Origin of the sequence: Pseudomonas akapageensis, assembly GCF_011355085.1 — a bacterium.
GTDB lineage: Bacteria > Pseudomonadota > Gammaproteobacteria > Pseudomonadales > Pseudomonadaceae > Aquipseudomonas > Aquipseudomonas akapageensis.
In genome coordinates, this window is sequence record NZ_VXCP01000041.1 from 1 (window position 1) to 55,375 (window position 55,375).

At 57.3% G+C, this 55,375-nt stretch carries 55 protein-coding genes; 33 read left to right on the plus strand and 22 right to left on the minus strand.

Annotated features, from left to right (window positions below; translation table 11 throughout):
• Nucleotides 1–345 precede the first annotated feature (345 nt).
• Entirely contained in the window at nt 346–642 is a 297-nt protein-coding gene (locus F2S13_RS23475; protein WP_166365339.1) for a DUF6124 family protein, read from the plus strand.
• A gap of 524 nt (nt 643–1,166) precedes the next feature.
• On the opposite strand, the gene F2S13_RS23480 is transcribed toward F2S13_RS23475, so the two are convergent.
• The 3 genes from F2S13_RS23480 to hsdR all read right to left on the minus strand — a co-directional run bounded on the left by F2S13_RS23480 (nt 1,167) and on the right by hsdR (nt 6,813).
• The gene (locus F2S13_RS23480) at nt 1,167–2,897 is read right to left on the minus strand and encodes a restriction endonuclease subunit S (RefSeq protein ID WP_166365341.1); all 1,731 of its coding nucleotides are present in this window, start codon (nt 2,895–2,897) and stop codon (nt 1,167–1,169) included.
• Nucleotides 2,894–4,363, minus strand: a complete 1,470-nt coding sequence (locus tag F2S13_RS23485; protein ID WP_166365343.1) for a type I restriction-modification system subunit M — start codon at nt 4,361–4,363, stop codon at nt 2,894–2,896. Before F2S13_RS23485 ends, F2S13_RS23480 begins: the two co-directional genes overlap by 4 nt.
• Nucleotides 4,364–4,452: 89 nt before the next feature.
• Nucleotides 4,453–6,813: an EcoAI/FtnUII family type I restriction enzme subunit R gene (gene hsdR, locus F2S13_RS23490; protein WP_166365345.1), complete on the minus strand. Its 2,361-nt coding sequence runs from the start codon at nt 6,811–6,813 to the stop codon at nt 4,453–4,455.
• Between the two features lie 252 nt (nt 6,814–7,065).
• Between hsdR and F2S13_RS23495 the strand changes: the two genes are divergently transcribed.
• Nucleotides 7,066–7,692: a hypothetical protein gene (locus F2S13_RS23495; protein ID WP_166365347.1), complete on the plus strand. Its 627-nt coding sequence runs from the start codon at nt 7,066–7,068 to the stop codon at nt 7,690–7,692.
• 36 nt (nt 7,693–7,728) lie between these two features.
• On the opposite strand, the gene F2S13_RS23500 is transcribed toward F2S13_RS23495, so the two are convergent.
• A complete protein-coding gene (locus tag F2S13_RS23500; protein WP_166365349.1) occupies nt 7,729–7,926 on the minus strand; it encodes a type II toxin-antitoxin system MqsA family antitoxin in 198 nt (65 codons plus the stop codon).
• 182 nt (nt 7,927–8,108) lie between these two features.
• On the opposite strand from F2S13_RS23500, the gene F2S13_RS23505 reads away from it, so the two are divergent.
• Both F2S13_RS23505 and F2S13_RS23510 read left to right on the plus strand, forming a co-directional pair.
• Nucleotides 8,109–8,753 carry an MBL fold metallo-hydrolase gene (locus tag F2S13_RS23505; protein ID WP_166365351.1) on the plus strand — a complete coding sequence of 215 codons (645 nt, stop codon included), beginning with the start codon at nt 8,109–8,111 and terminating at the stop codon, nt 8,751–8,753.
• Between the two features lie 96 nt (nt 8,754–8,849).
• Nucleotides 8,850–9,551 carry a YiaD family glycine zipper/OmpA-like lipoprotein gene (locus F2S13_RS23510; protein ID WP_166365353.1) on the plus strand — a complete coding sequence of 234 codons (702 nt, stop codon included), beginning with the start codon at nt 8,850–8,852 and terminating at the stop codon, nt 9,549–9,551.
• Between the two features lie 151 nt (nt 9,552–9,702).
• On the opposite strand, the gene F2S13_RS23515 is transcribed toward F2S13_RS23510, so the two are convergent.
• Genes F2S13_RS23515 through F2S13_RS23525 form a run of 3 tightly spaced genes read right to left on the minus strand, consistent with a single transcriptional unit; the run spans nt 9,703 to nt 13,105 of the window.
• On the minus strand, nt 9,703–10,605 hold the full coding sequence (locus F2S13_RS23515) for an acyltransferase (RefSeq protein WP_166365355.1): 903 nt from the start codon (nt 10,603–10,605) through the stop codon (nt 9,703–9,705).
• Between the two features lie 4 nt (nt 10,606–10,609).
• Nucleotides 10,610–12,706, minus strand: coding sequence for a phosphate acetyltransferase (gene pta, locus F2S13_RS23520; RefSeq protein WP_166365357.1), 2,097 nt, complete (start codon nt 12,704–12,706; stop codon nt 10,610–10,612).
• Between the two features lie 60 nt (nt 12,707–12,766).
• Complete coding sequence (locus tag F2S13_RS23525) at nt 12,767–13,105, minus strand: DUF3565 domain-containing protein (RefSeq protein ID WP_166365359.1); 339 nt, start codon at nt 13,103–13,105, stop codon at nt 12,767–12,769.
• Between F2S13_RS23525 and F2S13_RS23530 the strand changes: the two genes are divergently transcribed.
• From F2S13_RS23530 to F2S13_RS23540, 3 genes are all read left to right on the plus strand, one after another.
• Nucleotides 13,074–13,559: an FKBP-type peptidyl-prolyl cis-trans isomerase gene (locus F2S13_RS23530; RefSeq protein ID WP_166365361.1), complete on the plus strand. Its 486-nt coding sequence runs from the start codon at nt 13,074–13,076 to the stop codon at nt 13,557–13,559. The genes F2S13_RS23525 and F2S13_RS23530 overlap by 32 nt on opposite strands.
• 157 nt (nt 13,560–13,716) lie before the next feature.
• The gene (locus F2S13_RS23535) at nt 13,717–14,199 is read left to right on the plus strand and encodes a glutathione peroxidase (protein ID WP_166365363.1); all 483 of its coding nucleotides are present in this window, start codon (nt 13,717–13,719) and stop codon (nt 14,197–14,199) included.
• A gap of 187 nt (nt 14,200–14,386) precedes the next feature.
• Nucleotides 14,387–15,490 (plus strand): NADH:flavin oxidoreductase, encoded by a 1,104-nt coding sequence (locus F2S13_RS23540; protein WP_166365365.1) that lies wholly within the window; start codon nt 14,387–14,389, stop codon nt 15,488–15,490.
• Here F2S13_RS23540 and F2S13_RS23545 read toward each other — a convergent pair.
• A complete protein-coding gene (locus F2S13_RS23545; protein WP_166365367.1) occupies nt 15,459–16,679 on the minus strand; it encodes a glycosyltransferase family 4 protein in 1,221 nt (406 codons plus the stop codon). The genes F2S13_RS23540 and F2S13_RS23545 overlap by 32 nt on opposite strands.
• Nucleotides 16,680–16,922: 243 nt before the next feature.
• Between F2S13_RS23545 and rffA the strand changes: the two genes are divergently transcribed.
• The 8 genes from rffA to F2S13_RS23585 all read left to right on the plus strand — a co-directional run bounded on the left by rffA (nt 16,923) and on the right by F2S13_RS23585 (nt 22,638).
• The gene (gene rffA / locus F2S13_RS23550; protein ID WP_166365369.1) at nt 16,923–18,062 is read left to right on the plus strand and encodes a dTDP-4-amino-4,6-dideoxygalactose transaminase; all 1,140 of its coding nucleotides are present in this window, start codon (nt 16,923–16,925) and stop codon (nt 18,060–18,062) included.
• 157 nt (nt 18,063–18,219) lie between these two features.
• Complete coding sequence (locus tag F2S13_RS23555) at nt 18,220–18,912, plus strand: WbqC family protein (RefSeq protein ID WP_166365371.1); 693 nt, start codon at nt 18,220–18,222, stop codon at nt 18,910–18,912.
• A complete protein-coding gene (locus F2S13_RS23560) occupies nt 18,909–19,061 on the plus strand; it encodes a hypothetical protein (RefSeq protein ID WP_166365373.1) in 153 nt (50 codons plus the stop codon). The genes F2S13_RS23555 and F2S13_RS23560 overlap by 4 nt, the downstream gene beginning before the upstream one ends.
• A 69-nt stretch (nt 19,062–19,130) precedes the next feature.
• Entirely contained in the window at nt 19,131–19,766 is a 636-nt protein-coding gene (locus F2S13_RS23565) for a class I SAM-dependent methyltransferase (RefSeq protein ID WP_166365375.1), read from the plus strand.
• The gene (locus F2S13_RS23570; protein WP_166365377.1) at nt 19,763–20,428 is read left to right on the plus strand and encodes an acetyltransferase; all 666 of its coding nucleotides are present in this window, start codon (nt 19,763–19,765) and stop codon (nt 20,426–20,428) included. Before F2S13_RS23565 ends, F2S13_RS23570 begins: the two co-directional genes overlap by 4 nt.
• Nucleotides 20,425–21,348, plus strand: a complete 924-nt coding sequence (locus F2S13_RS23575) for a glycoside hydrolase family protein (protein ID WP_166365379.1) — start codon at nt 20,425–20,427, stop codon at nt 21,346–21,348. The genes F2S13_RS23570 and F2S13_RS23575 overlap by 4 nt, the downstream gene beginning before the upstream one ends.
• On the plus strand, nt 21,341–21,772 hold the full coding sequence (locus F2S13_RS23580) for a GtrA family protein (protein WP_166365381.1): 432 nt from the start codon (nt 21,341–21,343) through the stop codon (nt 21,770–21,772). Before F2S13_RS23575 ends, F2S13_RS23580 begins: the two co-directional genes overlap by 8 nt.
• Nucleotides 21,769–22,638, plus strand: coding sequence for a class I SAM-dependent methyltransferase (locus F2S13_RS23585; protein WP_166365383.1), 870 nt, complete (start codon nt 21,769–21,771; stop codon nt 22,636–22,638). Before F2S13_RS23580 ends, F2S13_RS23585 begins: the two co-directional genes overlap by 4 nt.
• 66 nt (nt 22,639–22,704) lie before the next feature.
• Here F2S13_RS23585 and cysZ read toward each other — a convergent pair whose 3' ends face one another.
• Nucleotides 22,705–23,460: a sulfate transporter CysZ gene (gene cysZ, locus F2S13_RS23590; protein WP_166365385.1), complete on the minus strand. Its 756-nt coding sequence runs from the start codon at nt 23,458–23,460 to the stop codon at nt 22,705–22,707.
• 257 nt (nt 23,461–23,717) lie between these two features.
• Here cysZ and F2S13_RS23595 point away from each other — a divergent pair, with 257 nt between their 5' ends.
• Together F2S13_RS23595 and trxB are read left to right on the plus strand one after the other, a co-directional pair.
• Nucleotides 23,718–24,317, plus strand: coding sequence for a peroxiredoxin (locus tag F2S13_RS23595; RefSeq protein ID WP_166365387.1), 600 nt, complete (start codon nt 23,718–23,720; stop codon nt 24,315–24,317).
• Nucleotides 24,318–24,379: 62 nt separating this feature from the next.
• Nucleotides 24,380–25,342, plus strand: coding sequence for a thioredoxin-disulfide reductase (gene trxB / locus F2S13_RS23600; RefSeq protein ID WP_166365389.1), 963 nt, complete (start codon nt 24,380–24,382; stop codon nt 25,340–25,342).
• Nucleotides 25,343–25,661: 319 nt separating this feature from the next.
• On the opposite strand, the gene F2S13_RS23605 is transcribed toward trxB, so the two are convergent.
• Nucleotides 25,662–26,492 carry a phytanoyl-CoA dioxygenase family protein gene (locus F2S13_RS23605; protein WP_166365391.1) on the minus strand — a complete coding sequence of 277 codons (831 nt, stop codon included), beginning with the start codon at nt 26,490–26,492 and terminating at the stop codon, nt 25,662–25,664.
• Nucleotides 26,476–27,432 carry a glycosyltransferase family 2 protein gene (locus tag F2S13_RS23610; protein WP_166365393.1) on the minus strand — a complete coding sequence of 319 codons (957 nt, stop codon included), beginning with the start codon at nt 27,430–27,432 and terminating at the stop codon, nt 26,476–26,478. The genes F2S13_RS23605 and F2S13_RS23610 overlap by 17 nt, the downstream gene beginning before the upstream one ends.
• Before the next feature lie 392 nt (nt 27,433–27,824).
• Here F2S13_RS23610 and F2S13_RS23615 point away from each other — a divergent pair, with 392 nt between their 5' ends.
• Nucleotides 27,825–28,604, plus strand: a complete 780-nt coding sequence (locus F2S13_RS23615; protein WP_218584072.1) for a class I SAM-dependent methyltransferase — start codon at nt 27,825–27,827, stop codon at nt 28,602–28,604.
• Between the two features lie 212 nt (nt 28,605–28,816).
• On the opposite strand, the gene F2S13_RS23620 is transcribed toward F2S13_RS23615, so the two are convergent.
• Genes F2S13_RS23620 through folM form a run of 3 tightly spaced genes read right to left on the minus strand, consistent with a single transcriptional unit; the run spans nt 28,817 to nt 30,185 of the window.
• Nucleotides 28,817–29,176: a HopJ type III effector protein gene (locus F2S13_RS23620; RefSeq protein ID WP_166365395.1), complete on the minus strand. Its 360-nt coding sequence runs from the start codon at nt 29,174–29,176 to the stop codon at nt 28,817–28,819.
• Nucleotides 29,169–29,465, minus strand: coding sequence for a DUF1244 domain-containing protein (locus tag F2S13_RS23625; RefSeq protein ID WP_166365397.1), 297 nt, complete (start codon nt 29,463–29,465; stop codon nt 29,169–29,171). The genes F2S13_RS23620 and F2S13_RS23625 overlap by 8 nt, the downstream gene beginning before the upstream one ends.
• Nucleotides 29,466–29,486: 21 nt before the next feature.
• On the minus strand, nt 29,487–30,185 hold the full coding sequence (gene folM / locus F2S13_RS23630; RefSeq protein WP_166365399.1) for a dihydromonapterin reductase: 699 nt from the start codon (nt 30,183–30,185) through the stop codon (nt 29,487–29,489).
• A gap of 183 nt (nt 30,186–30,368) precedes the next feature.
• Between folM and F2S13_RS23635 the strand changes: the two genes are divergently transcribed.
• On the plus strand, nt 30,369–31,319 hold the full coding sequence (locus tag F2S13_RS23635; RefSeq protein ID WP_166365401.1) for a MerR family transcriptional regulator: 951 nt from the start codon (nt 30,369–30,371) through the stop codon (nt 31,317–31,319).
• Nucleotides 31,320–31,341: 22 nt separating this feature from the next.
• Here F2S13_RS23635 and F2S13_RS23640 read toward each other — a convergent pair whose 3' ends face one another.
• Together F2S13_RS23640 and F2S13_RS23645 are read right to left on the minus strand one after the other, a co-directional pair.
• Nucleotides 31,342–31,947, minus strand: coding sequence for a hypothetical protein (locus F2S13_RS23640; RefSeq protein WP_166365403.1), 606 nt, complete (start codon nt 31,945–31,947; stop codon nt 31,342–31,344).
• A gap of 74 nt (nt 31,948–32,021) precedes the next feature.
• Nucleotides 32,022–32,477 (minus strand): PAS domain-containing protein, encoded by a 456-nt coding sequence (locus tag F2S13_RS23645; RefSeq protein ID WP_166365405.1) that lies wholly within the window; start codon nt 32,475–32,477, stop codon nt 32,022–32,024.
• 73 nt (nt 32,478–32,550) lie between these two features.
• Here F2S13_RS23645 and F2S13_RS23650 point away from each other — a divergent pair, with 73 nt between their 5' ends.
• From F2S13_RS23650 to F2S13_RS23675, 6 genes are all read left to right on the plus strand, one after another.
• Nucleotides 32,551–33,006, plus strand: a complete 456-nt coding sequence (locus F2S13_RS23650; RefSeq protein WP_166365407.1) for a flavodoxin — start codon at nt 32,551–32,553, stop codon at nt 33,004–33,006.
• Between the two features lie 281 nt (nt 33,007–33,287).
• Complete coding sequence (locus F2S13_RS23655) at nt 33,288–34,187, plus strand: alpha/beta fold hydrolase (RefSeq protein WP_166365409.1); 900 nt, start codon at nt 33,288–33,290, stop codon at nt 34,185–34,187.
• A 137-nt stretch (nt 34,188–34,324) separates the two neighbouring features.
• Nucleotides 34,325–35,239: an SDR family oxidoreductase gene (locus F2S13_RS23660; RefSeq protein WP_166365411.1), complete on the plus strand. Its 915-nt coding sequence runs from the start codon at nt 34,325–34,327 to the stop codon at nt 35,237–35,239.
• A 489-nt stretch (nt 35,240–35,728) separates the two neighbouring features.
• Entirely contained in the window at nt 35,729–37,522 is a 1,794-nt protein-coding gene (locus F2S13_RS23665; protein ID WP_166365413.1) for a DUF1302 domain-containing protein, read from the plus strand.
• A 16-nt stretch (nt 37,523–37,538) separates the two neighbouring features.
• Entirely contained in the window at nt 37,539–38,906 is a 1,368-nt protein-coding gene (locus F2S13_RS23670; protein WP_166365415.1) for a DUF1329 domain-containing protein, read from the plus strand.
• A gap of 174 nt (nt 38,907–39,080) precedes the next feature.
• Nucleotides 39,081–41,612, plus strand: a complete 2,532-nt coding sequence (locus F2S13_RS23675; protein ID WP_166365417.1) for a LuxR C-terminal-related transcriptional regulator — start codon at nt 39,081–39,083, stop codon at nt 41,610–41,612.
• 15 nt (nt 41,613–41,627) lie between these two features.
• On the opposite strand, the gene F2S13_RS23680 is transcribed toward F2S13_RS23675, so the two are convergent.
• Nucleotides 41,628–42,410, minus strand: coding sequence for an IclR family transcriptional regulator (locus tag F2S13_RS23680; protein WP_166365419.1), 783 nt, complete (start codon nt 42,408–42,410; stop codon nt 41,628–41,630).
• 170 nt (nt 42,411–42,580) lie between these two features.
• On the opposite strand from F2S13_RS23680, the gene hmgA reads away from it, so the two are divergent.
• From hmgA to maiA, 3 genes are read left to right on the plus strand one after another with little or no spacing between them, the layout of a single operon-like run.
• Nucleotides 42,581–43,885 carry a homogentisate 1,2-dioxygenase gene (gene hmgA / locus F2S13_RS23685; protein ID WP_166365421.1) on the plus strand — a complete coding sequence of 435 codons (1,305 nt, stop codon included), beginning with the start codon at nt 42,581–42,583 and terminating at the stop codon, nt 43,883–43,885.
• A 3-nt stretch (nt 43,886–43,888) separates the two neighbouring features.
• Nucleotides 43,889–45,181, plus strand: coding sequence for a fumarylacetoacetase (gene fahA, locus F2S13_RS23690; protein ID WP_166365423.1), 1,293 nt, complete (start codon nt 43,889–43,891; stop codon nt 45,179–45,181).
• Between the two features lie 12 nt (nt 45,182–45,193).
• Complete coding sequence (maiA, locus tag F2S13_RS23695) at nt 45,194–45,826, plus strand: maleylacetoacetate isomerase (protein WP_166365425.1); 633 nt, start codon at nt 45,194–45,196, stop codon at nt 45,824–45,826.
• 114 nt (nt 45,827–45,940) lie between these two features.
• Here maiA and F2S13_RS23700 read toward each other — a convergent pair whose 3' ends face one another.
• A complete protein-coding gene (locus F2S13_RS23700) occupies nt 45,941–46,747 on the minus strand; it encodes a SirB1 family protein (RefSeq protein ID WP_166365427.1) in 807 nt (268 codons plus the stop codon).
• 161 nt (nt 46,748–46,908) lie between these two features.
• Here F2S13_RS23700 and F2S13_RS23705 point away from each other — a divergent pair, with 161 nt between their 5' ends.
• From F2S13_RS23705 to F2S13_RS23720, 4 genes are all read left to right on the plus strand, one after another.
• Nucleotides 46,909–47,937 carry a Leu/Phe/Val dehydrogenase gene (locus F2S13_RS23705; protein WP_166365429.1) on the plus strand — a complete coding sequence of 343 codons (1,029 nt, stop codon included), beginning with the start codon at nt 46,909–46,911 and terminating at the stop codon, nt 47,935–47,937.
• Between the two features lie 88 nt (nt 47,938–48,025).
• The gene (gene pdhA, locus F2S13_RS23710) at nt 48,026–49,126 is read left to right on the plus strand and encodes a pyruvate dehydrogenase (acetyl-transferring) E1 component subunit alpha (protein ID WP_166365431.1); all 1,101 of its coding nucleotides are present in this window, start codon (nt 48,026–48,028) and stop codon (nt 49,124–49,126) included.
• The gene (locus F2S13_RS23715; RefSeq protein WP_166365433.1) at nt 49,116–50,102 is read left to right on the plus strand and encodes an alpha-ketoacid dehydrogenase subunit beta; all 987 of its coding nucleotides are present in this window, start codon (nt 49,116–49,118) and stop codon (nt 50,100–50,102) included. The genes pdhA and F2S13_RS23715 overlap by 11 nt, the downstream gene beginning before the upstream one ends.
• 10 nt (nt 50,103–50,112) lie before the next feature.
• Entirely contained in the window at nt 50,113–51,219 is a 1,107-nt protein-coding gene (locus F2S13_RS23720; protein ID WP_166365435.1) for a dihydrolipoamide acetyltransferase family protein, read from the plus strand.
• Nucleotides 51,220–51,273: 54 nt separating this feature from the next.
• On the opposite strand, the gene F2S13_RS23725 is transcribed toward F2S13_RS23720, so the two are convergent.
• Nucleotides 51,274–51,537: a YebG family protein gene (locus F2S13_RS23725; protein WP_166365437.1), complete on the minus strand. Its 264-nt coding sequence runs from the start codon at nt 51,535–51,537 to the stop codon at nt 51,274–51,276.
• Nucleotides 51,538–51,755: 218 nt separating this feature from the next.
• Between F2S13_RS23725 and F2S13_RS23730 the strand changes: the two genes are divergently transcribed.
• The gene (locus F2S13_RS23730; RefSeq protein WP_166365439.1) at nt 51,756–52,256 is read left to right on the plus strand and encodes a phosphate-starvation-inducible PsiE family protein; all 501 of its coding nucleotides are present in this window, start codon (nt 51,756–51,758) and stop codon (nt 52,254–52,256) included.
• A gap of 2 nt (nt 52,257–52,258) precedes the next feature.
• On the opposite strand, the gene F2S13_RS23735 is transcribed toward F2S13_RS23730, so the two are convergent.
• From F2S13_RS23735 to F2S13_RS23745, 3 genes are all read right to left on the minus strand, one after another.
• Nucleotides 52,259–52,567: a DUF3509 domain-containing protein gene (locus F2S13_RS23735; RefSeq protein ID WP_166365441.1), complete on the minus strand. Its 309-nt coding sequence runs from the start codon at nt 52,565–52,567 to the stop codon at nt 52,259–52,261.
• A 200-nt stretch (nt 52,568–52,767) separates the two neighbouring features.
• Nucleotides 52,768–53,181: an HPF/RaiA family ribosome-associated protein gene (locus F2S13_RS23740; protein WP_166365443.1), complete on the minus strand. Its 414-nt coding sequence runs from the start codon at nt 53,179–53,181 to the stop codon at nt 52,768–52,770.
• A 333-nt stretch (nt 53,182–53,514) separates the two neighbouring features.
• Nucleotides 53,515–55,317, minus strand: coding sequence for a hypothetical protein (locus F2S13_RS23745; protein ID WP_166365445.1), 1,803 nt, complete (start codon nt 55,315–55,317; stop codon nt 53,515–53,517).
• Between the last annotated feature and the right edge of the window lie 58 nt (nt 55,318–55,375).

A 55,375-nucleotide genomic window follows, 5' to 3' on the forward strand; every position in this document is an offset into this window, starting at 1 on the left:
AGTCCATACATAGGAGCGGGCTTGCCCGCGATGGGCTGCAAAGCAGCCCCCTCAATTCCCCCAGCCAATGCTTGCCTTCACCAGCACGCAACGTTAGTCTTCCAGCGTCGCTGCAAAATCAGCGACCGGATGTGAGAGTCCGTTTCAACAAAGGCCGCACAAGCGCCCACAAAGACCTTTGCCGGCGTTTTTTTACGCCTGCGAAATGCTTTATGGCAGCTGTGTGCGGGCAGGCTTCGGCCTGGCCGGGTTGCCTATTGTCCCGGTACTCTCACCCCGTGCACAGCTGCCACCTAACGTGTGAGAGCGATAGTGACAGCTCCGACTTAAAATAGGAGTTTCACCATGTTCAAACCCACCCCCAATCCCCCGCAATTGCCACAAGACACCAAACCCGTCACCCGTAGCCACGCTTTTGGCCAATTCCTGGGCAGTCAAGCCCTCTTCACCGTACGCGAAGGCATCGACATCGAAGACGCCTTGATCCACGCCTCAGACCGCATGCACTGCGCCGCAGCCATTGCCTGCGAAGTCATCGAACGCGCTCACCCCGAGTTTCAGGCGTTGGCCCGTTCGGTGGTGCATCAGATCGAGGTAGCCACCGCGTTGGTGGAGGCGTCGATTGCGGGTCTCGAAACATGAGGTTGAGGTTCGGCAATTGACGGAACGTCGCAGCTACCCATAATTGCCAGCAACACGGCCCCTGTCAGTTGATGCGCTTCGGCGTTGAGATTGCTCAGGGGTTTTTGTTGCCTGCGGTGTACCAGTCACTAGTGTCCTACTTAGCAGCGCCCATCCAAATTCCCGGTTTACCTTTGTAGGATCGGGCCTTCATTGGTCGCGAAAGTGGTGAGGTGGCTTGATATCTAGCGCTAAAACCCCTACCTTTCACACCAGCTCATCTACCAGCCCTTGGGTGTCAGTGTAGAAGGAGTAACGGCCCCGTCCTCCTGCGGAGGGCGCGGCCAGCCTAATTCCCCTCGCGATACCTCTCCCAGCGTTTTTCCAGTTTCGCCTGTTGGTGCTCCCGCTCTACCGGGTATGCCGTCCATGGCAGGATGTAGTCCTTGCGGTCATCGAGAACCACCAGATACTGAGCAGCGGCACATCAAATCAAAGTGCTTCGAAATCGCGTGGCAGATTATGCCGTGCCTTGATTTCACTCATTACGCAATTGCCTGTTCTACGAGGGTGCTGGCCAGTTGTTCGTTGAGTTGGCGTGCTTGGGTCAGGCGGGTTTTTAGTTGGTCGCAGAGGGACATTAGCTGATCGACTTTGGCCACTATGCGGTGTTGTTCTGGAAGCGGAGCCAGTGGAATGGGCGTCAATTTCAACTTTTCCTGCGAAATATTCACCTGACTCGCAGCCATACCAGACTTGGCTCTCTCCAAATAGTTAGCTGTGTTGCCAGTGTTCAGGCATAGAGCTATGTAGCGACCATATGCTCCCGCTTCTACTGGATGGAAACGAATGATCTTGTCCGAAATCATGAGGCGGGGTCTGGTACTTTCGACCAAGCAAGAAATACCCACTCTGTTGGTCGGACCTGCACGAGTAAACAGAATATCCCCGGCTCTTACCTCTGCATCAGGTCTAGGCTCAAGGTGGGCTGGAAGTTCTTTGTTCTCCTCCTGAAGATACTGCATAACCTGCACGGCAGTAGTTTTCAACACTCCCCAGACGTCAATGTTCGGCGATGGATTTGACTCACATGCTGGACTCCACCCAGAGTCCATTCCTAATGTAATGTCTGTGAGCGTTACCCAGCACCACGAACTCGGGATAGTAGAATTTTCCTCTCCTGAACATTCGCCTGGATTTTTTTTTGATTTTTTCAAAAACCCGGCTTCAACAAGTCTGGCCTTTTCTCTTTTAATTCGACCAAGCCAGTCGATCGCTTGACCTTCGTCAGCTTTCTGCCGTAACAGCTTACCCATCACAGCCAGTTGCAGCAGAGTTTGCTTGAGGGCGTTGATGCTGGATTCGGTGGTGAACAGGGTGTGGAAGTGTTCGGCCAGGCGTTGCCAGCTGGCGGCGAAGTCGGCGGCGTCACTGGCTTGGGTCAGGCTGTCGAGCAGCGCCTGCACTAGTCGGGCGTGGGCGCTTTCGGCGTCGGCCTGTTGGGTTTCTAAGCGATCGCACAGGGCCATCAGTTCATCAACTTTGGCGACGATGCGGTGTTGTTCGGCAAGTGGCGGCAACGGAATGATTGCATTGTTCAACTTGGCCAACGTAATGCGGGTGATTGCTACGCCTGTCATGCCAGCCCGCATTTCACGATAGAAAAAAGGCGAAGTCATCGCTCTCAGCAAATACTCGTTATGCAGTCCCATACTGGGTTTGAGTAGCGCCACACTGGACAGCATACTGAACGGCTCATCCAGCGAATTGATTGTTGCTATCCCTGTTGTTGCACCATCTTTTATGTAAAGAATGTCACCTTTGTTTGGGTCGCACCGAGAAAATATTTCCTGGTGGACTTCCTTGGTTACATAAGTGATTTCAGTCTCGTCGATACCCCATGACTTGATGTTTTTCGCCGAAATATATTTGTAATCACCGCTATGAGTATTGGTCGGTGAGTGGTGAGTGCCATCAGTTATTTTTAGAGTCAGTTCGCCGAGACGTCCCCACGCCCAAGAGGTGGGCAGCAAATAAGGCTTTTCCTCTTCGGTGATTTCCGGCAGTGACTTCTGCTTCTTGATCTTACCTACGGCAACTAGCTGCGCTTTTTCCTCAGCCATCCGAATGAGCAATTCGCTGGCGGGTTCGTCACTAGGATCTTGCGGCACCAACTTGCCGCACGCGGCAAGTTCTAGAATCAGCCCGCGCAACTTCCGAATACCATTGGGCGACTCAGAAAGCAGAGGCATGTTGCCGGTCAGCAGTGCAGTCATACCTGGCGCTCCAGTGCTTCGGCCAACACGGCTTTAAGCTGGTCGCGCAGACTAGCGATCTCGTCCTCCAACTTGGCGTAGTCACGCAATAGTTCTTCCGGGTCATGGCTGATCTGCTCACCAATATGCGGGTTCTTGCAGTCTAGGTTCCAATTGCGAGCCTGCAGCTCCTCGACACCAACTTTCCAGGCAAACTCGTTTTCCACTCGTGCGGCAAAGCCATCGGCTTCGCTGCCCCACCAAGCCTCTTCCACGGCGAATTCTTCGATACGCATGGGTCGGGTTTTGGAGTAGTTCTTCACCCCGGCTGGGTACTGATGCTCGTAGAACCACACGTGCTTGGTCGGCGCGCCCTTGGTGAAGAACAACAGGTTGGTCTTGATGCCGGTGTATGGGTTGAACACGCCGTTGGGCAGTCGAACAATGGTGTGCAGGTTGCACTCTGTCAGCAGCTTTTCCTTGATACGGCTCTTGATGCCTTCGCCAAACAGGAAGCCATCGGGCAGCACCACCGCGGCACGACCACCGTCCTTGAGCAACTGCATAATCAGCACGAGGAACAGGTCAGCAGTTTCGCGAGTACGGAAGGCAGCCGGGAAGTTAGTTTCGATGCCATCTTCTTCCATACCACCAAACGGCGGGTTGGCGACGATGCAGTCGACGCGTTCCTTGGGTCCCCAGCTGATCAGCGGCTTGCTCAAAGTGTTGTCATGGCGGATTTGGCTCGGCACCTCAATGCCGTGCAGGATCATGTTGGTGGTGGCCAACAGATGCGGTAGTGGTTTTTTCTCGACGCCGAAGATGCTGGCCTGCAGGGTGCGTTCGTCTTCCGGGGTTTTTACGTAGCGGCTGCGCTTGTGCTCGATGGCGCAGGTGAGAAAGCCGCCGGTGCCGCAGGCCGGGTCCATGACCTTATCGTCCAGCTTGGGATCGACCATGCGCACCATGAATTCGGTGACTGGGCGCGGGGTGTAGAACTCGCCGGCATTGCCAGCGTTCTGCAGGTCGCGCAGCAGTTGCTCGTAGAGGTTACCGAACTCGTGGCGCTCCTGGGCCTGGTTGAAGTCCACGCCTTCCTGAATCTTGTTGATCACCTGGCGCAGCAGTTGGCCGGATTTCATGTAGTTGTAGGCGTCCTCGAACACGCTACGGACCACGAAGGCTGAGGGGGTGGTGCTATATTCGTGGAGGTTTTGCAGCTGCGGGAACAGATTGTTGTCGATGAAATCCTTCAGGGTCTCGCCGGTCATGCCTTCCGGGTTGGCGGCCCAGGTGCGCCAGCGGCAGCTGTCAGGGATAGGAGAGCGATAGTTGTCGTCCATCAACTCCCATTCCATCTCGCGGTCATCGAAAATTTTCAGGAATAGTAGCCAGACCAATTGGCCGATTCGCTGGGCGTCGCCATCCACGCCCACGTCTTTGCGCATGATGTCTTGGATGGACTTGATGGTGCTGCTGATGGACATGGGAATCTCGCTGACTTACTGCAAAACAGAGGGTTCAAGGCGCAGGCAGGCGGATGTTGCCTGCGCCGAAAAATGCGGGGGCGGGCAGCTTAACTGGCGTAGAGCTCATCTTCCAGTTCATGAATGGCTTTGTTGTAACCGGGCTTGCCGCCAAACGCCTTGACCAACTCCATCGGCGCACCGATCTGGTTGAAGGGGGCGAGCTGGAGGATCTTGATGTCTTCGATAGGCTCGATGCCGGTGTCGGCATATTTGTCGAGCAATGCTTCGAGCACTTGGCGCGCCGCGCCCGAATATTTGCCGAAGTAATTGCGCTTTTTCACCTGCTCGGCGCGTTCCTTGCGGGAAAGCGCGGGCTGATCAAATGCCACATGGCAGACGAGGTCGAACGGGTCGAGTGTCTTGCCCTGCTTCTGTTCCACTTCCTCAGCCAGGGCCTCCCACATCACGCCTTGGGCAGCCATTTCCTCGATGATGACCTTCTTTTGCTCGGCATCGCTCCAGCGCCGCAGGAAGTCGTCCAGCGAGGTGAATTGCTTTTGCACGCAAGCACGGGTGTAGTCGTGCAGGGATTCAGTGATCAGCCTGCCATCCGGGCCGTAGTACTGCACACGTTCGGCAATGACGTAGATCGGAATGCTGTCGATCACGTATTTGATGCGTTTTTTGCCCTCGTCATCGTCGGTGAATGTCAGGTCATCGGGGCTGGTGCCAGCGATGATGCCCTCGTCATCCAGCAGTGGGTTATCCGGCGGCACGGGGGATTCGTCACCCTCGGGGGCGTAGATCACCACCGGATCACCATCGAAGGCCGGATCGGCAAACAGCTCGGTGGCTTTCTTGAAGTCCATGATGGTGAACCAGTATTTGCCAAAGTCCTCGTTGATGCGGGTGCCCCGGCCAATGATCTGCTTGAACTCGGTCATCGACTGGATGTGCTGGTCGAGCACAATCAGCTTGCACGTCTGGGCATCGACACCAGTGGTCATCAACTTGCTAGTGGTCGCGATGACCGGGTAGCGTTGTTCCGGATTGATGAAGTTGTCCAGCTCGGCTTTGCCTTCCTTGTCGTCGCCGGTAATTTGCATGACGTACTTGCGGTTCTCGGCAATACGCTCAGGGTTCAGGTTGACCAAGGCCTGGCGCATGCGACCGGCGTGGTTGATGTCGTCGCAAAAAATGATGGTTTTCTGGAACGGATCGGTGGCCTTGAGGTACTCGGTCACCTTTTGCGCGACCAGTTGGGTGCGCGCCTCGATGACCAGGTTGCGGTCCATGTCCTTGAGGTTGTAGATGCGGTCTTCGATCAACTCGCCATTCTTGTCGAGCATGCCCTTGGGCGGGCGCCAGCCTTGCAGGTCTTTGTCAAAGTCGATGCGCACCACCTTATAGGGGGCGAGGAAGCCGTCTTCGATGCCCTGCTTAAGGGTGTAGCTGTACACCGGCTCGCCAAAGTAGGTGATGCTGGACACCTCTTTGGTTTCCTTCGGTGTGGCGGTGAGGCCGACATGGGTGGCACTGGAGAAATAGTCGAGAATCTCGCGCCAGGCAGAATCCTCGGCGGCGCTGCCACGGTGGCATTCATCGATCACGATCAGGTCGAAGAAGTCGCGGGAGAACTGCTTGTAAATGTTCATCTCTTCTTCAGTGCCGGTGACGGCTTGATAGAGCGACAGGTAGATCTCGTATGAAGTGTCGATCTGGCGCCTGGCGATTTTGGTCATCGCCGGGCCGAAGGGTTTGAAGTCGTTGTTCTTGGTTTGGTCGACCAGAATGTTGCGGTCGGCCAGGAAGAGGATTCGTTTTTTCTGCTTGGACTTCCACAGCCGCCAGATGATCTGGAAGGCGGTGTAGGTCTTGCCAGTACCGGTGGCCATTACCAACAGGATGCGTGACTGTCCCTTGGCCACGGCCTCAACGGTGCGATTGATTGCATTGGTTTGGTAATAGCGCGGCATGCGGCCGGAGCCATCATCGTAGTAGGGCGACTCGACCTTCTGACGGGCATCACCGTTCAAGCCTTTCCAGTGGCAGTAACGTTGCCAGAGCTCGGCAGGGGAGGGGAACTGGTCGAGGCTCAGTTCGGTTTCGACCTGTGTTCCAGTGTTGCTGCGGTCGTGGAACAGAAAACCGTCACCATTGCTGGAGAAAACAAAAGGCACATCGAGCGCATCGGCGTAACTCAAGGCTTGCTGCATACCAGAGCGAATGGAGTGTTTGTTGTCTTTTGCTTCGATAACAGCGATCGGCAGGTTGGCCTGGTGATAGAGGATGAAGTCGGCACGGCGGGACTCGCCACGGCTGTGCAACTTGCCACGGACGATGATACGCCCCTTGGTGAAGCTGACTTCCTCGCGCACTTGTTTCTGAATGTCCCAGCCGGCTTGCTGAATCGCGGGCGCGATGAACTTGGTGCAGATGTCTCGCTCGGAAAGCGACTTTTTGTCCATGTTCCTTACTCCCTGTTACGCCAACCCGTTCGCTTCCGGATGACACAGCCGGAGATGCCTGAATGACACAAATATACATGGTTCAGCATTGATTTTGTTGTTCTGGGTGCTGTATGCATATACAGTTTGTGGTGCTGGGAGCAGCGCACCTCATCACTCCTGAAAGCTTGAACGCAAGTAGTCATGTGATTTTCTTGCGTGATTTATGGCTGGGAACAATGGCTGATTCGATGTGATTACAAGGAGTGTTGTATGAGCGGTAGAATGCCCGGTTTTTTTGATAAGGTGTCCATAGATACGGCACTCATCATCGCACTCGCTTCAGGGGTGTTTTTTCTGGGTGGGACTGTATATTTCGAAAAATATTATTCCCTGTTAGGCGTCCCTGCTCAGCAGATAAGTATAGCGTTTGAGCGGAAATTGTTGCAGGGTGCAATTTATTACTTCTCTCTTTTGTTAGTTTTGTTTGTGCCTTTGATGCTTATTGCTTTTGCAATGTATGTGTCGATTGGTTTTGATAAAGGCCGTTCTAGTCCACTGCCGTATCGTACGCGAAAGATACTGCTAAAATATAGGATGAGGAAAGTACTTGCCCGACGCTGTCTTCGTGTTATTGGGGGTGGCTTGATATGTATTGTTTTTTATAAGGCTGGTTTGGAGATGCCCTCTGCTATGGCCGAGAGGGATGCTGATAACTTCTTGAAGATATGCCATATTAGTGTTTTTTCGTACGCCAATGGAGATAAGGTCAAGGGTTGCTATATTGGGGGGAGTGAGCGTAGTTATTACGTTTTTGTTGGTGGTGGTTCGGACGGAATATACAGTGTTGCGACTTCCAAGGTTGGAATTAAAGAGGTGGTTGCACCGATTGCCAAGTGAGGGATTGGTAGTGATCAGTCACAGTCAACACGCGGATCACTTGCGTATTTGGTGAATGTCCAATAATAAGCTGCTTAAACGCATCGACTCATCGACGTCAAGTACGACCTCGCCGCAGTCTGGGCAGAAATCGGCGTTCACGTTGGGTATGACAATTGATTCGCTTTTGAAGGTGAAAGGGATGTCGCGGGTGTCACGCACCATCTCCGGCGATCCGCAAACAGGACATTTCATGGTTGGTTCCTCTGTCGGCACCGCTTGGTTCTTTTGGCAAATTGGGAGTCGACCGAACGAAAATTGTTTTTACCTGATTTCTCCGTACTGAGCCCAACTGCTGTGTTTATGAATGTGTCCAAACCATCGCCACAACCAAGCGTAATGAGCGAAAATAGGCCATTCCCCCACAGGACCCCCTCATGGAAGCCACAAAACCCGCGCTCATCCGCGAAACCTTCCCCGTCGGCCCCTTGCAGTGCAACTGCACCATCATCGGCGACCCCATCACCAAGAAAGCCATCGTGGTCGACCCCGGTGGCAATCACGAACTGATCCTCGCCCGCCTCGATGCCCTGGGCCTGAAGGTGGTCAGCATCGTCCACACCCACGCCCACCTGGACCATTTCCTCGCCTCCGGGCAGTTGAAGGAGAAGACCGGCGCGACCTTGCACCTGCACAAGGACGATCAGTTCCTCTGGGATAACCTGGAAATGCAATGCAACATGTTTGGCGTGCCCTACACGCCGGTGCCATCACCGGACCGCTGGCTGGCCGACGACGAGGAGCTGGCTTGTGGTTGTGGCGTAGCCTTGCACACGCCGGGGCATACGCCGGGATCCATGAGCTTCTGGTTTGCCGATGCGAAGTTGTTGATCGCCGGTGATACCCTGTTTCGTCGGGGCATCGGGCGTACCGACCTGTGGGGCGGCGACCAGCCGACCATTGTGAAGTCGATCAAGCAGCGGCTTTACACCCTTGATGAGCAGGCTACCGTTGTGACCGGGCACGGCCCTGACACTCGCCTGGGCGATGAAATGCGTGAAAACCCTTTCGTACGTGCTTGAAGTCAGGGAATTTTTCTCGTTTTGTGCGTTCCAACGCCGTCAGAAGTCCGCAGCTTGTATTGCTGCACTCTCGAATTGAAATGTAGGAGCTTCTCCATGTTCACCTCGCGTCGCTTGATTATTGTCGCTACCGCCGTAGCCCTGTTGTCCGGTTGTGCCGGGCAAAACCCGTATGACAACCAGGGTCAGGCCGAGCAAGGCTCCACCGGGATGAGCAAGACCGCCAAATATGGTGGCCTGGGCGCTCTGGCCGGTGCCGTGGCCGGTGCTGCGATCAACCACGACAACCGTGGCAAGGGCGCGCTGATCGGTGCCGCCATCGCTGGTACGGCCGCAGCGGGTTACGGCTACTACGCCGACAAACAGGAAGCTGCACTGCGTGCAAGCATGGCCAACACCGGTGTTGAAGTGCAGCGCCAGGGCGATCAGATCAAGCTGATCATGCCGGGCAACATCACCTTTGCCACCGATTCGTCGTCTATCGCGCCAAGCTTCTATTCGCCGCTGAACAACCTGGCGAACTCATTCAAGCAGTTCCCGCAGAACAACATCGAAATCATTGGTTACACCGACAGCACCGGCAGTCGCCAGCACAACATGGACCTGTCGCAGCAGCGTGCGCAGAGCGTCAGCACCTACCTGACGTCCCAGGGTGTGGATGGTACGCGTCTGTCCGTGCGCGGTGCCGGGCCTGATCAGCCGATCGCCAGCAACGCCGATGCCAATGGCCGGTCGCAGAACCGTCGGGTAGAGGTGAATCTGAAGCCGATTCCTGGGCAGCAGTATCCGCAGCAGTAATTTGGAATGAAAAAAATCCCGCTCTGGTAGCGGGATTTTTTTTTGTCCTTGAGGGCCTCATCGCTGGCAAGCCAGCTCCCACAGGGACCGCGTCTAACTCCAATCTCTGTGGGAGCGGGCTTGCCCGCGATGAGGCCATCAAATACAACATCTACTCCGGATATGTTTGGTGCATCCGCCTCAACAACAAATCCTTCTCCTCCCAAAGCTGGTTGATCCACTGCTGAAACGCCAGCCGGTACGTATCATCCTGCTCATAGCTTTTGCCCAGAAACTGCACCGGTATCGCCATCTCTTCAAAATGCGCCACCACCTCTTTGACCCTGCCGCACAGCAGGTCCCAGAAGCCAGGCCGGCCTGCCGGGTAGTGGATGGTCACATTGACGATCGACTGCAATTGCTCACCCATGGCATCGAGCACGAAGGCAATGCCGCCAGCCTTGGGCTTTAGCAGGTAGCGAAACGGCGAATTCTGCTGCGTGTGCTTGCCCGGGGTAAAGCGCGTGCCTTCGACGAAGTTGAAGATGCCGGTTGGCTTGCCGCGAAACTTTGCGCAGGTCTTGCGGGTGGTTTCCAGGTCCTTGCCTTTCTTCTCCGGATGTTTTTCCAGGTAGGCCTTGGAATAGCGTTTCATGAAGGGGAAACCCAGCGCCCACCAGGCCAGGCCGATGACCGGCACCCAGATCAGCTCTTGCTTGAGGAAGAACTTCAACGGGCGAATCCGGCGGTTGAGCACGTATTGCAGGACCAGGATATCGACCCAGCTCTGGTGGTTGCTGGTGATCAGGTAGGAGTGCTGATAGTCCAGACCTTCCAGGCCAGTGACGCGCCAGCGGGTATGGCCGATCAGCTTCATCCAGGCCTTGTTGTTGCTGATCCAGATTTCGTGGATATGCCTCATCAGCCAGTCGGTCAGGCGCTGGGCGGAAGGGAAGGGCAGGCACAGTTTGAGCAGGCTGGCCACGAACAGTGGCACGCAGCAGACCAGCGTGTTGAGGCCCAGCAGCAGCGAGGCGATCACGCCTCGCAGCGCCGGGGGCAAAGAGTCCAGCATGGTGTCAAAGGTCCAAAATACGGTTGGCCTGGATGGCGGTGAGGGCGATGGTGTAGACGATGTCGTCGACCTGGGCGCCGCGCGGCAGGTCGTTGACCGGTTTGCGCAGACCTTGCAGCATCGGCCCGAGGCTGACGCAGTCGGCGCTGCGCTGGACCGCCTTGTGGGTGGTATTGCCGGTATTCAGGTCGGGGAACACGAAGACGGTTGCGCGACCGGCCACCGGGCTGTTTGGCGCCAATTGCCGGGCGACTGTTTCGTTGGCGGCGGCGTCGTACTGCAAAGGGCCGTCGATCTGCAAGTCACGCTGGAATTGCTGCGCCAATTGGGTGGCTTCGCGAACTTTTTCGACTTCTTCACTGCTGTCCGAATTGCCGCTCGAGTAGCTGATCATCGCCACACGTGGGGCGATGCCGAAGGCGGCGGCCGAGTCGGCACTTTGCAGGGCGATTTCCGCCAGCTCCGGGGCGCTCGGGTGCGGGTTCATTACACAATCGCCGTAAACCAGCACTTGCTCGGGAAACAGCATGAAGAACACCGAAGACACCAGGGTGCAGCCCGGGGCGGTCTTGATCAGTTGCAGGGCCGGGCGAATGGTGTTGGCGGTGGAGTGGATCACCCCGGAGACCAGCCCGTCGACTTCATCGAGGGCCAGCATCATGGTACCGATCACCACCGGGTCTTCCAGTTGCTGCTCGGCCATCGGTGCGTTGAGGCTTTTGGTCTTGCGCAGGGCCACCATGGGTTCGACGTAGCGTTCGCGAATCAGGTCCGGGTCAAGGATTTCCAGGCCTTCGGGCAGGGTGATGCCTTGGGCCTGAGCTACTGCATGGACGTCCTCGGGTTTGGCCAGCAATACACAGCGAGCGATGCCGCGGGCCTGGCAGATGGCTGCCGCCTGTACGGTCAGGGGCTCGCTGCCTTCCGGGAGAACAATGCGCTTGTTGGCTTCCTGAGCACGCTGGATCAACTGGTAGCGGAAAACCGCCGGCGACAGGCGCATTTCCCGAGGCGTGCCGCAACGCTGATGCAGCCAGTGGGCATCCAGGTGACTGGCGACGAAATCGGTGATGATCTCGGCGCGCTCGCGATCGTCGATGGGGATTTCCTTATTGAGCTGGTTCAACCGGTTGGCCGTGTCGTAGGAGCCGGTGCTGACCGACAGCACGGGCAGGCCTGCCTGCAACGCGCCCCGGCACAGTTCCATGATGCGCGGGTCGGGCACGGTATCGCTGGTCAGCAACAGGCCGGCCAGGGGGACGCCGTTCATCGCCGCCAGGCTCACGGCCAGGATGATGTCGTCGCGATCGCCCGGGGTCACCACCAGTACGCCGGGCTTGAGCAGTGGCACGGTGTTGAGCACGGTGCGGGCGCAGATGATGATCTTCGACATGCGCCGTTGTTCGTAGTCGCCGGCGTTGAGCACCTGGGCGCCGAGCAGGTCGGCCACGTCTCGGGTGCGCGGGGCGTTCAATTCAGCCTGGAAAGGAATGCAGCCGAGCAGGCGAAAATCACCGCTGCGCAGCAATGGCGAATGTTCTTTCAGGCGCGCGGCAAAGGCCTCCATGCTTTCCTCGGTGCGGACCTTGTTGAGGATCACGCCGAGTACTTTCGGATCCTTCGGCCCGCCGAACAACTGAGCCTGTAACTCGACCCGGCCGGAGAGCTCGGTGAGCACTTCGTTTTCCGGCGCCGAGACCAGGATCACTTCAGCGTCCAGGCTTTTGGCCAGGTGCAGGTTGACGCGCGCGGCATAGCTGGCATGACGGGTCGGGACCATGCCTTCGACGATCAGTACATCCTTGCCGATGGCGGCTTGCTGATAGAGCGTGATGATTTCTTCGAGCAGTTCATCCAGCTGGCCGTCGCCGAGCATTCTCTCGACATGCGCCAGGCCCAGTGGCTTGGGTGGCTTGAGGCCATGGGTGCGGGCGACCAGCTCGGTGGAACGTTCGGGGCCCAGGTCGCCCGGGTGCGGTTGGGCGATGGGCTTGAAAAAGCCGACCTTGAGCCCGGCCCGCTCCAGGGTGCGGACCAGCCCCAGGCTGATGGAAGTCAGGCCGACGCCAAAATCGGTCGGCGCGATAAAAAATGTCTGCATGCGAGCTTCTCGAGGTGAGCTGTGCAACGGCGCTGGCGCAAAGCGGCCAAACTGCCGGAATCAATTGCCAAGGGTATCGCTATCGAGGCCCTGAGCACACCAGCCGCATGCAAAGGTTTCGCCGATGCGCTGTTGCCGTAAGTCTGGATCGAGCACCCACTGGCGTGATTGCCAGGGCGGCTGGTGGCGCAAATGCTGGGTGTGGCCACAAGAAAGTTCAACCACCCAGAATCCTTCCTCGTCTTGATGGAAGCCGAGGATTAAACTGGGCGTTGCGCCAGGCCGTTTGTCCGGGTTCCGTTCGCTTTCGGCCGGAGGCTTGGTTACACTTGAACGTTCTTTATTCTTATGCAAAAGGTCTCGCCCCATGCTGATCGCCGCCAATAAGGCTGTCTCCATCGACTATACCCTGACCAACGACGCTGGTGAGGTCATCGACAGCTCTGCCGGCGGCGCACCGCTGGTGTACCTGCATGGCGCAGGTAACATTATTCCGGGTCTGGAAAAGGCTCTGGAAGGCAAGCAGGCCGGTGATGAACTGAAGGTTACCATCGAGCCTGAAGACGCCTACGGCGAATACGCGGCCGAGCTGGTCAGCACCCTGAGCCGCAGCATGTTCGAAGGTGTCGACGAGCTGGAAGTCGGCATGCAGTTCCACGCTTCCGCTCCTGATGGTCAGATGCAGATCGTGACCATTCGTGATCTGGACGGCGACGACGTGACTGTCGACGGCAACCACCCGCTGGCCGGCCAGCGCCTGACCTTCCAGGTCAAAATCGTCGACATCCGTGACGCCAGCCAAGAAGAAGTGGCTCATGGCCACGTGCATGGCGAAGGTGGCCATCACCACTGATTTTCGCTGCTAAGCTCAGTTAGCCGCTGAGGCGCCCGAGCAGGTTCGGAGAAAACTTTCAGGTTTTCGATCGACCTGATCGGGCGCCTTTTTAGTGTGTTAGTGTTTCTGGTGGCGGAACCGTGCTGCAACCGGGATCTGGATAGGGGAGTTTGTCATGAGTGTATTTCACGACCTTACGCTGCAAGCTCTGGATGGCCAGAAATTGCCGCTGGCGCCGTTCAAGGGGCAGGTTGTGCTGGTGGTCAACGTCGCTTCCAAATGCGGGCTGACGCCCCAGTACAAAGAGCTGGAGAGTCTCCACCAGCAGTACAAGGACAAGGGTTTCAGCGTGCTTGGCCTGCCGTGCAATCAATTTGCCGGACAGGAACCGGGTACCGATCAGGAAATTCAGGAATTCTGCAGCCTCAACTATGGCGTCACCTTTCCTTTGAGCCAGAAGCTTGAAGTAAACGGGCCGCATCGCCATTCGCTATACACCCTGCTGGCAGGTGAAGGCGCCGAATTCCCCGGCGATATCACCTGGAACTTCGAGAAGTTCCTGGTGGGCAAGGACGGCCGCGTGCTCGCACGTTTCTCACCGCGCACGACGCCGGATGACGCAACCGTGGTCCAGGCCATCGAAAAGGCCCTGGCCTGAGGCATAGCCTGACGCGCCGGGCCATCAGTGCCCGGCCGGTTTCAACTCACCTGCCACTCAAGGGTTTCTAGCCCTTGATCACTCAAATCAATAGTGCTGGGCCCTGCAGGCCTTGCCGCCCTATGCTTGCGACCTCAACAGCGTCGATGGCTGTCTTGACCCCCTTTTTCTCTCAAGGAGTGCCCGCATGCCGGTCAAAGCTTTGTTCAAGCCCTTTCAATTGGGTGCCCTGGAACTGCCGACACGCGTGGTGATGGCACCGATGACGCGTTCGTTTTCCCCGGGCGGCGTGCCGAACTCCAAGGTCATCGAGTATTACCGTCGTCGTGCAGCGGCCGGTGTTGGCCTGATCATTACCGAAGGCACCACCGTCGGTCACAAGGCGTCCAACGGCTACCCCAATGTGCCGCGCTTCTACGGTGAGGATGCACTGACCGGCTGGAAGAAAGTCGTCGATGCCGTGCATGCCGAAGGTGGCAAGATCGTGCCGCAACTCTGGCATGTGGGCAGTGTTCGCCGCATTGGCACCGAACCGGACGCCAGCGTGCCGGGTTACGGCCCGAGCGAGAAGCTCAAGGATGGCCAGGAAATCGTCCACGGCATGACCCACGCGGACATCCAGGATGTCATCGCCGCCTTCGCCCAGGCAGCCCGCGATGCCCAGGCCATCGGCATGGATGGCGTCGAGATTCATGGTGCCCACGGCTATTTGATCGACCAGTTCTTCTGGGACGTCAGCAATCAGCGCAGCGATGAATACGGCGGTGACCTGGCCAGCCGTTCGCGCTTTGCCATCGAGCTGATCAAGGCGGTGCGCGCTGCTGTTGGCCCCGATTTCCCGATCATCTTCCGCTACTCGCAGTGGAAACAGCAGGATTACAGCGCGCGCCTGGTACTGACGCCTGAAGCATTGGGTGAGTTCCTGCAACCCCTGGCCGATGCCGGTGTGGATATCTTCCACTGCTCGACGCGCCGTTTCTGGGAGCCGGAGTTCGAAGGCTCCGAACTGAACCTGGCTGGCTGGACCCGCAAGCTCACCGGCAAACCGACCATCACCGTGGGCAGCGTCGGCCTGGATGGCGAGTTCCTGCAGTTCATGGTGGCCACCGACAAAGTGGCCCAACCGGCCAGCCTGGAAAATCTGCTGGAGCGTCTGAACAAGGAAGAGTTCGACCTGGTCGCCGTTGGTCGTGCCTTGCTCGTCGACCCGGACTGGGCGGCGAAAGTGCGCGACGGTAACGAGCAGGAAATCCTGCCCTTCAGCCGTGAGGCGTTGATGTCCCTGGTTTGACCAGCGGATGCGGGGCGCTTTTGCCCTTGGCTGATCGCGCAATGCCTGCCGACACGCAGGCATTGCGCAAGTGCTCTTCGAACTGGTCGAAAATGGTTGCCCAGCCTTGGCGGCTGGCGTGCTGGCGCGCATTCAGGCGTACCCGACGCAAGGCTTCACAGTCTTCGAGCAGCCAGGCCGCGGCGTCGATAAACGCGGCTTCGTCGCCCGGCATCGCCAGGGCGCCATTGTGGCCATGGCGGATATGCTGGGCGGCCGCTGCCTCATCGTAGGCCACCACAGCCAGACCCGAGGCCATTGCTTCAAGCACTACGTTGCCGAAGGTTTCCGTCAGGCTTGGAAACAGAAACATATCCCCCGAGGCGTAATGCGCAGCCAGCGCTTCGCCGCGTTGCACCCCACAGAAGATGGCGTCGGGCAATTGCTGCTCAAGGGCAGCACGTTGCGGCCCGTCGCCCACCACGATCAGCTTCATCCGCCGCTGTGGGTAGGCAATGCGCAAGGCATCCAGATTGCGTTTGAGCAGGCCAAGGTTCTTCTCCGCCGCCAGCCTGCCGACATGTAGCAAGGCAATGTCGTCACTGCCCAGCCCCCAGCTTTCACGCAATGCCATCGAACGCCTGGCCGGGTTGAACAACTGACTGTCGACCCCGCGCGACAGCAGCGCCAGACGCTCGAAGCCACGGCGCTCCAGCTCAAGCCGTTGGCTGACGCTGGGTACCAGTGTCATTCGGGTGCGATTGTGAAACCAGCGCAGGTAATGGGTCAGCAGGCGGGGCAGCAAACTCATGCCGTACTCGCTCGAGTACTGCTGGAAGTTGGTATGAAAGCCACTGACCACCGCAATCCCCAGGCGCCTTGCCGCCCGCAGGGCACTCAGGCCCAGCGGACCCTCAGTGGCGATGTAAAGTACATCCGGGCGTTGTCGTTGCCAGCGTCGCAGCAACTTGTGCATCGAAGAGTGCCCCCATTGCAGGCCGGGATAGCCGGGCAGGGGCCAGCCGTGACACAGCAGCACATCATTGTCCTGCGCCAACTCATCGCCATTCTGTCGTGGGCGCACCAGTTCGATGCGGTGGCCGCGCTGGCGTAAACCTTCGCTCAAGCGGCCAAGGGTGTTGGCCACGCCGTTGATTTCGGGTGGGAAGGTTTCGGTAACCAATGTGATGTGCAGGGAGGGGGCTGTCATGATGTTCAGTCTCAACGTGCATGGTTGCGGCGTTGTGACGCTTGTGTGATGGATTGATGACGCAGAGGAGGGGCGCTAGCGGCTTTCGAATGTGGGCTTCGACGAGTAGGTACGATATGATCCGCGATAGCCGCGATTACATACGCGATACAATTTTTACCAGCGATTTTAATTCTATCTTCGCTAGCAATGGGACCAGTCGACTGACCTCATTGCAAATTCCTACAGCCTAGGAGGCTTGATGTGAGCAACGGGAAAATCCAGTTCAATCGGCCTTATATGACGGGTAAAGAGCTGCAATACATCAAGGAAGCGAAGTCTGGCAACATGCTCGCTGGCGATGGGCCGTTTACCAAGCATTGTCACCGTTGGCTGGAAGAAAAAACCGGCTCTGCCAAAGCGCTGCTTACCCACTCGTGTACAGCCGCACTGGAGATGGCGGCGCTGCTACTTGACATCCAGCCTGGTGACGAAGTCATCATGCCATCCTACACTTTTGTATCGACCGCCAATGCATTTGTCTTGCGCGGTGGCATTCCGGTGTTTGTAGATATACGGGAAGATACACTAAACCTTGATGAGCGGCTTATCGAGGAGGCAATTACATCCCGTACAAAAGCAATAGTGCCTGTCCATTATGCTGGCGTAGCCTGTGAAATGGATGCCATCATGGAGATCGCTCTTCGTCATGGGTTGAAAGTAGTGGAAGATGCCGCCCAAGGAGTGATGGCGAGTTATAAGGGACGGGCACTTGGCAGTATAGGTGATTTGGGGGCGTTCAGTTTTCATGAAACAAAGAATGTTATTTCTGGTGAGGGTGGTGCGCTATTAGTTAATGATTGTGCGCTGGCTTTGCGAGCTGAAATAATTCGCGAAAAAGGAACCGACCGCAGTCGTTTTTTTCGCGGGGAAGTAGATAAGTATACTTGGCAGGAAGTCGGCTCCTCTTTTTTGCCTGGTGAATTGACGGCCGCGTTCCTTTGGGCGCAGTTACAAGAAGCACAAATTATCACATCTCAACGGTTGGCAAGTTGGCAGCGCTATCATGAGTTGTTGGCCCCGTTCGAGGTCAGTGGTTTATTGCGTCGCCCTATTATACCTGAAAGCTGCCAGCACAATGCGCATATGTATTATATTTTGCTGGCTCCGGATATAAATCGCCAGGCTGTGATGAGTGAACTTAAACGAAATGCAGTTGATTCGGTATTTCACTATGTGCCGTTGCATTCTTCACCTGCAGGTCAGCGCTATGGGCGAGCGCATGGATCTTTGGAAGTAACCAGCTATCAATCGGAACGGTTAGTGAGGTTGCCATTGTGGGTCGGGTTGTCGGAGCAGCAGCAAAACAGAGTCGTAGATAGTTTGTTGCAAGTCTTGGGGTAGGTGCGTGGAAGTCACCAAGGGAGGGATTGTTACACGTTGCAAATGGATGCCTAAAGAATTTCAAGGTGCGCAGAAGCGAAATGAAATGGCCTACTTTTGTGTGAATTTCAATGATTTGTAAAGTCATGAAGTTGATTTTTAATGGGGGTCATTGCAAATGAAGAAGGTGGCTATCGTGCAGTCGAACTATATACCTTGGAAAGGGTATTTCGATATGATTGCAGCTGTTGATGAATTTGTTCTCTATGATGACATGCAATATACACGCCGAGACTGGCGCAACCGTAATCAGATCAAAACACCACAGGGGTTGCAGTGGCTGACAGTTCCGGTAAAAGTTAAAGGGAAATACCATCAGACCATTCGGGAGACGGAAGTCGAAGGTCCGGACTGGGCATCTATACATTGGAAGTCCTTGACCCAGAATTACCGTCGCTCACCTTTTTTTGACGAAGTGGCGAGTTGGCTGGAACCGTTGTATATGAAGCCCTATACGCACTTGTCAGACCTTAATCGCACCTTTCTCGAAAGCATTTGTGCCTACTTGGAAATCAAGACAGCTATCAGAAACTCTTCGGATTATACACTCAGCGATGGCAAGACTGAGCGATTGGCCGATCTCTGTGTTCAAGCAGGGGCTTCGGAGTATATTTCCGGCCCGGCAGCTCGTGATTATATCGAGGCAGGTGTATTCTCCGAGCGAGGAATCCAGCTGACCTGGTTTGACTATTCAGGCTATCCTGAATACCCGCAGCTATGGGGTGAGTTCGCTCATGGTGTCACCATTCTTGATTTGCTGTTCAACTGCGGAAAAGACGCACCCAATTATATGAAGTGCAAACGCCCATGAAGCATTCCATTGGCGCCTCTTTCTATCCATTGACCGCATACCTTGCCGAATTTTTACCTGCGGGCGAGTACGGTTGCCCGAAACTGGTGGCGGACATGGGTGATGGCTTCTGCCTAGCTGCTGGGTGGAAAAAATTTCTATTGGCATGATTTGGAACTATTTGTCGGTGATTTTCTCCGAGATCAAGTGAAGTCCGTACACAAATGTGAGGCAGGTTCATGGAAAGCGATAAAACTGGACTGTTGTCTGAGGTGGCTCACTACTACTCCTCCAAGTTGGCCGAGCATGGCGAAACCCCACAGGGTGTCGACTGGAATGGCGCCGAGAGCCAATATCTGCGTTTTGCGCAGCTCAGCAATATTATTGGTGGCCAAGTGCCTTTTTCGGTCAACGACGTGGGGTGCGGCTACGGCGCGTTTCACGACTTTTTGAGCGAGCGCTACAGCACGTTTTCCTATGAAGGTGTTGATGTATCCGAAGACATGATCAACGCTGCGCAGGCACGTCACAAGGAGTGCGCCCAAGCGAAGTTCGTGGTCGGCAGTGAACCTACAACCATTGCTGATTACGGGATTGCAAGTGGGATTTTCAACGTTCGCCTGGGAAGGACGGATGCGCAGTGGCATGCCTACCTTGAAAGCGTGCTCGATACACTCGAGCAGACCAGCCGGCTGGGCTTCGCCTTCAATTGCCTGACGTCATATTCCGATGCTGACAAGATGCGCGACTATCTTTACTACGCAGACCCATGCGCGTTGTTTGACCTTTGCAAGCGCCGTTATTCTCGCAACGTGGCGTTGCTTCACGACTATGGGCTCTATGAGTTCACAATCCTGGTAAGGAAACAGCCATGAAGAAATACTTGGTCATCTTCGGTGCCGGCGATATTGCACAGCTCGCACATTACTATTTCTCCACGGATTCGAATTATAAGGTCGTTGCGTTCACTGTGGACGCGGCTTACCTGACGAGCACGAGCTTTTGCGAGCTGCCAGTCGTTGCTTTTGAAGAGCTGGTGGAACACTACCCACCCGAGCGATATGAGTTGTTTATCGCGCTCAGCTACTCAAAACTCAATGCGCTGCGCAAGGAAAAATACCTGGCCGGCAAGGCCAAGGGTTACAAACTGGCCAGCTTCATAAGCTCTCGAGCCACTATTCTGAATGAGAGTCGTATCGGCGAAAACTGTTTCATTTTAGAAGACAATACCGTTCAGCCATTCGTCACTATCGGCAACAACGTGACGTTGTGGAGCGGCAATCATATTGGCCACCACTCAACGTTGATGGATCATTGTTTTATTGCTTCGCACGTGGTGATTTCCGGTGGCGTCGAGGTTGGTCAACAATGTTTTATTGGTGTCAATGCGACGCTGCGTGACCATATCAAAATAGGCGAGCGCTGTGTTATCGGCGCGGGCGCGTTGCTGCTGGCGGATGCGGAGCCGGAAGGTCTGTACGTAGGTGCAGCTACGGAGCGCTCCAAAGTACCCAGTACCAAGTTGAGAAAAATATGACGCCCTATTGGAATAAGCAGGGGTTACTTTATTGTCCTTCCGGCTCGGGACGGCACCCCAAGCTTTTGTCCCACGCGGCTAACCCACTGCCGATTTTAATGGAAGGCGACATCTATCGAGTTTTCTACAGTGGTAGGGACCGTAACAATCGATCTTCTGTCGGAGCGGTCGATATCGATATCGTATCACGAGAGGTTATCCGCGAGCACATAGATCCCTTTTTCGAGCATGGCACCGAAGGCAGTTTTTTTGCAGATGGCGTCAGTATCGGCAATTGCTATGAAGTGGATGGCGTTCGCTACATGCTTTTTATGGGCTGGCAAAACCCTGCCGGGGGACATTGGCGTGGCGATATTGGACGACTCATTGTAAACCCTGATCTGACGCTCACATTGGAACGGCAGATGCCACTCATGGGTTCTGATTGCACGGATCCTGTAAGCCTCTCCTACCCTTGGGTGTTGCCAGGTGCCGAGCGTGGCTTCGATATGTGGTACGGATCAACGATGCAGTGGGACGCCGGAAACGGGGAAATGCTGCATACCATCAATCATGCTTCTTCGGTCGATGGGCATCATTGGGAGAGGCAAGGTTTGGCTGTTCCCTACGAGATCGGAACAGCGCAGGCCTTCTCCAGGCCGACGGTGTTAGGCAGCGTGGAACGCGGATTTGAAATGTGGTTTTCCTATCGCAGTGGTATGGGCGAAACCTACAGGATTGGATACGCACGAAGCCGCGACGGTAATATTTGGGAGCTTGCTCTGGGGTCAAGCGGTATCGCCGTATCGGCACAAGGGTGGGACTCAGAGATGATCGAATACCCTTATGTTTTTGATCATAAAAACCGACGCTATATGTTGTATAACGGAAATGGCTACGGGAAGTCCGGTTTTGGTCTGGCAGAGTGGATGAATGCGTAAATTAATTTCCACGTTGTCAAGTAAAAAAACAGGAATCCAGCTTTTGCGATATGGTGTTGTTGGGCTTCTCAGCAATTCATTGGGCTATTTGATTTATTTGTTGGTCACCTATGCCGGAGCTACCCCTAAAATTACCATGACTTTGCTCTATCTGACGGGTACTGCAATTGGGTTTATAGGTAATCGTAGATGGACGTTTTCCCACGAGGGAAATGTGCTTAGCGCTGGAGCAAGGTACCTTATTGCGCACGGATTTGGTTATTTGGCTAACCTTGTTATTCTAATTGTGATGGTGGATTATCTCGGTTATCCGCATCAATTGGTCCAGGCATTTGCCATCCTGGTTATTGCGTGTTTTCTTTTTCTAATGTTCAAATTCTTTGTATTTCCAAAAGCATCACTTGATGGAGAGGGCGGAACATGAGGCGCTGCATTAATTGCAAAGGGCAGTTCGATTCCCAATTGGAGGACTGCCCAGCCTGCGGTGCCTCAGTTGCTCAAGTGGATGGATTTAAATCATTCGCTCCCGCTCTTGCGCACGGAGGCGGTGGCTTTAAATCGAATTATTTTTCGGAACTGGCTGAGTTGGAAGGAGAGAATTTTTGGTTTAAAGCCAGAAATCGATTGGTTATATGGGCTCTGCATAAGTATCGACCTCACTTTCGTTCCTTTCTTGAGATAGGTTGTGGTACCGGCTATGTTTTATCTGGCGTGTCTAAAGAATTTCCGCAGGCTAATTTGAGGGGGAGTGAAATATTCACTGCCGGACTCGGTTTTGCTGCCAATAGATTGCCCACAGTAAAATTCATGCAGATGGACGCTCGTGATATTCCATTTTTTCAAGAGTTTGATGTGGTTGGGGCATTTGATGTGCTGGAACACATCAAGGAAGACGAGCAGGTGTTGAAACAGATCCATGCAGCACTAATGCCCGCAGGGATCTTGTTAATGAGTGTTCCTCAGCACATGTGGCTGTGGAGCCCCGCCGATGACTATGCTTGCCATGAACGACGTTATTCAGCGGCTGAATTGCACGGGAAAATCGAATCGGCAGGATTTGAGATAGTGCGCAGTACGTCCTTTGTTTCTGTACTATTGCCACTCATGATGGCCTCGCGTGCAACCTACCGTAAGTCTAAGGAGGAGGTTGATGTAACCAGCGAATTGAAGCTTCCGAGGTTGTTGAACAAAATACTCTACGCAATGATGTTGTGTGAGGGTTTTCTGATAAAAATGGGCATCAACCTGCCGGTAGGCGGCTCCCGTTTGGTTGTAGCAGTCAAAAAATAACGCGGGTTTTCTCAGCGGCAATGAAGCCTCATTCAAGACATCATTGCCTGTCTAATCAAGCGGTCACTAGGCTATTGTGGGAGCCAAGCTTTCAGCTCCCCGCTCCCGTACCCAGAACAATGTCGCACCGGCCACCGCCGCCGGCATCATCAGGATATTGACCAGCGGAATCAGCAGCACCAGATACACCGAACCCCCAAACCCCAGGCTCTGCCAGCGCTTTTCGCGCAACCAGGCGAGCATCTCGTTCCAGCCCAGCTTGTGGTTGTCCGCCGGGTAGTCGATGTACTGGATTGCCATCATCCAGATGCCGAACAGCAGCCACAGCGGTGCGGCAACGATGTTGATCACCGGTATGAACGAGAGGATGAACAAGGCAATCGCCCGGGGCAGGAAGTAGCCGAGCTTGCGCATTTCCCGGCCGAAGGTGCGCGGCACCATGGCGATCAGTTCGCCCCAGCTGAAGGCCGGGAAGTTATCGCTGCCGCGTAGCACAACCTCGACCTTTTCCGCGAGAAAGCCATTGAAAGGCGCAGCGATGATGTTGGCCAGCATGGTGAAGGTGAAGAACACCATGAAAATCACCAGGATCACGAACAACGGCCAGATGATGTAGCTGAGAAAGCTCAGCCAGTCCGGCAGGCTGGGCATCAGGGTGTCGACCCAGAGGCCGAACTGGTGGCTGGCCAGGTAGATCAACCCGATGAACAGCAGCAGGTTGATGGCCAGAGGCAGCAGGACGAACAGGCGCAGGCCCGGGCTCAGGACCAGTTTCAGGCCTTCGCGCAGGTACTGCGGGCCGGAGAGTACGGGGGCTTGCATGGCTTGCTCCAAACAGTTGAAAACGCGCCGACATTACCGAGTTTGAGCGCTTGGTGAAAGCGCGGCGCCGTCCAGGAAATGCACTGTAACAAAGGCGCAGAAGGAAAGTTGATAGGCATCAACTCCTGCCTTGGGGATGCAGGATAGAACATGCCTATGAGGTGGATTGCGAAACGATATTTCCCTAATCTGCGCCACCTCGTTAAGCTGCGCACAACTTTTAAATCGCCTTTTAACTTTGATCCCAAGGAGTCTTCATGAGCATTCTGGTCAACAAGCAAGCCCCTGATTTCGATGCGGCGGCAGTCCTGGGCGACGGTTCGATCGTCGACAGCTTCAAGCTTTCCTCGCTGCGCGGCAAATATGTCGTGCTGTTCTTCTGGCCGCTGGACTTCACCTTTGTCTGCCCGTCGGAAATCATTGCGCACAACAATCGCATGGATCGATTCCGTGATCTGGGCGTAGAAGTGGTGGGCGTTTCCATCGACTCGCAATTCACCCACCACGCCTGGCGCAGCACGCCGGTCGAGAAGGGCGGCATCGGCGAAGTCCAGTTCACCATGGTTGCCGACGTCAAGCACGAAATCACCCGTGCCTACGGTATCGAACACGAAGCCGGCGTGGCACTGCGTGCGTCCTTCCTGATCGACCAGCAAGGTGTTGTTCAGCACCAGGTGGTGAACAACCTGCCGCTGGGTCGTGAGGTGGACGAAATGATTCGCCTGGTCGAGGCCCTGCAATTCACCGAGCAGCATGGCGAAGTCTGCCCGGCTGGCTGGCGTCCAGGCCAGAAAGGTATGAAGGCCGATGCCAAGGGTGTTGCCGACTACCTGGCCGAAAACGCCAAGAGCCTGTAATTCGAACTCTTTTTAATTCCATAACGGCCGGCAATCCATCCGCCGGCCGACAGGAGTCTGTCATGTCTGAAGTACGTCATTCGCGAGTGATCATCCTCGGTTCCGGCCCAGCCGGTTACAGCGCTGCTGTCTATGCGGCACGCGCCAACCTCAAGCCACTGCTGATCACCGGCATGCAGGCTGGCGGTCAATTGACCACCACCACTGAAGTCGACAACTGGCCAGGTGACGTGCATGGCCTGACCGGCCCGGCACTGATGGAGCGGATGCGCGAGCACGCCGAGCGTTTCGAGACCGAAATCGTCTTCGACCACATCAATGCCGTCGACTTCGCCGGCAAGCCATATACGCTCACCGGCGACAGCGCGACCTACACCTGCGACGCCCTGATCATCGCCACCGGTGCCAGCGCTCGCTACCTGGGCCTGCCGTCGGAAGAGGCCTTCATGGGCAAGGGCGTTTCCGCCTGCGCGACCTGCGATGGCTTCTTCTATCGCAACAAGGAAGTGGCCGTGGTCGGTGGTGGTAACACCGCCGTTGAAGAGGCGCTGTACCTGGCCAACATCGCCAGCAAAGTGACCCTGATCCACCGCCGCGAAACCTTCCGCGCCGAGAAGATCCTGATCGACAAACTGCACGCTCGCGTTGCCGAAGGCAAAATCGTTCTGAAGCTCAACGCTACCCTGGATGAAGTGCTGGGTGACAACATGGGTGTTACCGGTGCGCGCCTGAAGAACAACGACGGCAGCTTCGACGAACTGAAAGTCGACGGCGTGTTCATCGCCATCGGCCATACCCCGAACACCTCGCTGTTCGAAGGCCAGCTGGAATTGAAAGATGGCTACCTGGTGGTTCAGGGTGGTCGTGACGGCAATGCCACCGCTACCAGTCTCGAGGGTGTGTTCGCAGCGGGTGACGTGGCTGACCACGTGTACCGTCAGGCAATTACCTCGGCCGGTGCTGGTTGCATGGCGGCGCTGGATGTCGAGCGGTATCTTGATGGGCTACAGAACGCTTCGCTATAAATAGTCGCGTTGTTCGGTAGAGCATTGGAAAATCCGCGCCTGCATAGGTTGAGCAAATCCTATGCAGGTGTTGGATTATCAGCTATACGGCCATGAAGTAAATATTAAAAGTCAGTTTCTTGAGCAGAAAAAGCAAATGAGCTCAACGAATCACCAAATATACTATGCTAGGATCTTAAAAATCGGTGTAATAGAATCTGCAATCGAATCGATGCTTTGATTGTAGGCGGACATTGAGTGATCTCGACGCAGTAATCACAATATGCCATAAATGCTTTCTAAAAACTTTTGTAAGTTAAAAGCTTATCTCGCTTTGTAGTTAGGTTTTTACAGTTGTGCGCGATTTGAAGTAGTCGGCTATCGAGTTGGGCACTAAATAGTTGAAGCCTAGTATTTCTTTGGCTTTGTCGGTTAGGTTTTCAGGTTCAGTAATGTTGCTGGGTATGTTTATCTGTTGTTTGAAGTAGGGTATTGTGAATACATGGTTGATCGCGCGCCGTTCGATATTTGTTGTGTTGAATCCTCCGGCGTGGAAAAGCATGCAGTCAAGAATTATGAATGATCCCGCCTTTGCTTCTATTTGTATCGCGTTTTTTTGAATGTAATTTGAAGATGGCAGATTTTCTGTCTTGTGTGAGGCTGGTAGTACATAAGTGGCGCCGTTGCTAAATGTAAAGTCATCCATGCAGAACAACGCATTTATGGCAAGTGGAGAGCTTGAGGTGAAATGCTGGTAAGGCAGGTCTCGATGCCATGAGCCTTGGTTGTAGTTTTCTTTCGGGGGATTGATAAGGCCGTTCTGCTGATTGAGTTGGAATTTTCCCTTTATAAGCTTTTCAATTATTTTTATTAACGTTGTATTTAATGCAAGATTGACAAACGGAGTGCCGCCAAGAGTCAAGAGGGATCTTATAGTGTGATATTCGCCAAGTTGCTTGAGATTGTCCGCGCCGAAATTTTGTATGTATCGTTCCCGCGTGTTCTGAAATGCCAGGCTCAGAGCCTCAAGGCATGACCTTGAGAGTCCGGCGTCAATGACGGCGTATCCGATGTTTAGAATCTGCTCAACCGTTTCGTCAATATCAGAGCTCGCTTCATTTTGCTGGAGTACGCCATATACGGAAGTTGGCGGATTATTCTGTGCTTTCACTTTCAATACTCCTTTTGGTTTTTGTGCTGTAAGTATGGCGGACTATTGTGTAGGGTCTTTGTTTTATTTCGATGAATATTTTGGATATATAGATGCCCTGTATGCCAACAAAGAAAATTATCAATCCTGATGAAAGCCATACAGATGCGATTAGTGAGGTGTAGCCACTGGGTGGTGTTGCAATGAAGAAGTAGTTTGATATAAGGTAAAGAATAAATACAACTGCCGAGGCAGAGATAATGAGTCCCGAGTAAAATGTGAATACAAGTGGCAGGCTGCTGAATGATGTCACTGCATTAACTAAATGACTGATTTTCTTTCTTAGAGAATATGTGGTTGGACTTGTTGAATGTTTTTTAATTTCGAAAGCTGTCTGCTTGAAGCCCGTTATAACCCAGAGGCCGCCTATATTAAGTTCCCTTTCTTGGTGCATTAACAGCGAGTCCACGTAACGGCGAGACATGAGTCGGGCTGTCACGATGTTATCCGGCTGTTCGATGCCCGTTAGAGCGCGAAAGAGGCGATAGAACATTAATCCAGATAATTGTTCAACCTTTCCCCCTTTACGTTTGGATTGGATTCCGTAAACAACGTCGCTTTTCTCGCTCACCAAAGTAGCATGGAACTCAGGTAGCCATTCAGGTTCTTCCTCAAGGTCACTATCAATCAAAAATACCTGATTGCCTGATGAGTGAGCCAGACCGGTCATCATTGCTTTGTGATGACCAAAATTTCGCGACAGATCCAATACGACAACATGACTGTCCAAGTTTGAAAGATTGACGGCTAGCTCCAGGCTTGTGTCAGGCGAACCGTCATTGACCAATATTATTTCGTAGCTGTCTCCGGCGTGTTGTTCGGCAACAGCTTTTGCTCGCCTATAAAAGTCTTCTATATATGGAGCAGATTGATAAAGTGTTGCTACTATAGAAAGCTTCATCGGTCGAGACGTCCATATTTTTAGGGGGGTGTGTTGCCGTCAAGTGCGCCCAAGGCAGCAGGTATAATACTCGGAAGCGGATTCTAGCAGAAGAGCGCACCAACTGTGAGCATCCCCCTACAATAGCCAGCTATCGATTTACTGGCTGAGCTTGCTACCTCGACCTCATAGTCAGCCTCCAGGCGTGCAGCTGCTATCCAGCCACCACTTTTTTGGTAACAAGCCGTCTAAACAGCTGGTTGGGAGCTATTGAGGGGGGCTGAAAAAGCTCTCAGGGGGTTGCTTCAAATCTAGGCTTATCTGATTTGCACGTTTGCCTTGAGTGCCGTGTGCTGATTGTGGACACCTAAACGCAAGGATGCGAAACTTGCACAACCAGACAGGAAGAGAAAATGATGGACGTCTTACCACCAGGCACAATTTTGCAGCTCATGTACTTGCGAGAGCGACTGAGGTTAGTTAAACCTGGACGGTTCGTTGAGATAGGAGCAGGAGCAGGGAACATCTCGGCATTGCTTTTATCCATGGGGTGGACGGGAAAGGCATACGACCTTGAGCCGAAGACGGTTGAGTCGTTGTGCAGAAGATTTTCAAAAGAGATTGATGTTGGTTTATATGAAGTTGTGAATGCTGACTGGTTGGGCGTCAGTGCTGTTGCAAAATACGATCTTGTAATTTCATGTATGGTTATGGAGCATTTTGATAGTGCGGGGGAGGCAAGATTCATTGAGCGGGGGAAGGAGAGTCTTTGCGAAGAGGGACTCATGATTACAATCGTTCCAGGGTCGCTAAAACATTGGGGGATTGAAGATGAGATAGCGGGGCATTATCGCCGCTATTCCAAGGAGGCTGCGCTTGAAGCATTTAGCAAGGAAGGTATGGAGCTAACGCATAGCGCGGGGTTAACATTCCCGGTTTCAAATATCCTTTATCCAATTTCGAATTTCATCGTTCGGCGCAGTGAAGCTAAAAAATTATCGTTGAGTATGTTGGAGCGGACGAAGCAATCTGGTATCCGTGGAATTACAATGAAGACAACATTCCCTCGCTATCTGGGGTTGCTGCTCAATGAGCGTGTGCTATATCCGCTACATTTAATTCAAAAACTATTTAGTAAATCAGAGCGCGCGATGGTGTTGTATTGCGAGACGCGACCCGTCAGTGGGGAATAGTTGAAGTTGTATGGCTAAATGATTTTCCGTTGGTTTTATTGTATTGGAAGAAAGCTATTTACAAACCTTGTCCAAAAGATGGCTAGACTGACTATTTCGACTTTGATTTCAGGGCACATCATTGCTGGCCCCAGAAGCAAATCGGGAGCACAGCATGGGGTTGTGTTTTAGACAAGGATATGGAGTGGCAAAAAAATATTCTTTTGCCGTTTTTATTCTGTGAGTGAGCAGTTAGCCTTACGCGTCAAAGGCTCACCCGCAAACTTAACCCCCGCCAACCCCTGTGCAATCAACGCACGGATGTTCGCATGGTCACTCCCCTGAGGAGTAGCCACCACCGACCGATAATGCTCCCCAAAGGCCAACAGCGCCTCTTCATCGCTCAGCCCTTCAAGCAAGGCCAGGCCCAGGGTCTTGCAGGAGCCTTCGTTCTGCCCGGCTGCGTTCTCGACACCGCCATTGTTGAAGGCTTGTGGCTGGTAGTCGTAACCGGCGGCAATAAATGCCAGGGTATCGGCGAAGACGTGTTCGCCGCTTTTCAGGCTGGCGCGCAGGGTGTTCAGATCAGTCATGCTGTTTTCCTTTGGCGAACGCCGCTTGCTGGTCGGCGCTGGCTTCTTTCTGGTATTGGGCTTTCCACTCGTTGTACGGCATGCCGTAGACCATCTCGCGGGCATCGTCGAGGCTGACCTCGATCTGACGCTCGTCGGCAGCGGCCTTGTACCACTTTGACAGGCAATTGCGGCAGAAGCCGGCAAGGTTCATCAGGTCGATGTTCTGCACGTCGGTGCGCTCGCCCAGGTGCTGGACCAGGCGGCGGAAGGCGGCGGCTTCGAGTTCGAGTTTTTCTTGGTCGGTCATGTTGTTCTCACAAAGGCAGGGTCAATCACGGGTGACGCCTTTCTTCAGGTGGCGGCCACCGTTGATGACCACGCTGCTTCCCGTGCTGTATTGGGTGTTCAAAAGGTAGAAAACCGCATCGATCAGCGGCTGGGCCCCGGGTTCGAATTCCAGCAGGGCTTTTTTCAGGGTCCTGTTGCGGTATTGCTCGTCGCTGTTCTCCTTGAGAATCAGCAGCCCCGGCAAAATGGCGTTGACTCGAATCCCTGGCGCATATTTTTCGGCAAACGACAGCATCATGTTCTGCAAGGCTGCCTTGGTGGCCGCATAGGCAATATGGCTCTTGCTGCCGCGCGAGGAGGTTTCGTCGCAGATGTGAATGATGTCGGCCTTTTCCACCTTGGCCAGCAGATCCCCGAGTGCCATGTTCAGGTGGTAGGGCGCCTCGACGTGGAGCTTGAACATGGTGTTCAGGTTCTCCAGGCCATCGTCCAGCCAAAGCGACGCGTTGTGGACGATCGCCCGCAGGCCGTCATAGTTGCTCGTCAGGTACTCGATCAAGGCCAGGCGGTCCTGCTCCTGTTGCAGGTCGGCCTGGAACTGCACGATATTCGGGTGCGCCGGACGGGCGCTGACGCTGCGGCTGGCGCTGACCACGGTGTAGCCGGCCTGTGCCAGGCTGATTGCCAGTTCGAGACCTACCCGTTGACTGGCTCCGGTAACAAGGATTGGGCTATTCATGTAAGAGTTGTCGGCTTCCGAAGGACCACGCGAAAGATGCGCCATGTACGAAATGGCCTCAGCATACCGAAGTTTGCACCGATGAGTGCACCCCTTGGCCGGATCGGCGTGCAGTGCCTTGAGTGAAGGTGAGGTCTGCGGAGTAGAATGTCGCTATTGCCCTAACCTGTGGTTCGCCTAGTGATGACTGAATCCTCCCCGCTGTCTCTGAATTCAGACGGTCTTGATCAGCAAGAGCTGTTTCCGATTCGAGAAGTCTCGCGGATGACCGGCATCAACCCGGTCACCCTGCGCGCCTGGGAGCGTCGTTACGGTCTGATTCAACCCACGCGCACAGAGAGCGGCCACCGCCTCTACTCCCAGGCCGATATCAATGAAGTGCGCAGTATTCTTGGCTGGATCGAACGGGGCGTTGCGGTCAGCAAGGTCGGCAAGATATTGGCGCGTACCCAGACGCTCAAGGCTCGGGAGCACCCCGCACAACCACCCATGGCCCAGAGTGACTGGAGCGAATGGCAGGCACAGGTTCGCCGGGCGGTGCGCGGGTTCGACGAGCGGCGCCTTGAGCAGATCTATGGTCAGGTGTTTTCCAGCTATCCCATGGTCGTTGTATTCCAGGACATCCTGATGCCTGTATGGCAGGAGATGCTGGTGCAGCAGGATGCGTTCGGCCAGGCCAGCGAGTGGTTGTTTTTCGATGCGTTTCTGCGTGCCAGAACCCTGCAACGCATGCAACTGATGGGGCACGATCAGGAACTCAGTGTGCTGCTGGCGGCGATTCCCGGTCAGTGCCGAGAGCTGGAACTGCTGGTAGCCGGCTTGCTGCTGGGCACCAGTGAAATCGGTATCCGTATTTTGCCATTGGGGCAGCCACTGGAAGAGTTGAGCCTGGTGTGCGAAAAAATCCAGCCCAATGCCCTGGTGCTGTTTTCCAATCACCCGCCGGCTGCAGAGCTGCCCAAGCGCCTGGCGCGGCTGGGGATGGGTCTGGACTGCCCGTTGTTGTTGGCGGGGGAGGCGGCGGACCTGGCTCAGGACAGCCTGATCGGTTCACAAGTGGCTTGCCTGGGAAGCGAGGGACGCCTCATGCAGCGGCGCTTGCAGCAATACCTGGCCGAGGCCCTGGACACGTGAACGAGGGCGGCTGCAAGGAATTTTAACGATGCAGTTCCGGGTGCGCCCGACGATGCCTGGCCAGAATGTATTGGCGCAGCTGCTCGGTTTCTTGCGCATTGCTCTGGTTCAGTGTGTAGGCAGCCAGCCCCTCTTCGGTTTCCCGCTCGAGTGTCGCGCGTAAAGCGATGGGCTCATGCCCCCTTGGCTTGAACCACAGGCTGAAGCGTTTGGGTGGCTTGGTCGTGCCGCAGTTTTCGACAAGCACATCCTGGCAGGAGATTTCCCGGACCTTCAGCGCCTTCGCCCGACCCTTGTCGTCTTCCAGCGCCAGTGGTTCATCCAGCACCAGGCGCCAGGGGCGAACCATAGGGCCATCTTCATAGATGCTGGGAGCACCCAGTTGCAGGTGCAGGGCATGGAACTCGTCTTCGACCAGCTGCAGCGGGAAGTTCATCTGCTGGTTTTCGAACTGCGCCTGGATCGTCACCTGTTCGTGGGCGATCAGCCGCGCCAGCAGGGCTTTGATCTGGGATCCCCCATTGACGAGCAGGCTCGATGTAGCGTCAGCCACATCGAATTGTGGGGCATGCTGCATGTTCTGAATGAAATCCAGCTCATCCTGGGTCAGGAGCGCGTTTCGTTGCATGGGCACACTCGACGAGTTCAATAATTACAATTCCGTTTATCACCCTGATGGACAACAGGATTCGGAATTGGTTTTTACCGTTCGTCGCCTTCGAGGAAATTCAGGCGCGCCTGAAGTTCAGCCACCTGTTTCTCCAGTTCGATGACGCGCTGCTCGGCCTCGACCTGCTGGCTGACATCTTTCTGGATCCCGATGAAATACATCAGCTGATCACTTTCGTTGTAAACCGGTGTAATGGACAGTTCGTTCCAGAAGGCGCTGCCATCCTTGCGGTAATTGCGCAGGATGCGTCGGCAGGGTGTACCGTTCTTGAGCGCTTCGCGAATCAGGGCGCGGGCTGGCTGGTCACGGTCATCGGCCTGGAGGAAGCGACAGTCACGGTACAGGATGTCGTTGGCCTGGTAGCCGGTCAGCCGTTCGAATGCCGGGTTGACGTAGATCAGGATGTTGTCGTCGCCTTCCTGCTCGGCGACCACGATGCCGTCGTTGGAGGCGTCAATCATTCGCTGCAGAAGCTTGGCATTGATCATGGAGGCGGTCCGCGATACTGGAAAGGGATAGCCTGATAATATCTGCGTTTTTTACTCAGGTTCAGAATCCTTTATGAAAGTCGCCATCCTTATCGGTTCGGTCTATGGCACGGCTGAAGAAGTCGCTCGACATGCCGCATCCCTGCTCAAGGCTGCCGGGTTCGAGGTCCTGTGCAATTCTCGGGCGACCTTTGCCGACGTGGAGGCGTTCGCCCCCGACGCGTTTCTGGGCGTGACTTCGACTACCGGGATGGGGGAGCTGCCGGATAACCTGCAACCGTTGTACTCGCAGATCCGTGACACCTTGCCGGCTGCCTGGCGCGGCTTGCCAGGCGCTGTGATCGCCCTGGGCGATTCGAGCTATGGCGATACCTTCTGTGGCGGCGGCGAGCAATTGCGCGAACTGTTCGGCGAACTGGGCGTACGTGAAGTCCTGCCGATGCTGCGCCTGGACGCCAGTGAAACCGTCACTCCGGAAACCGATGCCGAACCTTGGCTGGCGGATTTCATCGTGCATCTGCGTGGCTGAGATCACCGCGACCGACCCAGTTTGCAGGGTCTTTGTTGACGGCGTTTATTTGACATTCACGGAGCCTGACTCGCTGGGCCAATAAGCTGGCTGCCAATGCAACTGGCCGGCTGGCAGACGCTGACTAGACTGATTGCCAGGAGAGCACATGAACGTGCCGAGGTGATTGTCGTGACTGCAGCCCATGTCTTGTCAGCATCGAATTCAGGGAGTCGAACCCAAGCAATCCACAGGCCGGCAGCTATCGCCGTGGCTGCCTGTCATCGCCTGGAGTTGCTGTGATGCATCTGTCCGAAATTCCGCTGAGTGTCTGGCGCACCCGGGGGCAGACGTTCCAGTTTCAGGGGCATGACATCCGTTATTGGACGGCCGGGCAGGGGGCGCCGCTGCTGTTGATTCACGGATTCCCGACGGCCAGCTGGGACTGGCATTTCCTCTGGCAACCCCTGGCCCAACGCTATCGCGTCATCGCCTGCGACATGCTGGGCTTCGGTGATTCCGCCAAGCCGGTTCGCCATGAATACAGCATCCTCGAGCAGGCCGATGTACAGCAGGCGCTGTTGGCGCACCTGCAAGTCCAGCAGCCGGTGCATGTATTGGCGCACGATTACGGCGACAGCGTCGCGCAGGAGCTGCTTGCCCGCCATCATGAAGCGCGCGCCGAGATTGCCAGTTGTGTCTTTCTCAACGGCGGCCTGTTTCCGGAGCGGCATCGCGCTGTGCTGATTCAGAAACTGTTGCTCAGCCCGCTTGGCTGGTTGATCGGGCGCTCGTTCACGCGGGATGATCTGGTCAACCACATCTGCCATATCTATGGCCCGCAGACCCGGCCCAGTGAGAGCACGCTGGACGACTGCTGGAGCCTGATCGATACCAATCACGGCAACCGCATCATGCACAGGCTGATCAGTTACCTGCCCGAGCGCATCGCCCGGCGCGAGCGTTGGGTCGGCGCATTGCAGCGCGCAGGCGTGCCGCTGCGTTTCATCAATGGCGCGCTTGATCCGGTATCCGGCGAACACATGCTCGAGCGTTACCTGGAACTGGTGCCCAACCCCGATACCGTATCGCTGCCAGAGATTGGTCATCATCCGCATACAGAAGCGCCGGTTCAGGTGCTCAGGCATTACCTGGCATTTCGCGAACAGCTGGTACCTTCCATAAAAATGGTCTGCTCCTGAGGGAGTGGACGCCACTGCGGCGTTACATCGCGTTACCTTATCGGGCACCATTCAGCCCCTGCCGTCTTGATTGTGAGCGGCAGGCCTGTGCCTGACACTCGCCTCCACGTTCCATTGGCCAATGCTGGAGATTTGTGATGAGTGAATCGGTGCGCTTCGAAGATAAGGTGGTGATTGTCACGGGCGCGGGCGGCGGCCTGGGGCGTGCCCATGCGTTGCTGTTCGCCAGACATGGCGCGAAGGTGGTGGTCAACGATCTGGGGGGGACAGCCCAGGGCGAGGGCGCCAGTGCCTCGGCAGCCGATCGTGTGGTCGCGGAAATACGCGCCGCCGGCGGCACGGCGGTGGCCAATCATGATTCGGTGACCGACGGCGACAAGATCGTCCAGAATGCGCTGGATGCCTTCGGCCGTGTCGATGTGCTGGTCAACAACGCCGGGATCCTGCGCGACAAGACCTTCCACAAGATGGAGGACAGTGACTGGGACCTGGTTTACCGGGTACACGTCGAGGGCGCCTACAAGGTGACCCGTGCCGCCTGGCCGCACCTGCGTGAGCAGAACTACGGGCGGATCATCTTTACCGCCTCCACATCCGGTATCTACGGCAACTTCGGCCAGTCCAACTACGGCATGGCCAAGCTGGGGCTTTATGGCCTGACCCGGACGCTGGCCATCGAAGGTCGCAAGCACAACATCCTGGTCAACGCGATCGCCCCCACCGGCGGCACCCGCATGACCGAAGGGCTGATTCCGCCCGCGGTGTTCGAACAACTCAAGCCGGAACTGGTCAGCCCTCTGGTGGTGTATCTGGGCAGTGAACAGTGCCAGGACAGTTCGGGTCTGTACGAGGTCGGCGGTGGCTGGATGGGCAAGGTTCGCTGGGAGCGTAGCCTGGGGGTGGGCTTCGATCCGCGTGAAGGGTTCGCGGTCGAAGACGTGGCTGCCCACTGGGCGCAGATTGGCGACTTCGAAGGTGCGGTGCACCCCGGCGACAATATCGAAGCGTTGAATCAAATGATGCTGAATCTGCAAAAATACGTGCAGAACTGAGCACCATGGCATAAATAAAAAAGGCCGCTGGATAACAGCGGCCAAACAAGACGTTCGATCAAGGAGCTTCAAAATCAACGTCGGTGAACCTGTGGTCTTGCGACCGGCCCATGCAGAGGACACTACACTCCTGGCATTAACGGGCAATTAACCAGCCCACATCCGCCTGCAAATCCTGCGGCGTCCGACTGGCTGTCTGTTGTGAGAGCCAGGCAAGAATAAGCACTTATCCCTTCCCGAAAAATACTCGATTGCGACAATGACTATTGCAGCGCAAGCAATAGTCGTTGTTTTGCCGCGTGCGCTGAACCTTTTCCCATCCATCGGCTCTATGAGGCCTTATCCATCACACCCATGCACGGTCCGAAGCCCGCGCCAGATAGCCCATTAATCCTTTGGAGGTACAACGCGAATACCTCCTTGGTGCGCTTATCCGGTAGGCTGCGCGCCTTTAGGGTGAAGCCTTCAGGAACCAACCGGGGAAGACGCATGACAAGAACAACAATGCGCGCCATCTTCAGGCCGCAGGCGCTGGCCATTGCAGTAGCTTTGGGCTGTTCGGCCCAGGCGCAGGCCGTTTCATTCAACATCGGGGAAATCGAAGGACAGTTCGACTCCTCGTTGTCCGTTGGTGCCAGTTGGGGCTTGCGCGATGCCGACAAGGACTATGTCAGTGTCAACAATGGCGGACGGGGGCAGGCGGCCACCGGCGATGATGGGCGCCTGAACTTCGAGAAAGGCGAGACCTTCTCGAAGATCTTCAAGGGTATCCATGACCTGGAGCTCAAATACGGCGACACCGGCGTGTTTGTCCGGGGCAAGTACTGGTATGACTTCGAACTCAAGGATGAAAACCGACCGTTCAAGCAGATCAGCGACGACGGCCGCATGGAAGGCGCCAAGTCGTCAGGCGCCGAATGGCTCGATTCCTTCGTCTATCACAACTACTCCATCGCCGATCTGCCGGGCACCGTGCGCGCCGGCAAGCAGGTAGTGAGTTGGGGCGAGAGCACGTTCATCGGTAACTCGATCAACAGCATCAACCCCATCGACGTCTCGGCGTTCCGCCGCCCTGGAGCCGAGATCAAGGAAGGGTTGATTCCAGTCAACATGCTGTATCTGTCCCAGGGCCTGACCGATGCCTTGAGCGTGGAAGCCTTCTATCAACTGGAATGGGACAAGACGGTCGTCGATAACTGCGGGACCTTCTTTGCCAATGACGTGGTGGCTGCTGGCTGCAACGCGAACTACGACGTCGGCAACCCGGCGATCGCCCCCCTGCAACCGATTGCTGCGGCGTTCGGCCAAGGCTTCCAGGTAACCCCGGAAGGCGTCGTCGTGCAGCGCGCAGCTGATCGCAATGCGCGTGATTCCGGGCAATGGGGTACTGCGTTGCGCTGGATGGGCGATGAAACCGAATACGGCCTGTACTTCATGAATTACCACAGCCGCGGGCCCGTGGTGAGTACCAAGACGGCGGGCCTGGCCACCATCGGGCAGATTCCAAGAATCATCGCGGCGGCCAACGCCCGGGTACCGGGCAGTGGCGCGGGCCTGGCCCAGAGCACCATGCTCGGCAATGGCCAGTACTATCTGGAGTTTCCGGAAGACATCCGCCTCTATGGCGCCAGTTTTTCCACCACGCTCTCTACCGGCACAGCCTGGAGCGGCGAACTCAGTTACCGGCCCAATGCGCCGGTGCAGCTCAACACCACCGACCTGACATTGGCACTGGTCAACCCGATTGCCGGTAATCTCGCATCGCCGATCAAGTCCAGCGCCGGGGCCGACAACACCGGCTACAAGCGCAAGGAAATCACCCAGCTGCAAACTACTCTGACGCACTTCTTCGACCAGGTGCTGGGGGCCGAACGCCTGACGCTGGTGGGTGAAGCCGGTGTTGTGCATGTCGGTGGTCTGGAGTCCAAGAGCCAGTTGCGCTATGGCCGTGACTCGGTATTCGGTGCCTACGGCTTCCAGGGCGACACCAACGGCTTCGTCACGTCCACCTCCTGGGGCTACCGTGCCCGGGCGATTCTGGATTACGCCAACGCCATTGCCGGGGTCAACCTCAAGCCCAACCTGTCCTGGTCCCATGACGTCGATGGTTATGGCCCCAACGGCTTGTTCAACGAAGGTGCCAAGGCCGTCAGCGTGGGACTCGATGCCGACTACCGCAATACCTACACCGCGAGCCTTAGTTACACCGACTTTTTTGGCGGTGATTACAACACCTTGACTGATCGCGATTTCGTCGCGTTGAGCTTCGGCGTGAACTTCTGATTCGGGAGAGAACATTATGCGCAAGATGATTCTGCAATGTGGTGCGCTGGCGCTGAGCCTGCTGGCCGCAAACGTCATGGCAGCAGTGTCGGCCGACGAAGCCGCCAAGCTGGGCACCTCCCTGACCCCCTTGGGCGCGGAGAAGGCCGGTAATGCCGATGGTTCGATTCCGGCGTACACCGGTGGCATCCCCAAGAACGCCGGTGCGGTCGACAGCAAGGGCTTCCTGGCGGACCCGTTCGCCAATGAAAAGCCGCTGTTCACCATCACCGCGGCCAACGTCGATCAGTACAAGAGCAAACTCTCCGAAGGCCAGGTGGCAATGTTCAAGCGCTACCCTGAAACCTACAAGATCCCGGTCTATCCGACCCACCGCACGGTCAGTTTGCCCGCGGCGATAAACGAGGACGCGAAGAAGAGCGCGACCACCGTCACCACGATCAATGACGGCAACGGCCTGGCCAATTTCACCGAAAGCCGTTACTACGCGTTCCCGATTCCCAAGACCGGTAACGAAGTGATCTGGAACCACATCACCCGTTACCGCGGTGGCAACCTGCGCCGGATCATTACCCAGGCCACGCCACAAACTGACGGTTCTTTCACCAGCATCCGCTTCGAAGAAGAAGTCGCAGTCCCCCAGGAGACGCCGGACCTGTCTGCCGACAAAGGTTCCAACGTGTTGCTGTTCTTCAAGCAGGCAGTGACCGCGCCGGCGCGTCTGGCCGGTAACGTGCTGCTGGTGCACGAAACCCTCGACCAGGTGAAGGAGCCACGCCTGGCCTGGATCTACAACGCTGGACAGCGTCGGGTACGCCGTGCGCCGCAAGTGGCCTATGACGGCCCGGGGACTGCCGCCGATGGCCTGCGCACTTCCGATAACTTCGACATGTTTTCCGGTGCCCCGGATCGCTATGACTGGAAGCTGATCGGCAAGAAGGAAATGTACATTCCCTACAACAGCTACAAGCTGGACTCGCCGAGCCTGAAATACAGCGACGTGATCAAGGCCGGGCACATCAACCAGGACCTGACCCGTTACGAACTGCACCGGGTCTGGGAGGTCGAGGCGACGGTCAAACCGGGTGAACGGCACATCTACGCCAAGCGCCATATGTACATCGACGAAGACAGCTGGCAGGTTGCGCTGGTTGACCACTACGACGGCCGTGGTCAGCTCTGGCGCGTAGCCGAGGGGCACCAGCAGTTCTATTACGATCACCAGGTTCCGGCCTACACGCTTGAAGCCTTGTACGACGTCATTGCCGGTCGTTACCTGGCCCTGGGCATGAAAAACGAAGAGAAGCACAGCTTCGAGTTCGGTTTCGTCGCCAAGGCGGCCGATTACACGCCTAACGCGCTACGCAGCGAGGGTGTGCGCTAGTTCCCGGTTTCACACCGACGTTCATTCTTTGTTGTGGCAAATGATTAATGGCGACCTTCGGGTCGCCTTTTTTTATGGCCTGCGATCAATGCACTGAATACTCCTCAACAAGCCTTTGCCAGAGGGCTAGGGTGGTGCCCAGCCTCAGAAAACCTACAACAAAGGCCAACCGCAATGACCGCCATGCGCTTACCGCTGGAGTGTTCGGATCGTCTGCCCAGGATGTCGCCCAGGCACCTGCCACGCACGCGCTTGAGCGCTCGCTTGCTCGCATCGCCCGAGCGGGTAAAGCTGTTCTGCGCCCCCGCCGGCAGCGGCAAGACTGCGCTGCTCAGTGAGTGCGCGCGGCAGGCACCGGTTGGCTGCAGAGTCCATTGGTTGTCGCTGAGCGACACCGCTGGTACGCCAGAAGCATTCTGCGTCCTGCTGGCGACTGTTCTGGGCCTGGCTTCGAGCACCGAAGCCGATGTGCTGGAACGCCTGGCCCGTATGCAGACTCCCACCTGGTTGTTCCTTGACGACTACAGTCGCTGTGCCAATGCCGATCTGGACGGCCTGCTCGATGCGCTGCTGCTGCACAGCAGTGCCCACCTCAATTGGTGGGTTTGCGGTCGACGGCGCCCGTCCTGCAATTGGCCGCGTTTGCTGCTCGAGGGGGATTTGCTCGAATGCGATGGCCGGGCGTTGGCCTTCACCGCCACGGAAATCGATCAGCTGTTGGCCAGGCAGCCGTGTGACTGGCCGCAACAGACGGCCGGTCGGATACTCCAGCTCACCGACGGATGGGCCGCCGGGGTGCGCATCGCCATGATCGACGCCGTCGACGGCAGTGGCCCGGAGCCGGGTTCAGGCACCCTGTCTGCCTATCTGGATCATGAACTCTTTGCCGGCCTGCCCAGTGATCTGGCGGAGATCTGGCGGGTATTGGCGGCGCTGCCGCGTTTCGATGCCTCATTGTGCGAACACCTGTTTGGCGCTGGAGAAGGGGCGGCGGGCTTGCGTCAGTTGCAGGCTCTGGGATGTTTTATCGAGCCGTGGGAGCATTCACCGCGCTGGCTGCAGGTTTTTCCACCCTTGGCCAGGCATCAACGCGCGTCCTCATCTGCGCCTGGCCGCTCCTGGCATCGGCGGGCGTGCCAGTGGTTTGCGCTCCAGGGTGACTGGCAGACGGCGTTCGAGCAGGCGTGCCAGGCCTGTGAATACGAAGCGGCGGTCAGCCTGCTGCAGCATCTGCAATTGGAGCATTTATACGAACGGCAGAATGTCCTGCTGCTGGTCAATCTGTACTTGCAGCATGGAGAATCCCTGATGTTCGGTGATCCGCAATGGGTGTGCCTGATTGCCGGGGCCTTGCTGATTACCGGGCGATTCGAGCAGGCGCAGGGCTGCATCGAGCAACTGTCGCGCTTCCTGCCGCCGCCATCGGCCCCCGCGCAACATGAACTGATCGCCCGTTGGCAGGCACTCCATGGCTGTCTGCTGCACCTGCAAGGGCGCGCGGCACCTGCCTGTGAGCACTTGCAGGCAGCCCTGGCGCACTTGCCCGATACGGCCTGGCAGATGCGTCTGCTGTGTTTCAGTGGCTTGATCCAGCAGGCGTTGCTGCGCGGCGAATTGAACCTGGCACAGGCCTACATCCGCGATGCCCTGTGCCTGGCGCGGGCCAAGGGGTCACTGCTGCTCGAGGCCGTGCTCGAGCTCGATCATGCGCAGTTGCTCGAGCAACGTGGTGCCCTGCATCGGGCTCAGGAGTTGCTCTTGAGTACCTGGGAGTTGTTGCAAATCAGGCACTGCCGCTCAGGCCCGCTGGCAGGGCGCATCGCTCTGCGACTGGGACGCCTGGCCGCGCGTCTGGGCCAGGATGAGCAGGCGGTTATCCACTATGAACAGGGTTTGCAGGCGTGTCTGCACAGTCAGGACAAACGCGCTTTCTACGGTTTTCTCGGATTGGCCACACTCGAAGCCGGGCAGGGAAGGTATTCCCAGGCTTTTGTGCGCCTGCGCGAGGCCGAACGCTTGATGCAGTTGCACCATGTTCCAGACCTGGTCTATCGCGGGGTGTTATTGCTGGTCAGCAGCTACTTCTGGTTGCAGCAGGGCAGGCCGGCATTGGTGCGCGAAACCCTGACCCGCGTGTTGCGCCACTACCGTGGACCCCACGCCATTCAGGCGCCTCCGGCCACGCTGGAACTGATCCCGCGAATCGAGGCGTTGCTGGTTCTGGCCGAAGTTCAACTGCAGCAGGCATCGGCACCGCTCGAACGACTTCAGTCGCTGCTCGACCAGGCCAGGCACTGCGGCATGCAGGCGCTGGAGGCCGAACTCTATCTGGTGATGGCCGAGGTCGCATTCGTGCACAACGATCAGGGTGTTGCCCGCGACTGCCTGGACAAGGGCCTGACCCTGAGCGATCGCCTGGGCCTGGTACAGCCGGTCAATGAATTGCGCCTGCGCCAGCCGGGCCTGCTGCTGGCGATGGGCATGGAAACCGAACCCTTGGAACCGGGCGACAACCCGCTCAGTTTTCGCGAGCTGGAAGTGCTCAAGTTGATTGCCCAGGGAAACTCCAACCAACAAATTGCCGAGCAGTTGTTTATTTCATTGCACACGGTAAAAACCCACGCCCGCCGTATTCACAGCAAGTTGGGCGTGGAACGCAGGACGCAAGCGGTCGCCATGGCGAAAAAAATCGGCTTGATGAATTGAGTCGGCGACAGCCCCTCAGCCATCAAAGCCCATGCGCCAACTGATCGCCCGAGTGGCGGCCAACAAACGCTGCGCTGCCGGGCCCTGTTCATCGGCATGGAAGATGGACGTCGGTCCGACCACGGTCAGAACGGCAGCGATTTTGCCAAAGGCATCGAAGACCGGGGCCGACAAGGCGTCGACGCCTGGCATCAGAAGACCGTGCACGTGGTGCAGGCCACGTTGGCGAATGCTTTCGAACTGCTCGTCATACGCCTTGGCATCGGCCTGATTCAGGCCCTGCATTTCCTGCTCGCGCAATTCGATGGTCTCGCGCTGTGGCAGGTAGGCGCCGAAGACCAGGCCGGTGGAAGAACTCAATAAAGGCAGCACCGAGCCGATCTGGGTGACCACGGTCACAGCGCGCACCGCAGGCTCGATGCTGACCACGGTAGCGCCCTGGTTGCCCCACACCGCCACAAAGCAGGTTTCGTTGAGCTCGTCGCGCAATTGCGAGAGCGGCATGGCCGCGACCTTCAACACATCCATCCCGCCCAAGGCAGCAAGCCCCACCCGCAGCGCCTCGCGGCCAAGACCATAATGGTTGGTAGCCGGGTTCTGCTCGGCGAAACCGCTGGCAATCAGGGCCTGGAGATAACGGTGAACCTTGCTGGCGGGCATTTGCACGTGTTCGGCCAGACGCGACAGTGAGGTCGACGGCGAGAGCTGCGCCAGGGCCTTGAGGATATCGGTGCCGACTTCCGCCGAGCGGACCTTTTGCTTGCCGGGGCTCTCGGTAGTGGGGCTGGCTTTTTCCATGGTGCGCTTCGATTCGGGAGGGCTGGTGGGCGTCTTTATAGCTTGACGGTCGATAGCAATCAAATTACGTTATACGTAATCAGATTACGATAAAAATAACGCAGTATCACCGTTGCCCCTTCATGCCACGGTCAACTGCCATCAACCGGCCACTGCGGCCAGGAGGCTCTATGAACCTCGATTCCACTTCGCCAGCGCTCCAGTACCAGAGCGGTTTTGGCAACGAATTCAGTAGTGAAGCGCTCCCTGGCGCCTTGCCCGTCGGTCAGAACTCGCCGCAGAAAGCCCCATATGGTCTCTACACCGAGTTGTTCTCCGGTACTGCATTCACCATGGCCCGTAGCGAACTGCGCCGGACCTGGATGTACCGCATCCGCCCCTCGGCCCTGCACCCCGCATTCACTCGGCTGGAGCGGCAATTGGCCGGTGGCCCGCTCGGTGAAGTAACCCCCAACCGCCTGCGCTGGAGCCCTTTGGATATTCCGGAACAGCCTACGGACTTTCTCGACGGCTGGATAACCATGGCCGCCAACTCGAACCGGGAAAAGCCCGCGGGAGTCAGCATCCACAGCTACCGCGCCAACTGCTCGATGCAGCGCGTGTTCTTCAATGCCGATGGCGAGCTGCTGCTGGTGCCGGAACTCGGCCGCCTGCGCATTGCGACCGAGTTGGGTGTGCTGGACATCGAGCCGCTGGAAATCGCCGTATTGCCGCGCGGCCTCAAGTTCCGTGTTGAATTGCTTGACCCCCAGGCCCGCGGTTACATCGCCGAAAACCACGGAGCCCCCCTGCGCTTGCCCGATCTGGGGCCGATCGGCAGCAACGGTCTGGCCAACCCGCGGGACTTCCTCACGCCGGTGGCGCACTACGAGGAACACGCCGGGCCGGTGCAGCTGGTGCAGAAATTCCTCGGTGAGCTCTGGGGTTGCGAGCTCAATCACTCGCCGCTGGACGTGGTGGCCTGGCACGGCAACAACGTGCCGTATAAATACGACCTGCGCCGCTTCAATACCATCGGCACGGTCAGTTTCGACCATCCGGACCCGTCGATTTTCACCGTCCTGACTTCGCCGACCAGCGTGCATGGCCTGGCCAATATCGATTTCGTGATTTTCCCGCCACGCTGGATGGTGGCCGAGAACACCTTCCGTCCGCCCTGGTTCCACCGCAACCTGATGAACGAGTTCATGGGGCTGATCCAGGGCAGCTATGACGCCAAGGCCGAAGGCTTCCTGCCTGGCGGGGCGTCGCTGCACAGTTGCATGAGCGCCCATGGCCCGGATGGCGAGACCTGCACCAAGGCCATCGCCGCGGATCTTGCGCCGAGCAAGATCGACAACACCATGGCCTTCATGTTCGAGACCAGCCAGGTCCTGCGGCCCAGCCGGCATGCGCTGGACTGCCCACAATTGCAGAACGACTACGATGCTTGTTGGGCATCGTTGCCGACCATTTTCAACCCGAATCGGAGATAACCCATGAATCAGCCAGCCATTACTCGCAGTTGGGTCGAAAGCGCCAACGGACACGGCGACTTCCCGCTGCAGAACCTGCCGCTGGGGATCTTCAGTCACAAGGATCAGGTGCTGCGTTTTGGCGTGGCTATTGGTGATTCGATTCTGGACCTTGAAGCCGTGTTGGCCGCCGGGTTGTTCGACGGATTGGCACGTCAGGCTGTCGAAGTGGCCCGTGGCGGCGCGCTGAACGCTTTCTTTGAACTGGGCCGTGCGGCTCGCGTTGCATTGCGCGAGCGTCTGCTCGAACTGCTGGGCGCAGGCAGTGCGCACCAGGCAGCGCTGCAGCCCTTGCTGCGCAACGCCGCCGACTGCCAGATGCACTTGCCGGCGCGCATCAGTGACTACACCGATTTTTACGTGGGCATCGAGCACGCGAAGAATGTCGGCAGGCTGTTCCGTCCGGACAATCCCTTGCTGCCGAACTACAAGTACGTGCCGATCGGCTATCACGGCCGGGCTTCCACCGTTCGCCCATCGGGTGCCGACGTGCGTCGACCGAAAGGCCAGACCTTGCCAGCCGGGCAAACCGAGCCAAGTTTCGGCCCTTGCGCACGCCTAGACTATGAATTGGAACTGGGCATCTGGATCGGTCAGGGTAATGCGCTGGGCGAGCCCGTGCCGATCGCCGAGGCGGGCGAACACATTGCTGGTTTCTGCCTGCTCAACGACTGGTCGGCGCGCGATATCCAGGCCTGGGAATACCAGCCACTGGGCCCGTTCCTGTCCAAGAGCTTCATCACCAGCGTCTCGCCCTGGGTGGTGACCGCCGAGGCCCTGGCGCCATTCCGTTGCGCCCAGGCACCGCGCCCCGAAGGCGACCCGCAACCGCTGTCGTACCTGCTCGATACCCGTGACCAAGCCGCCGGTGCATTCGACATCGAGCTGGAAGTGTTGCTGCTGACCGAGCAGATGCGCGAGCAGAACCTGCCCGCCGAGCGTCTGACCCTCAGCAACACGCAGACCATGTACTGGACCGTGGCGCAGCTGGTTGCGCACCACAGCGTCAACGGTTGCCAGTTGCAGGCCGGCGACCTGTTCGGCTCCGGCACCCTGTCCGGGGCCAAGCCTGGTCAATTCGGCAGCCTGCTGGAGATCACCAACGGCGGCAAGGAGCCCGTGCAACTGGCCTCGGGCGAGGTTCGGCGTTTCCTCGAAGACGGCGACGAAATCATCCTGCGCGCACGCTGCCGCGCTGATGGCGTGGCCTCGATCGGCTTCGGCGAATGCCGTGGCAAGGTGTTGGCGGCACACTGAGAGGGCTAGGCGATGGAACTCTACACCTACTACCGTTCGACTTCGTCTTACCGAGTGCGCATCGCGTTGGCCCTCAAGGGCCTCGATTACCAGTCGATCCCGGTCAACCTGCTCAAGGGCGAACAGCGGCAGGCGGACTTCCTCGCCCTCAACCCACAGGGCCGCGTGCCGGCCTTACGGGTCGGGGAGGGTGATCTGCTGGTGCAATCGCCGGCGATCATCGAGTACCTGGAGGAATGTTATCCACAGCCAGCGTTGCTGGCCGCAGATCCGCTGCAGCGTGCCCATGCACGCAGTGTCGCGGCGCTGATCGGTTGCGATGTCCATCCACTGCACAACGTCAGCGTACTCAATCAACTGCGCCAGCTGGGGCATGACGAGAGTCAGGTTACGCAGTGGATCGCTCACTGGATCACCCAGGGGTTGGCGGCAGTCGAGCAATTGATTGGCGATAAGGGTTATTGCTTTGGCGATACGCCGGGGCTGGCGGATGTCTACCTGATTCCGCAGCTGTATGCGGCTGAGCGTTTCAATATTTCCTTGAATGCATATCCGCGTATTCGTCGGGTGGCGGCGTTGGCGGCGGTGCATCCGGCGTTTGCTGAGGCGCATCCGGCGAATCAGCCGGATACGCCTTCACAGTGACCCCCTCGTTCCCACGCTCCGCGTGGGAATGCCTCTCCTGACGCTTAGCGTCATTGACGCAGAGCGTCTGCAACGGCATTCCCACGCGGAGCGTGGGAATGAGTAATCGCGGATTCAATGCATGGACGGCTTGGGCGTCAGCAGATGACTCAACCGTTCACTCAAGCGCAACTGCTGGATCGGGTCATCACTGAGCAACAGCGCATGCTCCAGGTCGAAGCGCTCGGCCTGGGGGCAATCCAGGTGCTGATAGATCACGGCACGCGCCAGATAATCGCTGGCATTGGCCGGGCCCAGTTCCATGACGCGTTCGGCGTCCTTGAGGGCGGAAAAGTGGTCATCGTGGGAGGAGTGCAACTGTCGCAGGTTGCGCGACAGCCGTTGCAGTATCTGCACGGGGCTGGCCTCGAGCATGTGCTCGGCACTCAGCTGTACCTGCGGGCCGAATTGCCGGCCCAGCAGCTCGCGGCAGTCGGCGGTGTACAGGCGGCGTCCGCCGCACGGGTCCAGGACATGATCAGCGCCGGGAACCCGCAGTAAAAAGTGCCCAGGGAAGTTAACGCCCACCAGCGGGATATTCAAACGTCTGGCCAACTCCAGGGTAATAAGAGCCAGGGCCAGTGGTTGCCCGCGCCGGCGTTGCAGCACCTTGTCGAGCAATGCCGCCTGTGGGCGCAGGGGATGGTACTCATCCTGCTGGAAGCCCAGGGACGCCAGGCGCCTGAGCAGGGGTTGCGCCAGTTCATTGACCGCAAGCATGGGCAAGCCAATACTGACTTGTTGCTGCAATTCGTTGAGGTCGCGCATGATGTGTTCAGGCTGCACACTGGAATCGTGTTCGGCAGCGACCCACAACGCCGCCTCGAAAGTTGCAGCGGGATTACGTTGCAGGCAGGCAAGGCACGCTTGGCGTGGGCTCATGATTGTCTCCGCTCATCCTTTCCTTGTAGCGCTGGTATGGGCTTTCGTCCAGTAATCCGACCCTGGATATCGAGTTGTCAGGGGATTTATTCCGGCGCACTTCGGCACGGCGTGCGTCGCCGCCTATACTTGGATCAGCAACATGATTCGGGAGCCCGTCGATGTTCGCTCTCATGCAAAGCACTCGCACACAATCATTGCACCTGACCGTCGATCCGGCGACCGGGCTCAAGGCCGTTATCGCTATACACAGCGATCGCATCGGCCCGGCCCTGGGCGGCTGTCGCTATCTGGCGTACCCCGACGACGAAAGTGCGATGATCGACGCGATTCGGCTCGCCCAAGGCATGAGCTACAAGGCTGCGCTGGCTGGCCTGCCATTGGGTGGCGGCAAGGCCGTGATCATTCGCAATCCCCATGTGGAAAACCGGGCCGCATTGTTCGAAGCCTTCGGCCGTTTCATCGAGAGCCTGGAGGGGCGCTATATCACGGCGATCGACAGCGGCACCTCGACCGTTGATATGGACTGCATCGCCCAGTGCACACAGCATGTCACCAGTACCACGGCTGCCGGCGATCCCTCGCCGCACGCGGCGATGGGCGTGTTTGCGGGCATTCGCGCCACGTGCATGGCGCGCCTGGGCAGCGACAACCTCGAAGGCCTGCGCGTGGCGGTACAAGGATTGGGAAACGTCGGCTATGCCCTGGCTGAACAGCTGCACGCCGCGGGTGCCGAACTGTTGGTCAGCGATTACGATTCCGGGCGCGTGCAACTGGCGATGGAGCAGTTTGGCGCGCATCCCGTGGCCAGCGAAGCGCTGATCAGTACCCCGTGCGACATCTTCGCGCCCTGTGGCCTGGGCTCGATCCTCAATGGCCAGAGTGTCAACCAGCTGCGTTGCGCCGCAGTGGCCGGCTCGGCCAACAATCAACTGACCACTATGCAGGCCGCCGACCAGTTGGAGGCACGCGGCATTCTTTATGCCCCGGACTACATCATCAATTCCGGTGGGCTGATCTATGTGGCATTGAAACACCGGGGCGAAGACCTCGGCACGATAACGGCGCACCTGTCACGGATTCCCCAGCGCTTGACCGAGGTATTTGCCCACGCCCAGGCCGAAAAGCGCTCGCCGGCACGGGTTGCCGAGGCCCTGGCCGAACGGTTGGTTTACCAGCAGGTCACTTGAAGCCTGCCATTGCCGCTGAAAGGAACAGCGACCGCCACACGCCGTCGACGGATTAACCACGCGTGCCCCGCGTGCCAGGAGTGGTGCAATGACTGCCAAGAAAATCGAGCTTCCCTATACCCGTTATCTTTCCCCCGATGGACGCCTGATCGGCGCAATGCCCGACTCGGCCGACGACTTCAATCTGCTCACGCGCCTCTACCGGCAAATGGTCCTGACCCGCCTCTTCGACCAGAAAGCCGTGGCCCTGCAACGCACCGGACGCATCGGCACTTACGCCCCGACCCTCGGTCAGGAAGCTATCGGTGTCGCGATCGGCTTCTTGATGCAACCAGATGATGTGCTGGTGCCGTATTACCGCGACACGGCCGTACAACTGGTACGTGGCGTACGCATGGAGGAGATCCTGCTGTATTGGGGCGGTGACGAGCGCGGCAGCGATTTCGCCGAACCGGGCGTGGCCGAAGACTTTCCCATTTGCGTGCCGATCGCCACCCAGGCCTTGCATGCCTGCGGGGTGGCCAGCGCGTTCAAGATCCGTGGCGAGCATCGGGTCGTGGTCACCACCTGCGGCGATGGCGCGACCAGCAAGGGCGACTTTCTCGAGGCACTCAACGTAGCCGGTGCCTGGCAGCTGCCGGTGGTGTTCGTGGTGAACAATAACCAATGGGCCATTTCCGTCCCGCGGCGCATTCAATGCGGTGCACCGACCCTGGCACAGAAAGCCGTTGGCGCGGGCTTTCATGGCGAGCAGGTCGATGGCAACGACATGCTCGCCGTCTATGAACGGATGCAAGTGGCGCTGGAGCGGGCCCGGCAGGGCAAGGGGCCGGTGCTGCTCGAATGCCTGAGTTATCGCCTGGGCGACCACACCACGGCCGACGACGCCACCCGTTATCGTCCGGCCGAAGAGGTCAAGCACGCCTGGCAGGAAGAACCGATCAAGCGTCTGCAATCGTTCCTGGCCAGCCAGGGCGTGTGGGATGAGGGGCGTGAACAGGCACTGATCGCCGAGTGTCAGGCCCTGGTCGGGCAGGCTGTGGATAACTTCGAGGGTGCCGGCCTGCAATCGCCTGAATCGATCGTCGACCATGTCTATGCCCGCTGGCCCAAGGCCCTGGCCGAACAGCGCGAAGAAATTCTCGAACGGGCCATCCGGCATGCAGGAGGCAGCGGCCATGGCCAATGACAAGGTGACCTTGCTCCAAGCGATCAATCTGGCCCTGCACCGGGCCATGGCCGAGGACGAGCGGGTGGTTGTCCTGGGGGAGGACGTCGGGGTCAATGGCGGGGTTTTCCGGGCCACCCAGGGACTGCGCGACAGCTTCGGTTTCAAGCGAGTGATCGACACGCCCCTGGCCGAAACCATGATAGCCGGCCTTGCCGTCGGCATGGCCGCCCAAGGGCTGAGGCCAGTGCTGGAAATCCAGTTCATGGGCTTTATCTATGCGACCATGGAACACCTGGTGTCTCATGCCAGCCGCCTGCGTAATCGCACGCGCGGCCGGCTGAGTTGTCCGCTGGTGTTGCGGTCACCCATGGGCGCGGGCATTCGCGCACCCGAGCATCACAGCGAAAGCACCGAAGCGATGTTTGCCCATGTGCCAGGCCTGCGTGTGGTGGTGCCGTCCTCGCCGGCGCGGGCCTATGGTTTGTTGCTGGCTGCGATCGACGATCCGGACCCGGTGATTTTCCTCGAACCGACACGCTTGTATCGGATGAACCCGCAACCCTTGAGCGACGACGGTCGGCGCCTGCCGCTCGACAGTTGTTTTACCTTGCGCGAAGGCAGTGACCTGACCTTGATCAGTTGGGGCGCGAGTGTCATGGAGACGCTCAAGGCGGCCGACGCCCTGGCCGAACAGGGCATTTCGGCGGAGGTCATCGATGTGGCCTGTATCAAGCCACTGGACCTCGACACCCTGGAAGCCTCGGTGCGCAAGACCGGTCGCTGCGTGATCGTGCATGAAGCGCCGCGCACCTGTGGCGTCGGTGGCGAAATTGCTGCCAGCCTCTACGAACGTGTTTTCCTGGATCTGCAGGCGCCCATCCAGCGGGTCACCGCCCCGGACATTCCGCCGCCCTTGTATCGCCTCGAGCAGCTGTACATGCCCAGCGTGGAAGACATCCTCCACGCCTGCGACCACGTTCTGAATTTTGCCTGAGGAGGCCTTGATGAAGTATTTCAAACTGCCCGACCTGGGCGAGGGGCTGCAGGAAGCGGAGATTGTGCAATGGCACGTCCAGGCGGGCGATATGGTCAAGGCCGACCAGTTGCTGGTCTCGGTGGAAACGGCCAAGGCGCTGGTCGATATTCCGGCACCCTACGATGGTGTCGTAGCAAAGACCTTTGGTGCGGCAGGCGACATTCTGCATGTGGGCGAGCCGTTGCTCGGCTATGAAGGCGAGGCCGATGCCGGCACCGTGGTCGGTCGCCTGGAAGGCGGGGGCAACCGTCAGGACGATCAGTTTTTCGTGGGGGCAGCGCCTTCCACCCGTGAACACATGGCGACCCGTGCGACGCCTGCGGTACGTCAGTTGGCGCGACAGATGGGCGTCGAATTGAGTGCGTTGAGTGGCACCGGCAGCGATGGACTGATTACCCGTGCCGATGTCGAAGCCGCGGCGCAGACCCAACAGGATCGTTTTGGCGGCGAGAAACTGCGTGGCGTGCGCCGCAGCATGGCGCTGAATATGGCCAGGTCCCATGCCGAAGTGGTGCCGGTGACGCTGTTTGCCGATGCCGACCTGCACCGCTGGGGCGAAGCCCGTGATCCATTGATCCGCCTGGGCAAGGCGATGGCGGCGGCTTGTGCGGCTGTGCCAGTGCTCAACAGCTGGTTCGATGGCCGCAACCTGTCGATCCGTCAGCATGACCACCTTGACCTGGGCATCGCCGTCGATACCCCCGATGGCCTGTTCGTGCCGGTATTGCGCGATGTCGGAAATCGTAGTCCCGAGGACTTGAAGGCCGGTGTGAGCCGTTTGCGTGCTGACGTCGAGGCCCGCTCGATTCCACCTCAGGAAATGATGGGCGCGACCTTGACCCTGTCCAACTTCGGGACCTTGTTCGGCCGTTACGCAAACCCGGTGGTGGTGCCGCCGCAAGTGGCCATTCTGGGTGCAGGAGGGATCCGCGAAGAGCCGGTGGCAGTCGCGGGCGAGGTCGTGGTGCACCCGATCCTGCCGCTGTCGCTGACGTTCGACCACCGAGCCGTCACCGGCGGTGAAGCCGCACGCTTTTTCAAGGCGCTGGTGCAGGCGCTGGAACAGCCCGACTGACGGGCAACGAAAAAAGCCCTGGGCATGTACCTCAGGGCTTTTTCGCAATTGCGGTCACTCGGCGGCTTCACCTGTGAGCAGCTCCGACAGGGCGTCGGGCTGGCTCTTGAATGCCTTGGCGAACACATCGCGGTTCTTGGCCATGTAGATGCCGGCGTCTTCCACTTGTTGCTCGGTCAATGACGGTACGGCTTTCTTCAGGACTTCAGCGAGCAGTTCGGCCAGCTCGAGCATTTTGTCATGACGGTCAGCTTCGGCTTTATCCATGAACAAGCGCTCCAGATCTCGGCTGCTGCGGTATACCACTTCGACGGCCATTCACCACCTCACATGCCTTTGCGATAGTGGCCCTTTGTGACCACTGTATTTTTATACAGCTAAAAGCATAAGCGAATCGTTCACACAACGCAAATCCCCGGTGCCCTGCGGCGTTTGGACGCCATCCTAATCAACCCGCTGGCCTTTATTCTGCATGCAGGCAAACGTCATATCCTTGCCGCATCATTCGTTCTAGCCGCTCTAAGGAAAACCTCACCGTGAAAATCAATTGGGCCGAGTCCCTGCGCCAGTCTGTCCATGGGTTGGCGGAATCGCTGGGCAACCTGTTCGTGGAGACCTTCCATTACCTGGCGCTGTTCGCTATTGGTGCAGTCACCGCGTGGGCGGCGGTCATGGCCTTCCTTGGGATGATCGAAAAGGGCCATATCACCGTCGACGATATCCTGCTGTTGTTCATCTACCTGGAGCTCGGTGCCATGGTTGGCATCTACTTCAAGACCAACCACATGCCGGTGCGTTTTCTGATCTACGTGGCGATCACGGCGTTGACGCGTCTGCTGATATCCGATGTTTCGCACCATAATCCGCCAGATTTGGGCGTGGTTTATCTTTCTGGGGCAATTTTGCTGCTGGCGTTCGCAATCCTGGTGGTGCGCTATGCTTCCTCGCAGTTCCCTTCAGTGAAAATCGAGAACCCGCATCGCAAGACCGGGGCGGGCTCCAGTGAACATCTGGAAGTGGAGAAGGGCGAGATCTGAACTCAGTAGCCCCGGCGTGGCTGGTCGTGCGACGAGCCTTTTCGCTGCGAGCTGTCACTATTGGTCATGGCCGCCAGGAGCGGGATGGCGCTGTGACCCTGTTCGATGGCGATGCCCAGTTGCACGCTCTCGATCAGGCGTTGCAGACGCCGCGGGTCATTGCGTTGGGCTGCGCTGATCAGGCGTTTGGCAACCACGCCGTGTTCGTCGGAGAGGGTCAGCATGATGCTGCCGTCCAGGTGCTGGATGCTCAGATTGACCCGGTAACGGGGCTGAAAGGCATCGTTAATCAGTTGGAAAGGGTTGTCCATGCTGCGTCACCTGACTAGTAAGACATGCATTCATTGACTGCGCGAGACACCGATTAGTTCGTCTCGGCAGACCACTGACGGGGGCTCTATCTAAACCAGAGCAATACGCATGCCGGACAGCCAGCCACTCGCCGGACATAAAAAAGGCGAGCTCTCTGGCTCGCCTTTTTTGCTTTCTTTGGGGCTACTTACCCGATCCTTCAGCTGCCGTATTTGGCTGCCTGCTCGTTTTCCAGAAAATCTTCCTGCAGCAGGGCATCCGAGTTCTTGCCAACCGGCTGGTCATCGTTGGATGCGTGTTTGCTGCGCCGCAGCCTGCCGAACAAGTGCTCCAGTGCGTGTTCAAGTTTGGTGGCTGCACCATCAATTGCCTGCTCCAGCGAAGCGGCTTTATGGGTGACTGAAATCGGTTGGTGGCCTTTTGGTCTCGCCTCCATCTGGCAGCGCATGTCATGCGGGCCTGGCTTGTCGCCATTTTCGTCGCGAAGGTGGACCTCAATGCGGGTCAGATCTTCTTCGTAACGTTCGAGCGCGGTCTCTACGGTAGTACGTACCCACTCCTCAAGTCTGTTGCTGCTTTGAATATGGTTGTCGCTATTGACTTGGATTTGCATAGTTCATCCCTTATTCAGCTAGCTCGCAAGGGAATCAATGGTGGGCTCCAGCTGAGCGCAAACCATTGCCCCTTGAGTTACAAGGTCAGGCACTGGGAGAAACATTTCAACCCCTTTTGAAAGATAAATATTTGGCGGCAAAAAAATAGAACCGGTCATCAGTGATGGCAGGTTCTTTGCTATGGAAGGTGAGGCTTTAGCGCCTCCAGCGGCGACTCGCGAGCCGGTTCTCGGCCGTTTGAATTAGCTGCGGTAGGTCACCGAAATGAAAAAAAAGCCCGGATCTTGCGGTCCGGGCTTGCCTGACTTCACCCCCGAAAAGTCAGGCCGTGATCACCACGGAGTGGGCTCCAGCGGTCCGACGCCCAGACCTTCGCCATAGCGAATGAACGGCAAATGCCAGAAGTCGTTGGGGACGACGGCGTCGCCAGGCATGACGTTTTCCGGAAAGATGAACTCAAAGACCGGCGCCAGGTACTGCCCTGGAATCAGATCGTTGGCCACTCTGCCCTGTTTATCGGCAGTATCAAGGCAGCTGTCCACGTTATCCGGATTGCACATTGAACGCGCAACAACACGCATGGTACGGGTTGGCTGGCTGAGAAGCCCGGTGGGGGCTTTGGTTGCCCGCAGTCTGGCACGTTGCGGCTGAGCGCCGGTGAACTGTGTCGTAATGCCACCGCTGAAGCCCAAACAGCCCGCCGAGAGAGTCACTACAGGGTTGCACTCGCCAGTCATTTCATAAGGTGTCACCCAGCGGTTGTGTTGCGCGCCAGTCGCAGGATTGACGTCCACCATGTAGATGTCGACTGGTGTCTGCACGTCGGTCGTGGATGCCTCGAGGAATATCCGATCCTGAGTCTCCTGGAGCGCGCCATTTACGGCGTTTGGCGCGGGGTCGGCAGTGCCGACGCCGAACTCACCGATAGACAGATAGCTCGGTTTCGTGCCGGGCTGGGTGTAGATCCCGACGTTGGCCTCGATCGTGTGCGCCGAAATGAAGTCCGGACCGCCGTTATTCGATTTGACCAGCGTGCCGGAATAAGTGATGAAGTCGCCGACTTCGAACGGCGCCTGTTGTTTCGCATCGGGTTCTGTCGGCGTAGCCAGGCTGGGATCCTTCATAACGTACTGGCTGCAATAAACCTGGTTTGCGAGTGGTGGGGTAAGCTCCCCGGAGTTTGGCGTGGGCACACCAGCCTGGGCGAAGTTCCGGCAGTTGTTGGTGGTGGTCGCGGTCACGACTTTTGGCCGATTTTTCTCCGGGCATAAGTCGTCGCCAGCCGCCGAGCGAGGCACGCACATCGGGTAGCCCGTGGCGGCGTGAATCGTCGGGTTGGCGTCATCGACGGAGAAGCGGGCATCCGGGCTTTGCGGGCGACCAAAGCGCCCGAGCGGGTCGTTGATCTGGATGATCGTCGGCGGTTGTTGGTCGCCGCTGTCAATCTCGATGTTGCCTTTGTCGTAGTCGATCCGGCTGATATAGCCGTGGCCTGAGTTGGCCGACTGCTGGGAGACAAAGATCAGCCCGGCGACTCTATCGAGTTCGGTGCTGGGTGGTGGTTTGCGCAGGACAGTATTGCCAACCACATGAATCTCGTACGATGGATACGGCGCAGGAGATTTGTTGAGGACAAGGCCAAGCGGCGACTGCTTTCCGCCATTGACGAAATCGGCCCAGGTCAGGGTGTTGGCCGGCATCTGAATAATGGTGTTGCAAGGAACTTTTATCGTTACGCCATTGACCTGGACCGTGCCGCCATATCTGTTAGGGTCGGTGGTATTAGGGCAGCCCGCATGGGCAGCGTCCACGGCCACGGTCATGTCTTGAATAAATCCAGTAACGTCGAAGCCGTGAATGGATTTGGCGTCAGTGAACACCGGATCGGGAAGTGTGGGCACTGGATTCGCCACTGTTACGCCCTTTGTGGGCGGTTTGGCGGTCCCACCACCACCGCCGCCGCCACCACCCCCGCCGCCCCCAGGCGCACCTTTGGCGGCATATGCAGCGCCTCCTCCCAGGAGCAGTACGAGGGCGACTGCACTGGCAATCAGGGCGGGACGACTGATGATGTTGTTGAATCGCTTTTGAAATGGCGGTGAGGCCAGGTTTTTTGTTCTTGCGAGCAAGCTCATGGTGCTCTCCGGAATTTTGTTTGGATAATTGCCGGTCATCGACTCGCTTTTCCGGTGA

What these genes read in the sequence shown, in the direction of transcription:
- F2S13_RS23525 (WP_166365359.1), bottom strand. Translation starts at nt 13,105, where the DNA reads ATGGAGACAGCCTTATTGGCGGCGATCAGCATGGGGCGAGACCTTTTG.
- F2S13_RS23570 (WP_166365377.1), top strand. Translation starts at nt 19,763, where the DNA reads ATGAAGAAATACTTGGTCATCTTCGGTGCCGGCGATATTGCACAGCTC.
- F2S13_RS23500 (WP_166365349.1), bottom strand. Translation starts at nt 7,926, where the DNA reads ATGAAATGTCCTGTTTGCGGATCGCCGGAGATGGTGCGTGACACCCGC.
- F2S13_RS23625 (WP_166365397.1), bottom strand. Translation starts at nt 29,465, where the DNA reads ATGACCGACCAAGAAAAACTCGAACTCGAAGCCGCCGCCTTCCGCCGC.
- F2S13_RS23650 (WP_166365407.1), top strand. Translation starts at nt 32,551, where the DNA reads ATGAAAGTCGCCATCCTTATCGGTTCGGTCTATGGCACGGCTGAAGAA.
- F2S13_RS23495 (WP_166365347.1), top strand. Translation starts at nt 7,066, where the DNA reads ATGAGCGGTAGAATGCCCGGTTTTTTTGATAAGGTGTCCATAGATACG.
- cysZ (WP_166365385.1), bottom strand. Translation starts at nt 23,460, where the DNA reads ATGCAAGCCCCCGTACTCTCCGGCCCGCAGTACCTGCGCGAAGGCCTG.
- F2S13_RS23545 (WP_166365367.1), bottom strand. Translation starts at nt 16,679, where the DNA reads ATGACAGCCCCCTCCCTGCACATCACATTGGTTACCGAAACCTTCCCA.
- folM (WP_166365399.1), bottom strand. Translation starts at nt 30,185, where the DNA reads ATGAATAGCCCAATCCTTGTTACCGGAGCCAGTCAACGGGTAGGTCTC.
- pdhA (WP_166365431.1), top strand. Translation starts at nt 48,026, where the DNA reads ATGACTGCCAAGAAAATCGAGCTTCCCTATACCCGTTATCTTTCCCCC.
- F2S13_RS23655 (WP_166365409.1), top strand. Translation starts at nt 33,288, where the DNA reads ATGCATCTGTCCGAAATTCCGCTGAGTGTCTGGCGCACCCGGGGGCAG.
- F2S13_RS23675 (WP_166365417.1), top strand. Translation starts at nt 39,081, where the DNA reads ATGACCGCCATGCGCTTACCGCTGGAGTGTTCGGATCGTCTGCCCAGG.
- F2S13_RS23515 (WP_166365355.1), bottom strand. Translation starts at nt 10,605, where the DNA reads ATGCTGGACTCTTTGCCCCCGGCGCTGCGAGGCGTGATCGCCTCGCTG.
- F2S13_RS23580 (WP_166365381.1), top strand. Translation starts at nt 21,341, where the DNA reads ATGCGTAAATTAATTTCCACGTTGTCAAGTAAAAAAACAGGAATCCAG.
- F2S13_RS23660 (WP_166365411.1), top strand. Translation starts at nt 34,325, where the DNA reads ATGAGTGAATCGGTGCGCTTCGAAGATAAGGTGGTGATTGTCACGGGC.
- maiA (WP_166365425.1), top strand. Translation starts at nt 45,194, where the DNA reads ATGGAACTCTACACCTACTACCGTTCGACTTCGTCTTACCGAGTGCGC.
- F2S13_RS23585 (WP_166365383.1), top strand. Translation starts at nt 21,769, where the DNA reads ATGAGGCGCTGCATTAATTGCAAAGGGCAGTTCGATTCCCAATTGGAG.
- F2S13_RS23595 (WP_166365387.1), top strand. Translation starts at nt 23,718, where the DNA reads ATGAGCATTCTGGTCAACAAGCAAGCCCCTGATTTCGATGCGGCGGCA.
- F2S13_RS23700 (WP_166365427.1), bottom strand. Translation starts at nt 46,747, where the DNA reads ATGAGCCCACGCCAAGCGTGCCTTGCCTGCCTGCAACGTAATCCCGCT.
- F2S13_RS23620 (WP_166365395.1), bottom strand. Translation starts at nt 29,176, where the DNA reads ATGACTGATCTGAACACCCTGCGCGCCAGCCTGAAAAGCGGCGAACAC.
- F2S13_RS23485 (WP_166365343.1), bottom strand. Translation starts at nt 4,363, where the DNA reads ATGTCCATCAGCAGCACCATCAAGTCCATCCAAGACATCATGCGCAAA.
- hsdR (WP_166365345.1), bottom strand. Translation starts at nt 6,813, where the DNA reads ATGGACAAAAAGTCGCTTTCCGAGCGAGACATCTGCACCAAGTTCATC.
- F2S13_RS23735 (WP_166365441.1), bottom strand. Translation starts at nt 52,567, where the DNA reads ATGGACAACCCTTTCCAACTGATTAACGATGCCTTTCAGCCCCGTTAC.
- F2S13_RS23535 (WP_166365363.1), top strand. Translation starts at nt 13,717, where the DNA reads ATGAGTGTATTTCACGACCTTACGCTGCAAGCTCTGGATGGCCAGAAA.
- F2S13_RS23720 (WP_166365435.1), top strand. Translation starts at nt 50,113, where the DNA reads ATGAAGTATTTCAAACTGCCCGACCTGGGCGAGGGGCTGCAGGAAGCG.
- F2S13_RS23725 (WP_166365437.1), bottom strand. Translation starts at nt 51,537, where the DNA reads ATGGCCGTCGAAGTGGTATACCGCAGCAGCCGAGATCTGGAGCGCTTG.
- F2S13_RS23565 (WP_166365375.1), top strand. Translation starts at nt 19,131, where the DNA reads ATGGAAAGCGATAAAACTGGACTGTTGTCTGAGGTGGCTCACTACTAC.
- F2S13_RS23665 (WP_166365413.1), top strand. Translation starts at nt 35,729, where the DNA reads ATGACAAGAACAACAATGCGCGCCATCTTCAGGCCGCAGGCGCTGGCC.
- F2S13_RS23635 (WP_166365401.1), top strand. Translation starts at nt 30,369, where the DNA reads ATGACTGAATCCTCCCCGCTGTCTCTGAATTCAGACGGTCTTGATCAG.
- F2S13_RS23510 (WP_166365353.1), top strand. Translation starts at nt 8,850, where the DNA reads ATGTTCACCTCGCGTCGCTTGATTATTGTCGCTACCGCCGTAGCCCTG.
- F2S13_RS23645 (WP_166365405.1), bottom strand. Translation starts at nt 32,477, where the DNA reads ATGATCAATGCCAAGCTTCTGCAGCGAATGATTGACGCCTCCAACGAC.
- pta (WP_166365357.1), bottom strand. Translation starts at nt 12,706, where the DNA reads ATGCAGACATTTTTTATCGCGCCGACCGATTTTGGCGTCGGCCTGACT.
- fahA (WP_166365423.1), top strand. Translation starts at nt 43,889, where the DNA reads ATGAATCAGCCAGCCATTACTCGCAGTTGGGTCGAAAGCGCCAACGGA.
- F2S13_RS23575 (WP_166365379.1), top strand. Translation starts at nt 20,425, where the DNA reads ATGACGCCCTATTGGAATAAGCAGGGGTTACTTTATTGTCCTTCCGGC.
- F2S13_RS23680 (WP_166365419.1), bottom strand. Translation starts at nt 42,410, where the DNA reads ATGGAAAAAGCCAGCCCCACTACCGAGAGCCCCGGCAAGCAAAAGGTC.
- F2S13_RS23615 (WP_218584072.1), top strand. Translation starts at nt 27,825, where the DNA reads ATGATGGACGTCTTACCACCAGGCACAATTTTGCAGCTCATGTACTTG.
- F2S13_RS23610 (WP_166365393.1), bottom strand. Translation starts at nt 27,432, where the DNA reads ATGAAGCTTTCTATAGTAGCAACACTTTATCAATCTGCTCCATATATA.
- F2S13_RS23740 (WP_166365443.1), bottom strand. Translation starts at nt 53,181, where the DNA reads ATGCAAATCCAAGTCAATAGCGACAACCATATTCAAAGCAGCAACAGA.
- hmgA (WP_166365421.1), top strand. Translation starts at nt 42,581, where the DNA reads ATGAACCTCGATTCCACTTCGCCAGCGCTCCAGTACCAGAGCGGTTTT.
- F2S13_RS23705 (WP_166365429.1), top strand. Translation starts at nt 46,909, where the DNA reads ATGTTCGCTCTCATGCAAAGCACTCGCACACAATCATTGCACCTGACC.
- F2S13_RS23475 (WP_166365339.1), top strand. Translation starts at nt 346, where the DNA reads ATGTTCAAACCCACCCCCAATCCCCCGCAATTGCCACAAGACACCAAA.
- F2S13_RS23480 (WP_166365341.1), bottom strand. Translation starts at nt 2,897, where the DNA reads ATGACTGCACTGCTGACCGGCAACATGCCTCTGCTTTCTGAGTCGCCC.
- F2S13_RS23715 (WP_166365433.1), top strand. Translation starts at nt 49,116, where the DNA reads ATGGCCAATGACAAGGTGACCTTGCTCCAAGCGATCAATCTGGCCCTG.
- F2S13_RS23640 (WP_166365403.1), bottom strand. Translation starts at nt 31,947, where the DNA reads ATGCAACGAAACGCGCTCCTGACCCAGGATGAGCTGGATTTCATTCAG.
- F2S13_RS23555 (WP_166365371.1), top strand. Translation starts at nt 18,220, where the DNA reads ATGAAGAAGGTGGCTATCGTGCAGTCGAACTATATACCTTGGAAAGGG.
- F2S13_RS23745 (WP_166365445.1), bottom strand. Translation starts at nt 55,317, where the DNA reads ATGAGCTTGCTCGCAAGAACAAAAAACCTGGCCTCACCGCCATTTCAA.
- F2S13_RS23540 (WP_166365365.1), top strand. Translation starts at nt 14,387, where the DNA reads ATGCCGGTCAAAGCTTTGTTCAAGCCCTTTCAATTGGGTGCCCTGGAA.
- F2S13_RS23505 (WP_166365351.1), top strand. Translation starts at nt 8,109, where the DNA reads ATGGAAGCCACAAAACCCGCGCTCATCCGCGAAACCTTCCCCGTCGGC.
- F2S13_RS23670 (WP_166365415.1), top strand. Translation starts at nt 37,539, where the DNA reads ATGCGCAAGATGATTCTGCAATGTGGTGCGCTGGCGCTGAGCCTGCTG.
- F2S13_RS23530 (WP_166365361.1), top strand. Translation starts at nt 13,074, where the DNA reads ATGCTGATCGCCGCCAATAAGGCTGTCTCCATCGACTATACCCTGACC.
- F2S13_RS23560 (WP_166365373.1), top strand. Translation starts at nt 18,909, where the DNA reads ATGAAGCATTCCATTGGCGCCTCTTTCTATCCATTGACCGCATACCTT.
- trxB (WP_166365389.1), top strand. Translation starts at nt 24,380, where the DNA reads ATGTCTGAAGTACGTCATTCGCGAGTGATCATCCTCGGTTCCGGCCCA.